The organism is Nostoc sp. 106C (assembly GCF_002154725.1).
Lineage (GTDB): Bacteria > Cyanobacteriota > Cyanobacteriia > Cyanobacteriales > Nostocaceae > Aulosira.
This window is the reverse complement of record NZ_MTAW01000099.1, coordinates 1-57671: the sequence shown is the minus strand read 5'-3', so window position 1 is coordinate 57671 and position 57671 is coordinate 1. Positions and strand designations below refer to the sequence as shown.

Annotated in this window: 52 protein-coding genes (1 of these 52 running past the window's edge); 20 read left to right on the top strand and 32 right to left on the bottom strand. The window is 40.3% G+C overall.

The features are described 5' to 3' along the window. The 5 genes from BV375_RS13115 to BV375_RS13095 all read right to left on the bottom strand — a co-directional run. A protein-coding gene (locus tag BV375_RS13115) for an alpha/beta hydrolase (protein WP_086761102.1) crosses the window boundary here: on the bottom strand, window positions 1–428 show its 5' portion. Its footprint begins 421 nt before the window's first position; the window shows 428 of its 849 coding nt (coding positions 1–428); the start codon lies at window positions 426–428; its stop codon lies beyond the left edge, outside the window. Next, window positions 428–688, bottom strand: coding sequence for a hypothetical protein (locus BV375_RS13110; protein WP_086761099.1), 261 nt, complete (start codon window positions 686–688; stop codon window positions 428–430). Before BV375_RS13110 ends, BV375_RS13115 begins: the two co-directional genes overlap by 1 nt. 75 nt (window positions 689–763) lie before the next feature. After that, window positions 764–1327: a CAP domain-containing protein gene (locus BV375_RS13105; protein WP_086761097.1), complete on the bottom strand. Its 564-nt coding sequence runs from the start codon at window positions 1325–1327 to the stop codon at window positions 764–766. A gap of 41 nt (window positions 1328–1368) precedes the next feature. Further along, window positions 1369–2076 carry a CAP domain-containing protein gene (locus BV375_RS13100; RefSeq protein WP_086761095.1) on the bottom strand — a complete coding sequence of 236 codons (708 nt, stop codon included), beginning with the start codon at window positions 2074–2076 and terminating at the stop codon, window positions 1369–1371. Window positions 2077–2398: 322 nt separating this feature from the next. Further along, on the bottom strand, window positions 2399–3154 hold the full coding sequence (locus tag BV375_RS13095) for a thioredoxin domain-containing protein (protein WP_086761093.1): 756 nt from the start codon (window positions 3152–3154) through the stop codon (window positions 2399–2401). 843 nt (window positions 3155–3997) lie between these two features. Here BV375_RS13095 and BV375_RS13090 point away from each other — a divergent pair. After that, window positions 3998–4849, top strand: a complete 852-nt coding sequence (locus BV375_RS13090; protein ID WP_086761132.1) for a universal stress protein — start codon at window positions 3998–4000, stop codon at window positions 4847–4849. An 80-nt stretch (window positions 4850–4929) separates the two neighbouring features. Here BV375_RS13090 and psbM read toward each other — a convergent pair whose 3' ends face one another. The 5 genes from psbM to BV375_RS13065 form a co-directional block, all read right to left on the bottom strand. Then, window positions 4930–5046: a photosystem II reaction center protein PsbM gene (psbM, locus tag BV375_RS13085; protein WP_086686522.1), complete on the bottom strand. Its 117-nt coding sequence runs from the start codon at window positions 5044–5046 to the stop codon at window positions 4930–4932. Window positions 5047–5165: 119 nt separating this feature from the next. Beyond that, on the bottom strand, window positions 5166–5462 hold the full coding sequence (locus tag BV375_RS13080; protein ID WP_086761091.1) for a 2Fe-2S iron-sulfur cluster-binding protein: 297 nt from the start codon (window positions 5460–5462) through the stop codon (window positions 5166–5168). A gap of 183 nt (window positions 5463–5645) precedes the next feature. Continuing rightward, window positions 5646–5783: a photosystem II reaction center protein K gene (locus tag BV375_RS13075; RefSeq protein ID WP_010995059.1), complete on the bottom strand. Its 138-nt coding sequence runs from the start codon at window positions 5781–5783 to the stop codon at window positions 5646–5648. Between the two features lie 118 nt (window positions 5784–5901). Further along, the gene (tgt, locus tag BV375_RS13070) at window positions 5902–7005 is read right to left on the bottom strand and encodes a tRNA guanosine(34) transglycosylase Tgt (RefSeq protein WP_086761089.1); all 1104 of its coding nucleotides are present in this window, start codon (window positions 7003–7005) and stop codon (window positions 5902–5904) included. Window positions 7006–7135: 130 nt separating this feature from the next. Continuing rightward, window positions 7136–7588 carry a hypothetical protein gene (locus BV375_RS13065; protein ID WP_086761087.1) on the bottom strand — a complete coding sequence of 151 codons (453 nt, stop codon included), beginning with the start codon at window positions 7586–7588 and terminating at the stop codon, window positions 7136–7138. Between the two features lie 366 nt (window positions 7589–7954). On the opposite strand from BV375_RS13065, the gene cobS reads away from it, so the two are divergent. Continuing rightward, complete coding sequence (gene cobS, locus BV375_RS13060) at window positions 7955–8728, top strand: adenosylcobinamide-GDP ribazoletransferase (RefSeq protein ID WP_086761085.1); 774 nt, start codon at window positions 7955–7957, stop codon at window positions 8726–8728. Between the two features lie 80 nt (window positions 8729–8808). Here the strand turns inward: cobS and BV375_RS13055 are convergent, their stop codons facing one another. Together BV375_RS13055 and BV375_RS13050 are read right to left on the bottom strand one after the other, a co-directional pair. Then, complete coding sequence (locus BV375_RS13055) at window positions 8809–9270, bottom strand: PPC domain-containing protein (RefSeq protein ID WP_086761130.1); 462 nt, start codon at window positions 9268–9270, stop codon at window positions 8809–8811. A gap of 81 nt (window positions 9271–9351) precedes the next feature. Next, a complete protein-coding gene (locus BV375_RS13050; protein ID WP_086761083.1) occupies window positions 9352–10029 on the bottom strand; it encodes a ComF family protein in 678 nt (225 codons plus the stop codon). A gap of 175 nt (window positions 10030–10204) precedes the next feature. Between BV375_RS13050 and BV375_RS13045 the strand changes: the two genes are divergently transcribed. Further along, window positions 10205–10789 (top strand): Uma2 family endonuclease, encoded by a 585-nt coding sequence (locus BV375_RS13045; protein WP_086761081.1) that lies wholly within the window; start codon window positions 10205–10207, stop codon window positions 10787–10789. A gap of 176 nt (window positions 10790–10965) precedes the next feature. On the opposite strand, the gene BV375_RS13040 is transcribed toward BV375_RS13045, so the two are convergent. From BV375_RS13040 to BV375_RS13000, 9 genes are all read right to left on the bottom strand, one after another. Next, window positions 10966–11454: a GNAT family N-acetyltransferase gene (locus tag BV375_RS13040; protein ID WP_086761079.1), complete on the bottom strand. Its 489-nt coding sequence runs from the start codon at window positions 11452–11454 to the stop codon at window positions 10966–10968. Between the two features lie 48 nt (window positions 11455–11502). Beyond that, complete coding sequence (locus tag BV375_RS13035) at window positions 11503–13353, bottom strand: leucine-rich repeat domain-containing protein (RefSeq protein ID WP_086761077.1); 1851 nt, start codon at window positions 13351–13353, stop codon at window positions 11503–11505. Between the two features lie 24 nt (window positions 13354–13377). Continuing rightward, on the bottom strand, window positions 13378–13776 hold the full coding sequence (locus tag BV375_RS13030; protein ID WP_086761075.1) for a VOC family protein: 399 nt from the start codon (window positions 13774–13776) through the stop codon (window positions 13378–13380). Between the two features lie 20 nt (window positions 13777–13796). Then, window positions 13797–14393, bottom strand: a complete 597-nt coding sequence (gene miaE, locus BV375_RS13025; RefSeq protein ID WP_086761073.1) for a tRNA isopentenyl-2-thiomethyl-A-37 hydroxylase MiaE — start codon at window positions 14391–14393, stop codon at window positions 13797–13799. Window positions 14394–14488: 95 nt separating this feature from the next. Next, complete coding sequence (locus tag BV375_RS13020) at window positions 14489–15205, bottom strand: SDR family oxidoreductase (protein WP_086761071.1); 717 nt, start codon at window positions 15203–15205, stop codon at window positions 14489–14491. Between the two features lie 85 nt (window positions 15206–15290). After that, window positions 15291–15686 (bottom strand): VOC family protein, encoded by a 396-nt coding sequence (locus BV375_RS13015; protein WP_086761069.1) that lies wholly within the window; start codon window positions 15684–15686, stop codon window positions 15291–15293. Window positions 15687–15962: 276 nt separating this feature from the next. Next, on the bottom strand, window positions 15963–17378 hold the full coding sequence (locus BV375_RS13010) for a cytochrome P450 (protein WP_086761067.1): 1416 nt from the start codon (window positions 17376–17378) through the stop codon (window positions 15963–15965). 38 nt (window positions 17379–17416) lie between these two features. Continuing rightward, window positions 17417–18190 (bottom strand): SDR family oxidoreductase, encoded by a 774-nt coding sequence (locus BV375_RS13005; RefSeq protein WP_086761065.1) that lies wholly within the window; start codon window positions 18188–18190, stop codon window positions 17417–17419. 124 nt (window positions 18191–18314) lie between these two features. After that, window positions 18315–19187, bottom strand: coding sequence for a hypothetical protein (locus BV375_RS13000; RefSeq protein WP_086761063.1), 873 nt, complete (start codon window positions 19185–19187; stop codon window positions 18315–18317). 83 nt (window positions 19188–19270) lie between these two features. On the opposite strand from BV375_RS13000, the gene murG reads away from it, so the two are divergent. Next, window positions 19271–20347: an undecaprenyldiphospho-muramoylpentapeptide beta-N-acetylglucosaminyltransferase gene (murG, locus tag BV375_RS12995; protein WP_086761061.1), complete on the top strand. Its 1077-nt coding sequence runs from the start codon at window positions 19271–19273 to the stop codon at window positions 20345–20347. Between the two features lie 78 nt (window positions 20348–20425). Here murG and BV375_RS12990 read toward each other — a convergent pair whose 3' ends face one another. The 3 genes from BV375_RS12990 to BV375_RS35955 form a co-directional block, all read right to left on the bottom strand. Then, window positions 20426–21163, bottom strand: a complete 738-nt coding sequence (locus BV375_RS12990) for a hypothetical protein (protein ID WP_086761059.1) — start codon at window positions 21161–21163, stop codon at window positions 20426–20428. Between the two features lie 712 nt (window positions 21164–21875). Continuing rightward, a complete protein-coding gene (locus BV375_RS12985) occupies window positions 21876–22352 on the bottom strand; it encodes a BON domain-containing protein (RefSeq protein ID WP_086761057.1) in 477 nt (158 codons plus the stop codon). 76 nt (window positions 22353–22428) lie between these two features. Further along, window positions 22429–22620, bottom strand: a complete 192-nt coding sequence (locus BV375_RS35955) for a hypothetical protein (RefSeq protein WP_143842073.1) — start codon at window positions 22618–22620, stop codon at window positions 22429–22431. 364 nt (window positions 22621–22984) lie between these two features. Between BV375_RS35955 and BV375_RS12980 the strand changes: the two genes are divergently transcribed. Then, window positions 22985–24397: a HAMP domain-containing sensor histidine kinase gene (locus BV375_RS12980; protein ID WP_086761055.1), complete on the top strand. Its 1413-nt coding sequence runs from the start codon at window positions 22985–22987 to the stop codon at window positions 24395–24397. 351 nt (window positions 24398–24748) lie between these two features. Here BV375_RS12980 and BV375_RS12975 read toward each other — a convergent pair whose 3' ends face one another. Further along, window positions 24749–26161 carry a DICT sensory domain-containing protein gene (locus tag BV375_RS12975; RefSeq protein ID WP_086761053.1) on the bottom strand — a complete coding sequence of 471 codons (1413 nt, stop codon included), beginning with the start codon at window positions 26159–26161 and terminating at the stop codon, window positions 24749–24751. On the opposite strand from BV375_RS12975, the gene BV375_RS12970 reads away from it, so the two are divergent. Continuing rightward, on the top strand, window positions 26160–26360 hold the full coding sequence (locus tag BV375_RS12970) for a hypothetical protein (RefSeq protein ID WP_086761051.1): 201 nt from the start codon (window positions 26160–26162) through the stop codon (window positions 26358–26360). The genes BV375_RS12975 and BV375_RS12970 overlap by 2 nt on opposite strands. Window positions 26361–26479: 119 nt before the next feature. On the opposite strand, the gene BV375_RS12965 is transcribed toward BV375_RS12970, so the two are convergent. Together BV375_RS12965 and BV375_RS12960 are read right to left on the bottom strand one after the other, a co-directional pair. Continuing rightward, the gene (locus BV375_RS12965) at window positions 26480–27982 is read right to left on the bottom strand and encodes a UDP-N-acetylmuramoyl-L-alanyl-D-glutamate--2,6-diaminopimelate ligase (RefSeq protein ID WP_086761049.1); all 1503 of its coding nucleotides are present in this window, start codon (window positions 27980–27982) and stop codon (window positions 26480–26482) included. A gap of 42 nt (window positions 27983–28024) precedes the next feature. Further along, entirely contained in the window at window positions 28025–28390 is a 366-nt protein-coding gene (locus BV375_RS12960) for a glutaredoxin family protein (RefSeq protein ID WP_086761047.1), read from the bottom strand. A gap of 160 nt (window positions 28391–28550) precedes the next feature. On the opposite strand from BV375_RS12960, the gene BV375_RS12955 reads away from it, so the two are divergent. The 3 genes from BV375_RS12955 (at window position 28551) to cysH (ending at window position 33245) form a co-directional block, all read left to right on the top strand. After that, entirely contained in the window at window positions 28551–29108 is a 558-nt protein-coding gene (locus BV375_RS12955; protein WP_086761045.1) for a Uma2 family endonuclease, read from the top strand. 570 nt (window positions 29109–29678) lie between these two features. Continuing rightward, window positions 29679–31958 carry a GAF domain-containing protein gene (locus BV375_RS12950; RefSeq protein WP_086761043.1) on the top strand — a complete coding sequence of 760 codons (2280 nt, stop codon included), beginning with the start codon at window positions 29679–29681 and terminating at the stop codon, window positions 31956–31958. Window positions 31959–32519: 561 nt separating this feature from the next. Further along, window positions 32520–33245, top strand: coding sequence for a phosphoadenosine phosphosulfate reductase (gene cysH, locus BV375_RS12945; RefSeq protein WP_086761041.1), 726 nt, complete (start codon window positions 32520–32522; stop codon window positions 33243–33245). A gap of 142 nt (window positions 33246–33387) precedes the next feature. Here the strand turns inward: cysH and BV375_RS12940 are convergent, their stop codons facing one another. The 3 genes from BV375_RS12940 to BV375_RS12930 are packed head-to-tail and all read right to left on the bottom strand — an operon-like array spanning window position 33388 to window position 40469. After that, window positions 33388–34488, bottom strand: a complete 1101-nt coding sequence (locus BV375_RS12940; RefSeq protein ID WP_086761039.1) for a hypothetical protein — start codon at window positions 34486–34488, stop codon at window positions 33388–33390. A 19-nt stretch (window positions 34489–34507) separates the two neighbouring features. After that, window positions 34508–36394, bottom strand: coding sequence for a trypsin-like peptidase domain-containing protein (locus tag BV375_RS37595; protein ID WP_208099112.1), 1887 nt, complete (start codon window positions 36392–36394; stop codon window positions 34508–34510). A gap of 58 nt (window positions 36395–36452) precedes the next feature. Continuing rightward, window positions 36453–40469 carry an AAA domain-containing protein gene (locus BV375_RS12930; protein WP_086761037.1) on the bottom strand — a complete coding sequence of 1339 codons (4017 nt, stop codon included), beginning with the start codon at window positions 40467–40469 and terminating at the stop codon, window positions 36453–36455. Between the two features lie 249 nt (window positions 40470–40718). On the opposite strand from BV375_RS12930, the gene sbcD reads away from it, so the two are divergent. From sbcD to pstB, 7 genes are all read left to right on the top strand, one after another. Continuing rightward, window positions 40719–41972, top strand: coding sequence for an exonuclease subunit SbcD (gene sbcD / locus BV375_RS12925; protein ID WP_086761035.1), 1254 nt, complete (start codon window positions 40719–40721; stop codon window positions 41970–41972). Between the two features lie 425 nt (window positions 41973–42397). Further along, window positions 42398–44236: an APC family permease gene (locus BV375_RS12920; RefSeq protein WP_086761033.1), complete on the top strand. Its 1839-nt coding sequence runs from the start codon at window positions 42398–42400 to the stop codon at window positions 44234–44236. 241 nt (window positions 44237–44477) lie between these two features. Beyond that, window positions 44478–45635, top strand: coding sequence for a sulfate ABC transporter substrate-binding protein (locus BV375_RS12915; protein ID WP_086761030.1), 1158 nt, complete (start codon window positions 44478–44480; stop codon window positions 45633–45635). A gap of 59 nt (window positions 45636–45694) precedes the next feature. Next, entirely contained in the window at window positions 45695–46696 is a 1002-nt protein-coding gene (locus BV375_RS12910; RefSeq protein ID WP_086761027.1) for a PstS family phosphate ABC transporter substrate-binding protein, read from the top strand. Between the two features lie 147 nt (window positions 46697–46843). Further along, window positions 46844–47785, top strand: coding sequence for a phosphate ABC transporter permease subunit PstC (gene pstC, locus BV375_RS12905; protein WP_086761024.1), 942 nt, complete (start codon window positions 46844–46846; stop codon window positions 47783–47785). 5 nt (window positions 47786–47790) lie between these two features. Then, complete coding sequence (gene pstA / locus BV375_RS12900; RefSeq protein WP_086761022.1) at window positions 47791–48687, top strand: phosphate ABC transporter permease PstA; 897 nt, start codon at window positions 47791–47793, stop codon at window positions 48685–48687. A 66-nt stretch (window positions 48688–48753) separates the two neighbouring features. Further along, on the top strand, window positions 48754–49587 hold the full coding sequence (pstB, locus tag BV375_RS12895) for a phosphate ABC transporter ATP-binding protein PstB (protein WP_086761020.1): 834 nt from the start codon (window positions 48754–48756) through the stop codon (window positions 49585–49587). Window positions 49588–49708: 121 nt separating this feature from the next. Here pstB and BV375_RS12890 read toward each other — a convergent pair whose 3' ends face one another. Continuing rightward, the gene (locus tag BV375_RS12890) at window positions 49709–53245 is read right to left on the bottom strand and encodes a GAF domain-containing protein (protein ID WP_086761018.1); all 3537 of its coding nucleotides are present in this window, start codon (window positions 53243–53245) and stop codon (window positions 49709–49711) included. Between the two features lie 468 nt (window positions 53246–53713). On the opposite strand from BV375_RS12890, the gene BV375_RS12885 reads away from it, so the two are divergent. The 3 genes from BV375_RS12885 to recJ all read left to right on the top strand — a co-directional run bounded on the left by BV375_RS12885 (window position 53714) and on the right by recJ (window position 56750). Continuing rightward, window positions 53714–53923, top strand: a complete 210-nt coding sequence (locus BV375_RS12885; RefSeq protein WP_086761126.1) for a hypothetical protein — start codon at window positions 53714–53716, stop codon at window positions 53921–53923. Between the two features lie 225 nt (window positions 53924–54148). Beyond that, the gene (locus BV375_RS12880) at window positions 54149–54574 is read left to right on the top strand and encodes a hypothetical protein (RefSeq protein WP_086761016.1); all 426 of its coding nucleotides are present in this window, start codon (window positions 54149–54151) and stop codon (window positions 54572–54574) included. An 88-nt stretch (window positions 54575–54662) separates the two neighbouring features. Then, entirely contained in the window at window positions 54663–56750 is a 2088-nt protein-coding gene (recJ, locus tag BV375_RS12875) for a single-stranded-DNA-specific exonuclease RecJ (RefSeq protein ID WP_086761014.1), read from the top strand. 100 nt (window positions 56751–56850) lie between these two features. On the opposite strand, the gene BV375_RS12870 is transcribed toward recJ, so the two are convergent. After that, window positions 56851–56973: a photosystem II reaction center protein Ycf12 gene (locus BV375_RS12870; RefSeq protein WP_086688671.1), complete on the bottom strand. Its 123-nt coding sequence runs from the start codon at window positions 56971–56973 to the stop codon at window positions 56851–56853. Window positions 56974–57247: 274 nt separating this feature from the next. Here BV375_RS12870 and BV375_RS12865 point away from each other — a divergent pair, with 274 nt between their 5' ends. Further along, window positions 57248–57598, top strand: coding sequence for a YkgJ family cysteine cluster protein (locus BV375_RS12865; RefSeq protein ID WP_086761012.1), 351 nt, complete (start codon window positions 57248–57250; stop codon window positions 57596–57598). The last annotated feature ends 73 nt before the right edge of the window (window positions 57599–57671 follow it).

The window sequence follows — 57671 nt, the reverse complement described above, 5'->3', positions numbered from 1 at the left end:
CCCGCAACACCAGTGTAAAGATTATCCTGCCAAGCGATTGGCGGATGGTTGCCACGCGGTCTGGCGGCTGTAGCCACCAAAATCAGCCCTGTAATGCGTTGTGGCAGGCGCAATGCCAGTTCCATCGCCAGAATACCACCAAGTGACCACCCTAATACCAAACATTTCTCAATCTGAAAGCGGTCTATTAGAGCTTCTAGGTCATTTAAATGGTCTTGCATAGCAAAATTTCCTGAGAAGCGACTTTTGCCATATCCACGTAAATCAGGGGCAAAAGTTTGGTAGCGCTTTGAGAGGTGATTTGTAAATACAGAAAGACTCCGACCGGAACCAGGATGGCCGTGTAAAGCCAATATAGGTAAACCTTGACCTTGAACATAGACATTCAACTTCGCAGCATTAGCCGCAGGATAACTATGCCCGCCCATCACTCTCCGTTCTCCTGTCTAACAAACCAATGTTCTAAAATGCCTTGGCTTTCGGTTCGTAAACCCCTAATTTTTTTAATATCCGTCATAATTTTTTTAAAGTTTCGTTGAGTTGCATCATGATTGGGCTGATGAATTTCAACTACCTGCACCAGTAAATTTACCGTTGAATGCAGTTGTGCGATCGCAGTTTTATCAGCCTTTATAGCTGCTGTGTTCGCTTCAGCCCTTTGTGCTGTCCGCTTTAATCTTTCTCTCATATAAATTTTTTATATCTTGCTTCTAATTGTGACATAACCTGAGAAGCAAGGATTTCAGCATTATTAGGCGAACCATTAAACTGATGTTTCTTGGTAGCCTCCAGCGTAGGTAATCACGCACATCTGCCTATATGTAGTGTGAATACCGAAAGCAACTCCGGTAACTTTAAAAGCAGGGTTAAAGATATTTTGGCGATGACCGCGATCGCGCACTCCATCATCAATAATTAATTGCATAATTATATCTTCGGCTAAATGAAAACCATAGGCAATATTTTCGGCTGCGGTAATTTGCCAATCACCATAGCGGCTAATGCGAGTAAAGGGATCGCTACCATCGCTACCGTAGTGGCCAGTCGCGCCTGTGATTCCTTGGTCTTTAACGTGATCTTTAGCAGCCAAAGACATACCATTAGAAACGCTCAAAGCTGCCACAGGACGAACAGAATACAGAAATAAAATTGCTTCATTAACTGCTTTTATTCCTTCTTGAGTTTGCAAATAAACCCGCTCGGAAATTCTAACTTGTCTACCTTGAAAGCGCTGTTTCCAATTATCTAAAACTTGGATATATGCACTTGGATTTATCCGCACCTTGTTCATTTCTGCTATTACTTGTTTTTCTAAAAGTGATAGCATTTTCTATTAATTAACATAAATAAAAAACTATCACAGTAAACTTATGATTTCTCTCTATAACCACCAGCGTAATCAATTACGCAGATTGTTTTATATGATTTGTGAGTTCCATAAGCAACACCCGCGACTTTGAAAGCAGCGTTAAAAATATTTTTGCGATGACCGCGATCGCTCACACCATCATCAATAATTAACTGCATGACGATATCTCTAGCAGTGTTTGGGCCATAGCTGATGTTTTCGCCTGCGGTGGTTTGCCATTTACCATAGCGATTAATGCGAGTAGCAGGGTTGCTACCATCACTACCATAATGACCTGTTGCACCTTTGGGGCCTTGGTCTTTGACATGATCTCTAGCACCTAAAGACATCCCCTTAGATGTATTCAATGCTCCCACAGGACGAGCCGACTTGAGAAATGCGATCGCCTCATCCACAGCTGTGACTCCTTCTTGAGTCAGCAAATAAGTATTATTAGCAATTTTGACTCGGTTACCTTGAAAGCGCTTTCTATAGTTTTCTAATATGGGAAGGTAAGCCTTGGGATTTGTCCGTACCTTGTTAGTTTCATCAATTACTTGTTGTTCTAATGGCGAAAGGTAACTTGCCTTGGCTAACAAAGTAGGAGTAGCTTTCTGAACTATAGACTGGGGCGATTTTGCTACAGACTGGTTAGGGGGTAGCAGTTGTTGATAACAGCTAGCTATCAGGGTAAGGGGCAAAAATAGCCAAATTCCAGCGCGACCCATGAATTACCTCACAATGTTATTTATACGGCTTAATTTATTTAATTTTAGATACACTACAGGATAGTAATATTCCCTAATTTTAAACAGAGATATTCTGAAAGAAAAGCGCAGAGTTACGCCAAGGAGTACAGACAAATCTCCTATACTCGGCGTTAAACCTCTGCGTTATACAATTCTCACTCAACATCATGTTGTAACCTTTATTACAATAAACGTAAAGAGTGAATTGACTACCTAGGGGGGAATATTGTTCCCTATAAATGCCTGTGGTTCACAAATTGAACATTGCTATAGGTTTTTTGGATTCGCAGTATGTCATGATCTACTTAGCATCAGCTAATATACTCTCGATGTTTGATAACTGCACTACACCAGAGAAATTTTTACTATTCATGACGAAAAAAGGTGTACCAGCAATGCCCAATTTTTCAGCTAGTCGAACATCTTTTCCTATAGATTTTTCAGCAAGATTGTTGACACCAAAGGCATCAATTTTAAACTTTTCTAGATCTAGATTCAAAGATTTAGCGGTATCCAGATATAACGCTTGGCCAAGTTGTTTTTGATTAGCAAACAAAGCATCATGATATTCCCAAAATTTGCCTTGTTGATTTGCGGCCCAAGCTGCTTTAGCCGCCGACAATGCTTCAGCATGAATTGCAGTTAGAGGGAAATATTTGTAAACTAATTTCACTTCATTCTGGTGCTTTGCTAACAACTGTTTCAGGGTTTTATGCGCCTCAGCACAGTAGGGACATTGAAAATCGGAAAATTCTACTAACACAATCTTTGATGTTGCCAATCCAGTAGTAGGAGACTCACTAATTACCAACTGAGGATTTGTTTTTAAATCCTGTAAAAATGCTTGTCGTGCTTGCTGTAACTGTTGTTGCTGTTGTTGCTGGTATGTTTGGACAGATTCGATAATTACCTCCGGGTGTTCGCGGAGGATTTGTAATACTTGCTGTTCTAGTTTGGGATTGGAACTAGCCGCTTGTGCGGGAACTGCCCAGGCTAAAAGATAGCACAGTAAGCTGATGCACACCCATATACGCATATACTGAAAAAATTGACGCATACAAAAACTTCATCTCTCAATATCCTCCTAGTATTCCCTGAGACGAGTCTAGGCGATCGCATTTCTGGGCAAAATCAAATTTAATCAATAATTTATTTAAGAAGCCGGGGTTCCCCCAGCCACATCCGTAAATTTATCAATAATCACGGTATTGTGCGGTTTTTAGTTTTAACGCTTAAGAAATTTCTGTTTTAACCTAAAAGTTAGCAATCAACAGTCAACTGTGAAAATACAGTTTTTACAACATAAACCACATCTATTTTGAGAACCATAGTTTTAAAAGTAGTGGGAGTATCTTGCTCCCTGCTCTTCGTAGCGGGCTTTCCGGCCCGCACTACTCCAAGTGCCAAAATGGACGAGGTTTATTATTGATTTGCATAGCAATTTCTCATAAGAGTGAACTAAAAAATTTTATAAAGAAATAACTTAATATTTTAAAAAGTTATTGCAAAAAAGTGAACTTAGGAGAAAAATGCTATAATTCAGCTACTTTTTTTTAGATATTCTTTGCAATACTTAACTACCTTTTAATGAACAAAGGTTAACATAGATTAAAAATAATAAATACCATCATATTTTAGTAAATATATCAGGCTAAATTGAGAGTAAGCTTAATCATTGGAGCCTAGTTAAGAACTTATGTAACTAAGCGCAAATAAACATCACAATCAAAAATGAAAGTCTATATTCTGATTCCAGAACAACAATGATATGGACAATTAGCTGTGATTTTATATGTGCGAAAAACTTACTAGGTTGTTCAGCAAGGTTATAAAAAGCCTAGCTGAGGCAAATCACTAAGAGCAGAAACCAAAGCAATCTTAACAACAAGACAGACGTATGATGATAGAGAAAATTTTGCTGGCTGTGTCTGGATTGGGACATGCAGAAGAGATGCTAAAAGCATTGAAAGAAGTGCCATCAATTCAAAGTGCAAAAGTTACAGTTTTGCATGTGGTACCACCTCAATCTACCGCTAATGCTATGACCCAAAAGTGGGAAGAAGGTGGCAAGATTCTGGCTAATGCTATTCAGTCTTTGAACTTAGATCCGAGTCAAGTTTCTTCAATCTTGCGACAAGGCGATCCCAAAGATGTAGTTTGCCAGGTAGCTGATGAAATTGATGCTGACTTAATTATCATGGGTTCACGGGGACTCAAGCGGCTGCAATCGATTTTATCTAACTCAGTTAGCCAGTATGTGTTCCAACTGTCATCTCGTCCCATGTTGTTGGTAAAAGATGACATTTATGTTAAAAGAATTAACCGCATTATGGTGGCAATGGATAACTCTGATGCCGCAAAACATTGCTTGAGTTTAGCTTTATTTTTGCTGCGAGGTATCCAGGGGGGTCAGCTAATTTTAACTAATGTTAATACAGATTTGCGTGGTAAATCATCTGATGTGAACGAAATTACCCCAGAGAAAAATTCAGTTTTAGCAGCAGCAGTTGCAGAAGCCGAAAGGCAAGGAGTTAAAACTCGTTGTTTTACCAGTAGCGGCAAACCAGGTGAAGAAATCTGTCGCTTGGCAGAGGAGTTGAACGTAGATTTATTATTGCTTGGATCTCCAGATCGCCGTCCATCAGTAGCTAAGAGTTTTGTCGATATAGATCGGCTAATCGGCGCTTCTTTGTCCGACTATGTTCGAGTCAATGCTACTTGTCCTGTGTTGTTGGCACGAACCGTTAGTTAAGGTCACAATATATTTAGCGGTTGATAAACAAAAACCCCTACACTTATGGTGCAGGGGTTCTTTATCTTATAAAAAACGTATTAACTATCTTTTTTACCTTCGCGGCTGGCAGTTTGGATGTACAGAACTATTAAAAATACAGCGGGAACTAGTACAAACAGAATGCTCGCTACGAACCCCAGGTCATTAACTTGCATGGCAAGAAAGCCTCTCCTAGATTTCCAGTCAACAACATTAGAATAGCATCATCGATGACAGAGTTTGCCCAAATTTTCTGCTGCTGCAAATGCTTAGTAAGCTGAAATTAGCCCAAAGGCTAAGGTTTAGTTACGACGCTTACTGGCCCATTTACTAAAGATTGGCAAGCAAGGCGGTAATTTTCAGGTTTTTTCTTCAATTTCCGGTTTTCTACATCTGTGCGAGGGGAAAGATTCTCTATACCTTCAACAATCTCGACTATACAAGTACCACACTGGCCATAACCACCGCAATTTGTCATTTTGCCAAACAATGTATATATATCAATCCCATTTTGCATTGCTTTGAGCCGCAGATTAGCACCATCGGCTGCTACTACTTCTTTATCTTCTTTAATGAATTTGATATTACCCATAAGTACTACCTTATTAACTTTAAGCTTGGTTTTTGACTTTTTGTGAACCAGGCTTGATATGCTAACTTAAGTCTATATTAAAATATTACATATTATTAAGAAATATCAATTTTAGCAAAGAAAATAATTCAAAAAAATAGGACAGGTATTTGAACCTGTCCCAGAAATTGAAACTTAATTAACTTACCTAAATCCCACTGCTGCTTGCCAAACGAAAGCAAGTAACAAGAAGAAAACGGGAATTATTGGGAGAACATCCACTAAAGGATCAAAAATTTGGTAAGCTTCAGGCAATTTTGCTAACAACAGTGCTGCTTCCATATTCGTTTAAATCCACCTATCCAACACAGCTTTCATAATTGAGAAGTATCTTAACATGGTTTAGTCATTGGTCATTGGTCAATAGTCATTTGTTATTGCGCCTTGTGCTCATTATTTGTTAATTGAACCAATGAGCAAATTCTGTGGCAAAACGATCGCTTAATATTGCTTCGCGGATGTGTTGGGTAAAGCGAATTAGTTCAGTTATGTTATGAATACTCAATAGGGTGTAAGCTAAAATCTCTTGTGCTCGCACTAGATGAGAGATGTAAGCACGGCTGAAGTTTTGACAAGCATAGCAAGTACAAGTTTCATCTAATGGTGCAAAATCTTCACGGAATTTAGCATTTTTTAAATTCCAGCGATCGCCTTGTACCATTGCCGTACCATGTCTGGCCCAACGGGTAGGAATTACGCAATCAAATAAATCCACACCAGAAGCGATCGCAATTGCCATTTCTTTATAAGTACCAACACCCATCAAATAACGAGGCTTTTCGGGTGGTAGCAGTGGTGCGGTTGTTCGCACAATCTGAGCCATTAGTTCAGGTGGTTCTCCTACACTCACGCCACCAATGGCATATCCAGGCAAATCTAACTCAGCTAAAGCCAAAGCAGCTTGCGATCGCAAATCTAAATACACACCACCTTGGACAATGCCAAACAGTGCCTGATCGCTGCGTTTATGAGCGACAATACAGCGTTCTAACCAACGGTAAGTGCGTCCTGTGGCAGCTTCTACCTCTTGGCGAGTAGCTGGATAGGGTGGGCACTCATCAAACGCCATAATCACATCCGCCCCTAGAGTATTTTGAATCTCAATCGAGCGTTCCGGTGTTAATTTAATAATTTGTCCATCATGGGGCGAGCGAAAAGTTACTCCTGCTTCTGTAATCTTTCGCATCTCACTCAAACTAAAGACCTGAAACCCACCAGAATCAGTGAGCATGGGACCATTCCAACCCATAAATTTGTGCAGCCCCCCACCTCCAGCCACAATTGCTTCCCCTGGTTGTAGGTGGAGATGATAAGTATTAGATAATACCATCTGCGCTCCAGTTTCCTGAAGTTGGGCTGGGGTCACAGTTTTGACATTTGCCAGCGTTCCCACTGGCATAAATCTTGGGGTCTCCACAGGGCCGTGAGGGGTGAAAAATACCCCCGCTCTAGCTTTTGTCTGACTACAGCAAGCAAGACATTCAAAAGAGAAATTGGCGCTCAAGGTAAAAGTAATTTTATTTCGTTAAATAATGGACAAGTATAAAAAATGGTAACTCGGTATTAGCTACCACCTTAGTGCTAACTACTAACCGATTACCAACTTTTCGACTATATAGTATTTCTGTTGCTAGTTAAAACGACTCAGAAGTGTCATCATCAATTTCTGCATCCCATCTAGCTGAGAGTACTTGCTCCATCATGGCTTCGATGGCACTAACATTCAAGTTCCGCTCCCTTCGTTCTTGTAAAGGAGTTGAGAGGGGAATCAGCCGCAAACACATACTTTCTTGCATTAAATCAAAGTAGGTTTCTTGTTGCGGGGACTGTTTCAATTCTAAGTAATCAAAACTATGAACATTCAAATAGAGCGCTTGGTTGGCAACTAGAGTAGATCTTTGTGGATTGGCAAACACTTCCATCACATCCCCATCACCCTCACTCTGTAACTGGCCTTCTTGGGTGTAGATGTAGTGGACTCGACCTAAGTCAGCCAATAATCGTCGCATATCGAGCTTATTCACAATAATGCCCGTGTTAATAATGCACGGAGCTGGTATCCTGGTGTCGGGTAGATGATGACTCATAAGGAAATGGGGAATGAGCGAAGGTCAGGTGCAACAGCGCAAAACATTTAAGCCAACGGTCTGTATACCCCCTACATTTAAAAAATATCAACTTTCGAGGGCAATCGTTTAACAACCTGGATTAGGTTCTTAATTTAAGAATACAAAACAATACTCTCTGTGTTGAACTTTTGCATTTTTGAGATTTATTAAAGGTTTGTATAAAATTATGCTAAATGGTTTTAAGCACACTGAGACTAGCATAACAAAATTTTTTCGATGAATCTGAATAGCAAATAAAACTTATTTAAAGCTTTAAAATCATCTAACACAGCTTGTAACGGAATGAACTTATTCCATAAATAGCTGTTGAGGGAAGCAAATAATATGACAAACCAGCCTCCATCTGGAAAAAAGCTGCTGTTAGATTTAGCTGCTGCTGTAATATTTTATACTACTATTCCATTGCCAAATCTGACAGAATTAGAGTTTTGGCGGGTAGCGCGTTTTGCTCCACTAGTAGGACTATTGATTGGCGGAATTTTAGGGTTATTTGATACAGGAATGACTTATTTGGGTATACCAGTATTAACTCGTAGCGCCTTAGTAGTCAGTCTGAGCATTAGTATTACTGGAGGACTGCATTTAGACGGAACGATGGATACTGCTGACGGTTTAGCGGTAGGCGACCCAGAGAGACGGTTAGAGGTAATGACAGACAGTGCTACAGGTGCATTTGGAGCAATGGCAGCGATCGTCTTATTATTGCTCAAAACAACAGCCTTAACAAATATAGAAGCAAACCGTTGGTTGATATTGATGGCGGCTTGTGGCTGGGGACGCTGGGGACAACAGCTAGCGATCGCTTGTTATCCTTACTTAAAACCTACTGGTAAAGGCGCATTTCACAAGCAAGCCATTCAATCTTACAAAGATTTGTTGCCGGGACTGCTGTTGCTCATAGGTTTGAGTGGGTTAGTTGTTTTGCTAGATAGCAAGCGGATGTTTTTGGCATTAGCAATGGTAATCGCTGGAAGTGCGATCGCCATCCTTACTGGTGCGTGGTTTAACTATAAATTAGGCGGACACACAGGCGACACTTACGGCGCAGTCGTTGAGTGGACTGAAGCCTTATTTCTTTGTGTGCTGACTGTTTTTTAAGAGAAAGGGGCACAAGAAAGAAATAACTAATGACCCTTGTCTATTATCTTTCGACAAATCACAAATGACCAATGACTACTTCATTTTATCGGTTGCAGCTTTGTCACTTTAAGTTTAAACTTTCCAACACCAGTTTCTCCAAAAGAACGGACACGAATAATATAAGTACCTGTTTCTACAATACGAGTAAATAATAGGGAATTACTGGTGCCATCGGGTCCGTCATCATTTTCTGCCAATGTTGCTCCATCAGGTGACAACAGGGTGATAATGCTGTCAAAGTTGTCAGATGCCAAATCGACTGCTAAATTATCGCCTTTATTCAACTTCACCGTATAATCACGGGCAAATCCGCCCTGACCTGTAGGAATATCTTTCTCTGAGAGCGTATCGTTAAATTCAGCACTACTAGTAGTTAAAGGAATTGGACTATATAACTTATTTTGAGCAAAAGCTGCGCTTGTACTGACACCAATTGCCACTAATGTGGCTGGAACGATGATTACCCGTTTTAAACCGGCTGCAAAAGCTTTACTGATCATTTCAAGCAAAATTCCCACACAAACAGGGTGATCTGGTCAATTATAGAGTTCTCTGAGATAGCTTGCCCATGAATTGTTTGGTTATTTATTTTTGATAGCAGTAGCAAGTGCTACTAACCCGGAGACCGCAATTCCCCAGTTACTAAGTGTTTGTACCGCTGCTGCGGCAGTAGCACCTGTAGTATAAATATCATCAATTAATAATACTGGGAAATCCGGTTGGCGATCGCGAAATTCTGGACTCACAGCAAAAGCTGCTGCCAAGTTTTTTTCTCGCTCTGATGCTGATAAACCAAACTGCGCTTTAGTTTCTCTAACTCTTTCTAGACCATTTAGTTTGAATTTTAACCCAGTTGTTTGACAAAAACTTTGTGCTAAGAGTGCAGCTTGGTTATAGCCGCGTTGTTTTTGCTTACTAGCGTGAAGTGGTATGGGAACAACAACGAACCTTTGATCGCGTCTTGGCGAATTTAATAACCAAGCCTCTCCTAACCATTGACCCAAAGGACGAGCAATTTGAGGTTGATTTTCGTATTTCAGCGCCGCGATCGCTCTTTTTAGGGAACCACCATAAACTCCCCAGCTAAACACTGGTAGAGGCTCTTTCCACAAGATATTTGGATCTTTGAGATGACATTTTTTTAACTGTTTTTCACAGTATTCACAAAGTTCACGAGCTGTACTTCGTTGACACAGCGGACAATGGGATTGAAGAAAAAGGTTAAGTAAACCTTTAAGTGCGGTTCTAGCATAAATCACAGCTAGTCTTTCCTTTTGAAAGCAGGTATGGCTGACATTAATTTGGCACAAATCAGCTTTGTCATTCTCAGTGTTCCCTTCATGTCTCTCATCTCCCTTCCCATACCCCTTTTTCTAGCTAGGATATTAATTACTCTTGTGAATGCACCCGACCTTCACATTTGCTGAACAAGTCATGCAAAAGATAGAAACGACGTTACCACTTCGCCTGTGGACTGTTGAGGAATACCACCGAATAGCTGAGGTTGGGATTTTTGGTGCAGATGAACGTGTGGAACTCCTAGATGGAAAGATTATTTGGATGAGTGCCAAAGGAACAGCTCATACCTCATCTGTGGGCAGAACAAATAAATTACTACAAAATCGTTTAGGAAATCGGGCTTGGGTAGCTATTCAAGACCCAGTAAAGTTAAATGAACGGTCTGAACCAGAACCAGATATTGCAGTCGTTAAAGTAGACCCGCTAGATTATGCAGACCATCATCCTATTCCACCTGAGATTTATCTGATTATTGAGGTGGCAGATAGTAGCCTGAAACTGGATTGTGAAACTAAAGGCAAAGCCTACTCAAAAGCGGGAATTAGTGATTATTGGGTGCTAGACGTGGTTAGTCGTCAAGTACACATCTTTCGGGAACCAAGTGAAGATGGCTATCAAAGTGAAAAGATTTTGGCAGAAGATGAAACTATTTCACCCTTAGAGTTTCCTGATTTGAGAATTCAGGTTTTAGAGATGTTACCGCTAGTGAGTAGGTCTTAGGAGTCGTGTAAAAATAAGTTGAACAATTTAATATAAGTAGTGCGAGCATCTTGTCCGCGCGAGCAAGATGTTTGTCCTTCGGACACGCTACGCGAACGCACTACTTATTTTTACTTGATGCCTTAGTTAAAAGCGATCGCCTTTGAGTAAAATGGCAAACAGCACCAAGCTTGTATTTATGGTTGCTTGAGTAATTTTACATACACCCGATCGCACCTTGGGGTTTCTACACCTGTTGCTGGTTTATATCCGTTACTTTCATAAAGTTTGACCGCTTCTACTAAAACACTCGCAGTTTCAATCCAGATTTGCTGAAAACCACGGGCGATGATCGCTGCTTCTAGTTGTTGTAACAAATATTTCCCTAATCCTATACCTCTGATACTGGGTAAAAGGTACATTTTCCTAATTTCTACAGCTTTTTCACCCCGATTTACAGGGTAGTATGCCCCAGTACCTACTAACTGGCCCTGGTGTTCAATTACCCAAAACTCCCCACCAGTGGCTAAGTAGCATTCCTCTACTTGCACCACATCTCGGTCAGCGCCGTTGGGTTCCCAACCCAAACCGTATTCTGATAATACATAACTGATAACTGCGGCAGTGCTTGTGCGATCGCTCTGCTCCCAGTTACGAATCAAAAAATCTCGATAATAATCTCTCATCGGAAAATTTTCAATAATTTTTAATTTTGAACGGGAGCAAAGTGAGAGTCAAGTTTGTACAGAAAATTCTTCTGGATCTATATCCCAATTTACCCAACGAACAGCAACTCTGGCAGAGTTAATCTGTGGCGGTACTCTTAATGTATGAATTTTTGCCGTGCTAGGGCAAGTCATTTTCAAAAGATGAATTGGCTCAACATCGACATCAGCATCAATGCGAAGTAGGGTGTATTCTTGCCAAGAATCGATGACTTGCGCTTGTAATTGCTCGCATATGCGATCGTAGCCTATACCTTGGATTAAAACGCGCCTGAGTTCGGCATTATCTTCTTCTAAAAGCCACTGCGCTTGCCATTCGTGAGGGTGTAGCTTGCCGTATTTCTCTGGTATTTTCACTCCGTGATAGTAGTATCCAATATGCCAGCCATCGCTAAACTCAATTGCAGGTTCGCCTTCTGCGTGTAAGCGATCCTCAGTATCTAAAGAGATTTTACGAGGGCGATCGCACACTATACAAACTCTCTCAAACGGAAATATCCAACCGCAGTTTTCAAATAGTTGATTGAGACACCGCAATGCTTCTTGTTCTTCTTGGTCAAGCTGATAATTAAATTCACGAACTAAAAACTCGGTCGAACCAATCATCGTCAGTAATTCTTCAGGCATAATACTAATTTGCCCTAAAATCCTCAAATCATAGTCTTCTAACTGCTTGTGAAAACGTCTCCACACTTCTCTAGAAAAGCTATTTTGTGTAAGGCGGTTTTGAATCTGATTGTATAGAAAACATCGCAATCCTCTACTCAGTTTTTTACCAGTAATTTGCTCGATTCTCTCTGCTATTCCTTTTTCCAATTCTTGACGTTCAGGCAAACACTTTAAATTTACGGACAGACTAGGTAAAAAAATAATTTTAGGTTCTTCCAGACCCATGTAAGCATAAATATCCTTAACTGCTTTTATGCTTTTTTGTTCATCAATTGGTACAGTATAAATATTAGAACACTTGCTTTGGAGTGATGACCAGATATTCCTGTCGAAAATTGGTGGACGAATCCCCAGTGAATTTAGGTTTGTCAGTCCAAATAATAGGCTCAAGTCGGAAATTTGATTGCAATTGAGATATAAGCGGTTTAGGTTAGTTAACCTAGATATGGGACTTAAATCCGAAATCTGATTGTCATTAAGTACAAGTTCAGTTAGGTTAATAAGTTTAGATATCGGACTTATATCTGAAACTTTATTGCTAGTGATATTCAGTCTAGAAAGATTTGTTAGTTCAGATATAGGACTGATGTCTGAAACTTTATTACCAAGAAGATTCAATGTAGTCAGGTTGGTCAGTCCAGATATGGGAGTCAGGTCGGAAATTTGATTACGCTCGAGAAGCAGTACAGTCAGATTCTTTAGCTCAGATAGAGGACTTAAATCTGAAATTTGATTGCGCTCAAGATTCAGTATAGTCAGATTTTTTAGCTTAGATAGAGGACTTAAATCTGAAATTTGGCTGCACTCAATAATCAGTACAGTTAGCTTGCTGAGATGGCACAGAGGATTTAAGTCTACAAAGTTTTTGTTTTTGTTACTGAAATAGAATTTAGTCAGATTAGTTAGGCTAGACAGCGGACTTAAATTTAAAATGTTCTTATCAAAAAGATGCAGTACAGTCAAGTTAGTTAGGCTGGACAGCGGACTCAGGTCAGAAATACCCTGTTTAGAAAGAATCAATTCGGTAGAGTTTGATAGTATCTGCTCTGCTTCATAGCAATCAGAAGTACCAGCTTTCGCCAATAGCACCTCAACTGTATATCTTGCTTCAGTTGAGAGGCTATCTTTATGCAAACACCAGTCAGCAAAGCGGGTAAAGTTCGGAGTCTGGTTTGGCTGTGGTTCAGACATCGGGTAGTAGCTGGCGGGGAAACTCTAACTTACGATACCCAGGTTGGTGTAAACCTCAATCAAATTACCATCAGGATCGCGAAAATGAGCGGTGCGGATTCCCCAGTCTAGACGGTCTGTAGGTGGAGCCACAACGTTCGCATTATGGTCTTTGAGCCGTTGATATACTTCATCGACATTATCGACGGCAAAAATTAAAGATGTTTTATCCTGGCTGTAAAAGGATGAAAGCTGATTTGGGATGATTTGGGACATGAACTCTTTCTTTAACACAGCCAGCTGGATAGATCCAGTACTAAACTCAGCGTATCCAGTCTCTTCATCCCCCCAATCTACATCCAACCCCAGTAAATCCCGGTAGAACAGAAAAGCATCTTTATAGTTGGAAACAAGCAGTCTTAGGTGTGTTAACTGAAGTTTCATAATCAATGTGCGTTAGTTTACTAACTGTGAATTCTAGGCTCTGGGTGCAAAGTTGCTAGCAATTCACTTTCAACAAATGCTAGTTCATCGAGCCGTTGCATGACAAGTTCACGGTCAAAGTAAGTATCGGCTAAAACCCAGTAAGTACCAAAGTGACGTGCTTCTGATGCCATCAAACCGCGATAAAATTTCGCTAATTCTGGCTCAGGACAGTGGGTAGCTAACAATCCTAGACGTTCGTGACTGCGCGCTTCAATTAATCCCGTAACGAGTAACGAATCTAAAAATCTATCGGGTTCTTGGGGACGAACTTGCGCTTTTAAACCTGCACCGTAGGGAGGTGGCGATAAAGGTGCAAGGGGGATGTTGCGGCGTTCTAGCCATTGATTGACTAGTTCAAAATGCTCTAGTTCTTCACGAGCGATCGCAGTTAATTCTCTGACCATTTTCGCATTGGAAGGGTAGCGAAACATAAAATTTAACGCCACACCCGCAGCTTTGCGTTCGCAGTGGGAGTGGTCGAGCAAGATAATATCTAAGTTAGCGATCGCTTGTTCTACCCAAGCCGAACTGGTAGGTTGTTTGAGGGCGTTGATAGTTGTTAATGCAGTAAGCACAGGATAAAAAACTCCAGAACTCTCAATTTAGCTGACATAGCCTAGCAAATTGATTTTAATCCTGGATGGGGCGATTGGGACTGAGAGGGGGTTTACTACCATTCTATGGGTTGGCGATCGCGGAAGAATCCACCAGTAGCACCCCCATCACCAAGAGTTGCTAACCACACAATTGTATCGACTCCTTGTTCTGGAGTTCTTGGTGCATTTTCTCCACCCATATCGGTTTGCACCCAACCAGGACACACAGAATTAACTAAGATATTTGTGCCTTGTAATTCGCTCGCAAAAATCCGTGTGAGGGCATTCACAGATGTTTTAGAAATGCGATATCCTGGGGAACCTCCCCTCATATCAGTTAGTTGTCCCATTCCTGAAGAAACATTGACAATTCTGCCGTAATTCTGTTTCTTCATGAGAGGAAGTAACGCCTGAGTTACTCGCAAAACTCCATAAACATTTGTTTCTAGCGTTTGTTTTAAAGTATCAACTTTGGCATCAAAAATACTGTTGCTACCTGTTTGAGAATCTATATATACACCTGCATTATTTACTAATACATCGAGTTTGCCAAATTCATTATCAATAAATTTAGCTAATTTCTGGCAAGTTTCATCACTAGTGACATCAAGAGGCTGAGAAATTACATCTAATCCTTCATTTTTTAATTTGATTCCTGCTGATTTACCTTTTGCTTCATCTCGACTGGTGAGAATTACCTGATATCCTTGTTTAGCCAATTGGCGAGAGGCTTCAAATCCCAAACCGCGATTTCCACCTGTGACGACTGCCACTTTTTTAGTTGTATTCATAGTTGTTTCAAGTTATCAATCTTAGGAGATTTAGATCCCCGACTTCTTGAAGAAGTCGGGGATCTGGACAGCGATTTGGTGCTGACTATGCGAGAGCATAATCATGGTTATATTCAACTAACTCAATTTCGTTACCGTCAGGATCATTAACATAAATTCTATGCTTGGTTTCAGTAGCTGTCATTGTGTAATAGTCAATGCTATGAGCATCAAGCAATTGTTTCATAGCTTCGCCATCTTTAATTACGAAGCCGACATGATTAATGCCAATGCTTTCGTAAGGCTGATGTACTCTTTCTTGTTCAGAATCGTCATTTAAAGCGAGATAAAATTGGTTGTTGCCAAAATGCATCCAGCGGTCGCCATTGAATACGCCTTCGGCTCGCACATACCAATCTGGGAATAAAGTTTGGTAAAACTTTTTAGTAGCGTCGATATCTTTACAAGAAAGGTTGATGTGTTCAAAGCGAATCATGTTCATACTTTGCTCCTGTGAATTATGTAAGTTAAATTTTTATTTATTAGTTATTCAAATATTTGAATCAGCCAAAAATTTATCAGGCGAAATCGAATAATTAGGAATTATCCTAAGGCAGTATCCAAGAACATCATGATGACAAACCCCACCATCACACTTATTCATGCAATTTATAAATAAATCATAGTCGAAATGATTATGAGTTGCAATATATCAAGATAAAAAATCGCAGATGTTTTTTGTCTGCGATGAAAAAAGTTAGATCTTGGTAAGTCTAAGTTAGGCTCGGCGTGTAATATTGATTTGGTAATCAGCCCTGAGATGTTTCAGAGGAAACTGCACAAACTTGGGTTCGCCTGTATCCTCCCAGTTGAATGTTTGTAGTAAATGCGACGCGAAAACTTTTGTAATTGCGATCGCCAATTGCGCTCCCAAGCAAGCGTGTACGCCACCACCAAAGGGAATAAATTCATACGTCTTGCCTTCACCACGTTTTGGCAGAAAACGCTCTGGATCAAATACTTCTGGCTCGTGGAAGTACTCTGGCATCATGTGTGCAATCCGTGGTTCTGCGATAATTACACAGCCTTTGCTATACAAAATGCCATCCAGTACTACAGACTTAGTGAGTAGACGACTGGCTGTAGAACTGGGAGGTAGAGTCCGTAGTGTCTCCTTAATTGTTGCATCTAAAAATACCATTTGCTTCAAATTTTCGGGTGAGAACATATTGACTGGACTGTTTTCCCCTACCAGACTGGCTTGCTCCTCTTGCAGCCGTAGCAATACTTGCGGATGGCGAGCAATTTGGTACAGGAGCGAAGATATCAGTCCTGATACCTCATAATCTGATGCCCATAGCTGTAGTAGACACTGATTCTCAATTAACTCTTCACTAAAGACCCCATCGGGATTTTCTTGCTGGCTGGCTAGCATCATCGAGAGGAAATCAGCAGTGGGGTTCATAACTTTCCCCTCATCTCGCCGCCGACGCACCACAGCACGCATAAATTCCAAGAGTTTGGTACGTGCTAAAAGTCCGCGCCCGTATTTTGTTAAGGGAGACTTCCACTGAGACAAACCATAGAAGCCATCAAAATATACCTTGTACAAAGCTTTTAACTCAGCTTTGGAGGAAATTGGTAATTCTTTGAAAGTGTGAGGATTAGAGTCATCTAAACTGATTCCCAACAGCAGAGGGGTAAGTACATCAAAGCAAATCTTCTCCACAGCAGAGTATAAGGCTATGCTACTGGGAGCAGTCCAGCTATCGATCCCGCGAACAATTACGTCATTGATTTGTGGTGTATAGCCATCAAGTACCCGGCCAGTCAGTCCAGGCGCTAAAGCATTTTTACGCTGACGATGCAAATCAGGTCTTTGAAACAGACTGTACTCACCGAACATATCCATTGTGGTTGCTGGTAGTGCAATCTCTGTATATTTCAAATCCCCATTAAATGCCATTTGAATAGCTTTAGCGGAGCCTACAAAGATAGTAGTGCGACCAAACACCCCTGTATTAAAAATAGGGCCATACTCTTGGAGATTTTTGCGGCAGAACTGATCCGGATTCGCAATGTACTCAAATGTGTCATACCACTTTGGCTTTCTGGGTGGAGTGGTAGTTCCGGTAGGTGGCGCTTGTCCATCCTCAAGTACAAGTACTTCTTCAGCGTTGGCAGTATTCTGCATAGCTTTGCGAAGCTCAAATTTTATCAAGTGTTCTCATTTTAACTGCGTCTGTTGACTAGGGTGGCGCTAGCTTGGTCAACGGGCATGAGTACTATTTCATTGATATTGACATGGGGCGATCGCGTGACGCAGAAAAATATTACATCAGCCACATCATCTGGAGTGAGGGGAGTGACGCCCTGGTAAACTTTTTTGGCACGTTCGTTATCACCATGAAAGCGTACCTCACTAAATTCTGTTTCTACCATTCCGGGATCAACAGAACTTACCCTGATAGAAGTACCCAACAAATCTTGTTTTAAGCCTTCAGAAATTGCTTTGACTGCGGCTTTCGTACCACAATAGACATTGCCATTCGGGTAGGTTTGATGTCCGGCGATAGAACCAATATTTACCACATGACCGCGATCGCGTTTTACCATCCCAGGCACAACATAGCGGGTGAGGTAAAGCAAGCCCTTAATATTGGTATCAATCATTTCTTCCCAATCCTCAAAGTGGCCTTCGTGTAGCTTGTCTAAACCACGACTCAGACCAGCATTGTTGATCAGAATGTCAATTTCAGACCAGGAGGAAGGTAGGCTAGAAATAGCAGATTCCACAGCAGCGCGATCGCGCACATCTAGTTGTAATAGATAAATTTCAGTATTAAAGTCTTTATTGAGTGCATCTGCTAGTTGCTGTAAACGTTCTAGTCGTCGCGCCGCTAAAATCAGTTTTGCACCCGCACCAGCAAGAACTCTGGCACAAGCAGTACCAATACCACTACTTGCGCCAGTGATCAGAACAATTTGATTTTGCAGGGAAATCATTGTTAGTCAAAAGTCAACAGTCCAGTGTCAATTGTCCAATAATTCGGAACTAATGACCCAGATTAGATGACTGGAAGGGAGATGAGGGAGTGTGGGGAGAAATGCCCAATGCCCCATGCCCAAACTACTTTTTCACCACTTGTAGACGCTGTGTTACCATCGTCATCCCATTTCCGCGCAGGATTACCGCAGAAATCCATTGGTTACCAGGAGTAGATGGTGCACGTCCGACTTTAAAAAGCCCACCAGAGGTAAGTAATTCTAAATCCACAGGTGTGGGGTTGAGATATTTGTCGGCTTGAATAGGTTCTTCTATGGCTGTTCCTAAAAGAAAATCATCCCCTAAAGGTTCTTGGACGATCGCATCAAAATTATATTGCTGTCCAACTTTGACTTGTTGTGGTAACTTAACATCAACTTGAGGTGGCTTGCTACCTGAAGTGAGTAAGGTACGTTCCGACAAAATATCTTGACGGAGGATTTTTGCACCTGAAATGCGTTGACGTGACTTAATTGTGGCATTCAGAGCTAAATTATTACTGTTAGCAGAAGGTAAGCCAGTTATATTAGTTACTGTTTCAGCGACAATGGCATTGCCTTCAGATTGCCAAGATTGCAATTGGGTAGTGTATTTTAATTTGGGATATCGCTTCCAGAGGTCAATTAAGGCTTTTTCCAGAGTTTGGCGGTTTAATCCATCGCCATGAACAAAATTAGGGCTGTAGAATTCGATTACCTTTTTAACATCACCAAGGCTTGCGGCTGTATCAATTTGTGTCAACAAATTTGCCAATTCGGGGGGGGCGTTTTGAGCGATTTTCTCGGCTGCTAGACGCTCAGATGATGGTTTGCTGGTGTGTAGTGATTGCTGTGTTGTACTTGCTTGAGTGCATTGCCAAGTAGTTGCTATACCAAATGTCAGTATGGATAAAATTAGCCAGATGCTAGTGGGAAATTTGCGGTGGCGTCTCAGTAATAAATTAATAATGTTAGTCATTGGCAAGAATTTACTGATTTCACTAGAGAAGGTGGGAAATTGTTTTATCTTAGTTAAGCTAAGCGCTAAACGGTAGGGGTTTGATGGTAGAAGAAGCACCGATTAGGTTATTAATAGCTGCCAGTGGTACTGGTGGACACTTGTTTCCAGCGATCGCATTGGCACAAAAACTTCCAGAATATGAAATTGAATGGTTGGGTGTTCCCAATCGATTAGAAACTCAGCTTGTTCCTAAGCAGTATCCATTGCATACTATTGCAGTCGAGGGGTTTCAGCAAGGTTTTGGTATTTCGTCTCTCCGTATCTTGGGTAAGCTGCTCGGTTCGATTTTGCAGGTAAGACGAATTCTCAAACAGGGAAAATTCCAAGGCGTATTTACAACGGGTGGTTACATTGCTGGGCCAGCCGTGATTGCGGCGCGTTCTTTAGGAATACCTGTAGTTTTTCACGAATCCAATGCTTTACCTGGTAAAGTCACGCGCTTTTTTGGCCCTTGGTGTAGTGCTGTCGCCGTAGGATTTGAAGTTGCTGCCCAGTATTTGCCTCGTGCTAAAAATGTCTACGTTGGTACTCCTGTGCGATCGCAATTTTTAGATGAAGGCACTAATGCATCGCTGGATTTACCCATTCCGAATGGGGTTCCCTTAATTATTGTCTTTGGTGGTAGTCAAGGCGCAGTTGGAATTAATAAATTAGTCCGCGCCTCTGCTCCTGCTTGGTTTGATGCTGGAGCATACATTGTGCATTTAACTGGAGATCAAGACCCAGAGGCGGATAGTCTCAAGCACCCCCAGTATATAGCTTTGCCGTTTTATAACAATATGGCGGCATTGTTACGTCGAGCAAATTTAGCGATTAGTCGTTCTGGTGCAGGTAGCTTAACAGAATTGGCTGTGTGTGGCACACCAGCGATTTTGATTCCTTACCCTTTTGCGGCTGAAGATCATCAAACTTACAATGCCAACGTATTTACAAAAGCAGGTGCGGCGTTAGCCTTTCAACAATCACAGTTAACTGCTGAAGTTTTGCAAACTCAGGTTTTGAACTTGTTGAACTCACCCACAGAATTAGCCAAGATGGGAGAAAAAGCTAAAGCGATCGCTATTCCTGATAGTGCTGAGAAGTTAGCACAATTACTGCGTGAAGCGATCGAGAGATAAAAAGGACGTTGCTCAAAGAAGGTATGTTTTCAGTTAGAAGAGGGAATGCAGTAACAAAAGCTAGAGCTTACTTTTAACTCATAAAGGCTTATTGATAACCTTACCTTTAACAAAAGCTAGACCGATTTTACCGCCATCTCTCTCTTCTTTGACCTGATACAAAGCATCATCCATAGACATTGCTCTCGCTACACTTTCTGTATTAGAACGGCTATTATATCTAGCTACAATTTGCTCTAGTTCACCTGGTTGTATTTTGACGACTACCCAAGTTGAATTTCTATCCTCTGGTTCATCAATGTAGAAATTGAATTCAGGCTTAAAACCCTGTAAAAAAGCAATCAGTTCTGTTGCCTCTTGGTGGGTTTTAGCTCGATAAAACTCATAACTTAAACCGTTTTTATCAGTCACATAAATAGCTTTTTCCGCGTCATTCTCGCCATTTATCCAAGATATCCGACTGAATATCGAGCTTGGCAAATCGACCAGCTGCTCTAGAAATTTCCAATGGTAACTTTCTGGAGAAAGCGGCGCTATACAATTAATCAGAGTGTAGTTATTACTTTTAGTATGATAGTAGGTAACCCAAAATATTAGCTCATTAAGCCGACCATACCATCTTTCACATGGACCCGGTTCACTCATATCAAGAGGATTAGAAACAGCAGGAACCGGAATAATGTTTTGTAGTTCAGCTAGAGTAATATCGACAATAAATTCTCGCTCAAAAAAGTAAGTTTGGATTGAACGATAATTAGTAGCATAGTAATTATTAAAGTATGACCACCATTCGTCGGCTTGAATCCAATTGATCATTGACTTGCTTTTAACGCAACACACCCAAAATTGAGGCACTTTGATTCTAGCGATCGCAGTTGATTTTGAACATCCCTGTCTCATTCATCGTTGTTCTGATTTAATAAATACCTATTGATACTTTGTCACGTTAAGTATAATTCAATACAGTTCAGTTAAAAAAATTCATTGGCAACAAAGTTCACAAATAATTACTAAACAAAAAACCGAACAATTATTTTGGAGGGGGCTTGGGGGACGCAACCGTCCCCCAATCGGGGGTTTGGGGGAGAATCCCCCAAATCTTGGTTTTTGTTCGACAGATGAGAACACTTATCACCTTAACTGAACCGTATTGAAGTATAAGTAGGCAGCAGGGGGAAAGGATTAGAGACAAATCCTTGAGCTTATACCAATTCCAGGAAAAAATGAGACAGATGCGTAGGTTGGGGAGCCACTCACGTGGGCGGGTTTCCCGACTTGAGTGAAGTGGCGTTTGAACTGTGTGAAACCCAACAATTACAAAACTTTGAAGTGTTGGGTTTCGTTCCTTAACCCAACCTACATCCACATCATATTTTTTGTGAAATGGTATTAGGCATTTCGTGAAATGGGATGGCAATTCATTTTCAACTCAAATTTCCAAATGATGATGCGCTAAAAAAAACAGGACTTATATTTGTGTAAGTCCTGTTGAGAATTATAAAACTCTTAATTGGATAGTTTTATTTTTCTATTGTGCTTTCGCGGATGCAGCTTTTGCTTCTACCTTAACGCTCTTGACACCTTTTTGTTCCTTAACTAAGGGTGCAATTTTTTTCAGATCAGCCTCAGTGGGAACTGTTCCTTTAACTGTGACAGCACCATCTTTGTCTTCAACAATTAACTTGCTGCCAGGAATCTTTTCTGATAATTTGCTGAGAATTAAGCTTTTAGAAGTACTTTCAGCAACACCTTTAGCAGCAGTTTTAGTGTTTGCAGCGGCTTCTTTGACTGCGGTTTTGGTTTTGTCGCCTGTTTCTTTGACTGCGGTTTTGCCAGTTTCAGTAGTAGTTTTAGCTCCAGTTGCAGTTTTTTGAGATGCTTCTTTTGCTGGTTGGCTAGACTCATTGGTGGTGGAAGTGTCTGAACTGGTTTTTGTTGCATCTTGACAACCAAAAGTACCAACCACCAGAATACCAGTAACTAATAATGGAATTAGCTTTTTCATATCAATCTCCGAGTTGAGTAGTTGAAGCGATTAATTGAGCTGTGTGTGATGTTGAGGAGCGAATGTTAAAAACTAATTAAAGTTGAAATTGCACAAGTGCTAAATTCAGCACTAAGACAATTGCAAACTGAAGCTTTGACACTTCTGGAGGCAGGAATATTTTAGCTCCCGACAGAAGTACCAATTTAAATTCAGTTGCGGCTATTGATGAGTAAGACTTCACATACACTTGATGGCTTTCTATCGGCTGAACATAGATAGATGCCAAACGGCTTTCCTCAAGGTAGGTTATGTTAGTCCCTCAATAGAAATTTGATATTACCAGATTTGAGGAAGTTTGGCACATCATCCTCCAAAATTTTAATTATCTATGATTTCTGACTTGTTATTTGTTAAAAAGCAATGGCTGTAGGTAATAGGCAAGAGTCAAGAATCATTAGTTATTTCTTCGCTCCCCTCTGACTTTTCTGCTCCCTTCCAGTCTCTATTTTCAATATCCAGGGGAAATTGCGCCTTTGTTGTTCGGTTATACGACTGTCGCCAGTACACAAATGACTATAACCTCGTAAGTAAATGGTGAAGTACTTCACTTAGTTGCTGTAAATCGCTCTCCAACCAAGGGGTGAAAAGCTGTGTACGAATGGATATTGCCAAGTCTGAGAGAAATTTTAGCTGAAAGTCAGTCAACCCTGACTGAATGTTCACCAGCAAAAGCAGAGTGGCAGTGGCGCATCAGCCTAGCAGCAACAGAACAATTGCTAATCAATACTTTGGCAAATGCTGCATCTGATGCTACCGCAGGATTAGTTTTAGCTGCACCAGCACCCCTGTTTAGTCAACCTACACTGACTCAAAGCTTACAAACGGTAACATTCACAGCAAAGCCATTTAATCCTTTGGCATTGATGCCATTTGAAATGCCACTACCTCTAGAAATGGTAGAAGACATTGCTCCTCATGAATCAGTACTACCTTTATTACCTGCCGATCCTCTGGGGACAGAACAATTTTGCTTAGTTTTTACAGATAAATTTAGATTAGTGCTGGTTTTAGCAAAACACAAGAGCGGTCAAAAAACTTTTTTATTTTCCTTTGACCCAGAGGTAGTCCAGCAAGCTTGGCGTGCTTTAGGCGCACGGGTAATGCTGACTAACCCAGATTTTTTTGCTGATTTGGACGCATCAGTTCAAAAATTTGCGCCAGTGCCTCCAGATTATCGCACTGTCATGCAGTTTAGTCAGTTGTTGCTGCAAGAATTAGCACCGGAACAAGAGAAGGAGAATGTCCCCACTTCACCTGCTGTTTCTATACCCACATCTTCTTCTCGTTCGGATGTGGAATTACTCCAGGCCTTTGCCCATGAAGTCCGGACTCCATTGACTACTATTCGCACCATGACTCGCTTACTGCTGAAGCGGCGAGACTTACCTGCTAATGTAATTAATCGCTTAGAAGTTATCGATCACGAGTGTACCGAGCAGATTGACAGGATGGAGTTGCTGTTTAAAGCAGCAGAACTAGAAACATCTAACCCGGTGAAGTCTGCACACACTCAATTAACACCGATGTCTCTCGATCAAGTCTTGGAGCAGAGTATTCCTCGTTGGCAACAAGCGGCAAATCGGCGTAACTTAACTTTGGATGTGGTTTTACCCCAACAACTGCCAACGGTAGTGAGTAACCCTACGATGTTAGATCGAGTACTTACTGGTTTAATTGAAAATTTTACCCGTAGCTTACCTGCTGGTAGCCATATTCAAGTTCAGGTGATCCCGGCTGGAGATCAACTAAAGTTACAGTTATCGCCCCAAGCTCAATGCAAAGATACTAGCAAGCCTAGCCCACCAACAACGCCGCCCATTCGCAAAGCTTTAGGTCAATTGCTAATGTTCCAACCAGAAACGGGTACGATTAGTCTCAATATTGCGGCGACCAAACATCTGTTTCAAGCAATTGGTGGCAAACTAATTGTGCGCCAGCGTCCACAATATGGGGAAGTGTTGACTATTTTCTTACCATTAGAAGTTAGTGCTAAGCAGTGGTGATCCAAATTCTACAGGTGCGATTACGCTGAGTGCAGTGCCCTTTGGCGATCGCATGTTGTATTTTTGATATGTGAGCGATGGAACTGGTAAAATAAATCGACTATTTTAAAACTCTAGTAAAATCAAGCTTTTAACTTTGTCATGGTGGTTGGCAGCAGCTATGCATGACATGCATGGCGACCTAATATAAAGTCAACACAGTAATTTTAAGACTGAGAGCCTTCATATCTGCAAAGAAGGTTAGTCTGTTGACTAGGGGTTTATTGGAGATGCTCTGTGTTCTGCTTAGGACGTGTGGAATTGGAGCCAGCAAACAGATGAGAAAATTTGCCAAGTTGCGAAACGTTACATCTAAACTGAAGAGCGATCGCGTACACGGGCTAAATTGACTGTAAAAGTCGAACCTTCATAGGGCTTACTTCTCACAGCCATAAAACCACCGCAACGCCAAAGTAACTGCTGCACAACCGTTAATCCTAAGCCTGGCCCGCTAGATTCATCCGTTGCGCCAGAACGCACACGATAAAAGCTGTCAAAGATTTTGGGAATCTCTGTTTCGGCTATACCAATACCTGTGTCGCGGACTTCTAATTGCACATAATCACCATGCACGCGCGATCGCACCCACACTTGCCCGCCACTAGGGGTAAATTTAATACAGTTATGCAGCAGATTAATCACAATTAGTCTCAAACCGCCACTCACACACCACACAGATGGTAGTTCTGTGGGCACTGTGTAGGCTAACATAATTCCTTTTTCCTGAGCTACAGGCTGGTAGGTACTAACTATCCCTGGCACAACATCCGCCAAGCATACCGACTCTAAGGGCGAATCTTGTAAATTGCGATCCAGATGTACCAGATCTAGCAAACCAGTAATTAAAGAATTCTGGCGATCGCATTGGGTATTTAACATTTGTAAATAACGTTGCCGTTGGGGAGGTTTCAGCGTTGGAGAATTTAACAACGACAGCGCTGTTTTCATATGGGTGAGGGGTGTACGCAACTCCTGACACGCATTGCTCAAGTATTCATCCTTGGTTTGTGCTTTTTTGTAGAGTTTTTGATTTTGCTGCTGCAACTTGGCGATGCGCTTTGTCATCAGTTGATGATTTATTTCATCCTGTCGCTGGATTTGTTTGACTAAAAGCTGATTCATCAGTGCTGATTCGGGTGCAGTCGGGCAAAGAAAATCAAGCGGGAGCATTGGAGCTGATTCTGGTGTTCTTGCTTGTTTGATGCCATCTAGCACTGGTTGAATTACTCTGCCTTCCATAGTAGTCATTGCTAGTAAAGGCATAGTTTTTCTGGCACTGCCCTTTTTTAACATTTGAGTTTTACGTCTTTTTGGCGGTCGATGAGCCAAAATTAGACTGCAAAACTGGGGTGACAAAACTATTACAAAATATTCCCTTTGCAAGAGCTTATTTGGTAATAACTTAATGATTAAGTCATCAAGTGATGGGCTAAAATATGTATCCCCTCTAGCTTCTCCTTTACGCCTCTCATCAATCTGACAGTTATAGATAACAACAGAAACATCCACTGCGGACTGATAGCGCATTAATTCTGATTGCCAAATTTTTCCTGGCGGTAGCTTTACCCATAAAGTCGCTGCTATTTTCTGGTCAATCAGCAAGTCAATTTGTGACCTGAGTAGTGATAGCAGAGTAGCAGGACTGAGGGGTAATGGTTGAGGAGGCGCTTCCATTGCCAAAGCCAACTGATAAATTGATAGATCCTGAGCCAGAGAATCATTCATGAGTCAAGCACAAGAAGGAGGGATAGAGAAGGATATAGGAAAAGATAATTATGTCTTTGCTTTTCACCCTGATGTTTACCTTAATTACCACAAAGCTACGAAAATTAATATTAATTATGAATTCTGGATGAGGAATTATAAAACTAATGGAGTGTATCATTTACCATTTAATGTCGCAAGCATATTTGAGTTGAAATAAGTTGAGAATTGAGAATTTATTATTGGGGTTTATTTATATCCTAAAATTCTCCTGTATCTTATTGCTTCAGTAATAGGGACGCCAGCAATAGCGTCCCTAACAAGAAATAAAATTCTTGATTAATTTTGAATCTTCAGCCTTTCTTGTAAAGCTGCGCGTGCATGTTCTCGGTCATCAAAGTGAATTTTTTCTGTACCGAGAATTTGGTAATCTTCGTGGCCTTTTCCAGCCAGTAAAACTCCATCTCCAGGTTGTGCTTGTAAAATAGCAGTACGAATAGCGGCAGAGCGATCGCCAATTACTGTGGGATTTGTCGTTTCCGGAATTCCTGCCAAAATATCTTGCAAAATCCTTTGTGGGTCTTCAGTGCGGGGATTATCTGAGGTGACTACAGCCAGATCTGCTAATTCGGCGGCAATTTTCCCCATTTTCGGTCGCTTGGTGCGATCGCGATCGCCACCACAACCAAACACACAAATCATCTTACCAGGAATAAACGGACGTGCCGCTTTGAGCAGATTCTCTAAACTATCTGGTGTGTGGGCATAATCCACAATCACGCTGATATCCTGGTTTGGAATCACCTGCACCCGTTCCATCCGTCCGGGAACACCAGGAAACTCAGGTATAGCAGTTGCTACTAATTGCAAATCTAGACCCAAGTGTAAAACTGCACCGACTGCTGCCAAAAGATTTTCTAAATTATACTGACCAACTAAAGGTGAACGAAAAGCTACGTTACCCTTAGGTGTATGCAATGTCCCACTAACACCATTCGGCTCGTAATTAAGATCGCTCATCCAAAAATCAGCATTGGCATCGTTAACACTGTAACTCCAAACTTTTTCTGGACTCAACGAGGCAATTAATCTTTGTCCATAAGGGTCATCAGCATTAATGATTGCCCGCCCTTTGAGATAATCTGGACTAAACAACAATGCTTTCGCCGCAAAATAATCCTCCATATCGCGGTGATAGTCCAGGTGGTCTTGGGTGAGATTGCTAAACACTCCCACCTCAAACTCACAACCCAACACTCGACCTTGGGCTAAAGCATGAGAACTAACTTCCATCACTCCATACTCACAACCAGCATCCACAGCTTGCGCTAGTTGTTGTTGTAGTTCCACCGCAAACGGTGTAGTGTGAACAGCCGTTTCTGCAAAACCAGGCCAGCGAGTGTAGAGAGTCCCCATCAAAGCTGTTGGGAGATTTGCTTTCTCCAACAGAAATTCAATCAAGTGAGTAGTTGTAGTTTTGCCATTAGTGCCGGTGACACCAACTAATTTGAGTTTTTGCCCTGGGTAACCGTAAAAAGCACCTGCAATTTGGGCACAGGCTTTAGTCATGTCACTAGCACTAATTACAAAAGCCTCGGTTGTGGGAGGATTTTTCTGGACAGCTTGGACAGAGACAACCGCTGCTACCGCACCAGATGCGATCGCACTTTGCCAAAATTCTCCCCCATCTACTCTTGTTCCTGGCATCCCAATAAACAAATCTCCCAAACTGCAAGCATGGGAATTTGTCTTCAATCCCTGCACTTCTGCATCCTCAAAAGCAGGATGGTTAGGTAATTGCTCTACAGTGTCGATCGCTGCTAGTAATTCCCGCAGTTTCATTTTGTGAACCTCGTCACACGCTTCTCTTGCGCTTATTCTGCATTATTTTTTCTCATTGGATAAATACTTACGCAGCATTTGCTCCAACTGCTGCACACTAGCACGAGGAGAAGGACGTGGCAAAGGTTTTTCAATTAAATCTTCCTCTGCGTTCTTGGCGTCTTGGCGGTTCCCGTCACGATGGCAAAGTGGCGTTAGCGCAAGCGGTAGCGACGCAGGAGCGTCACCCGAAGGGCGGTTCGATAGATATAAAACTGGCACCTCATACTGATACGCCAAAAACCAATCCTCACGAGTTGTAATATCCCGAATTTCCAACTCAAACGCCACATTTTGGATTTTTTCTAGCTTTTCCTGTAAACCTTCACATAAATGGCATCCAGGTTTGCTGTATAAAATTAATCGCATTTGCTTCCATCCCTGCCGCAACTCCCATTTCTACAAGCGATCATAGGCTGAAACTGGATAGGGATATCTTCTGTGTAAGCTTGATCGGCGTTGAAAATTTAAAATTGGTGATAGCTTAGTTAAACTAGTTCAAAATAGAGTCACAAGAGACGCGATCGCTATGACTCAAGTTAAATCTCAAATTACACTACAAGAATTCTTGGCACTATCAAAAGAGGATATCACTTACGAATTAATTGATGGCGAAGCAAAACCCAAAATATTACCAAAAAGATTTCATTCTTATGTAAGAGGTGCGATCTACATACTTTTATCACAGAAAATGCAAAATCGTGGTGAGGTTGGTATCGATTGGGCAGTTACTTTAAACCGTAAGGGTCGCGACTGGGTGCCCGTACCAGACTTACTTTATGTATCCTATTCTCGGCTTCCAAGTAAGGTAATCGAAGATGAACCTTGTCCCATACCGCCAGACTTAGCTATTGAAATTATCTCTCCTGACCAAAGCTTTGGCGAAATGAGCGCCAAAGCCACAGATTATCTCGATGCAGGCGTGATGAGAGTTTGGGTTGTGGATGCAAGAGCTAAAACAGTTACTATTTTTTATCCTGATGCACGACCTCAAACAAAAAGTGGTGAAGATAGTTTAGAAGATTGCCTTTTTGAATGGCTGCAAATTACACCGCAACAAATTTTTCAACAAGCAGGAATTTTATAAAGCAATACAGTTCAGTTAAGAAAATTCATTGACTACAAAGTTCACAAATAATTACTAAACAAAAAACCGAACAATTATTTTGGAGGGGGCTTGGGGGACGCAACCGTTCCCCAATCGGGGGTTTGGGGGATTCTCCCCCAAATCTTGGTTTTTGTTCGACAGATGAGAACTCTTATCACCTTAACTGAACCGTATTGTTTTATAAAGATTTTGAAACAGCGGCTTTACTGCCCTAACTTACGAGCGATCGCCTAATTATTAGGTTTTGATAACATAAGCGATACATTAGTTTACGCTCTAGTACCCTAAGTTAACTTTATCACTACGCGATCGCCTCAAAATAAATAGTTACAGTAGACTAAATTGCAACACTTCGAGAGTTAGCAGATCCAACCAAAATTACGACATATTTTTTACTAATAAACTTTAATCATACTGCATATAAATTTTTATAATGTGCGAAAATATCCAAGCATCTAATCTCAAGTAACATAATTAGCAGGCATTACCAGTCACACACGTTTATTAGCATCTACCTTTTTATACATTTAAGAAGGGCATTATTACTGGATGGAATTTACTGAGTACTCACGTGATTTAGAAACAAGAATTGCCGAAGAAAGTTTGCTACATAGAATAACAACCCGAATTAGGCAATCACTCGAACTGAAAGAGATATTAACGACTAGTGTTGCAGAAATTCGTGCATTTTTGGGTACAGATCGCGTAATGGTGTATCAATTTGACAGCGATGGCAGTGGAGAAGTCGTGGCTGAATCTATACACCAACAGCGTCTACCATCACTGATCGGGCTGCACTTCCCTGCAACTGATATTCCCCAAGAAGCGCGAGATATGTTTCTGTGGGCGCGCCAACGTTCAATAGTAAATGTGGCTAGTGGGCGGATTGGACTATCGCCATTAGACAGCCCCGAAACTGGCAAATCTCTTAGTAATGAAAATCTCTATTACCGAGCAGTAGACCCTTGCCATATTCAATACTTAACAGCAATGGGTGTGCAGTCTTCGCTAGTAGTGCCAATTTTACATCACGACCCGAAAGAGCAATCAGCAAAACCTCGACTGTGGGGATTGTTAGTATCGCACCACAGTACAGCACGCACAGTTGGGAAACAAGAACTGCAATTAGTGCAGCAGGTAGCAGATCAAATATCAGTTGCGATCGCTCAAGGTTATCTACTCAGCCAAGCCCGTGCGGAGCAACAACGAGAAGCGATCATCAACCGTATTACCACCCTGTTACATGCCCTGCCAACAATCCAATTTCAAACAGCACTAGAAGCAACTGTAGGAGCCTTTGATGGCATAGGTGGCAGACTTTACATTGAGCAGAGTGCAGAATTATTCACTTGGGGCGAACAACCGACACTGACAGAAGGACAAGCAAACAGTGTCATGGAACAGCATTCCCTGTGGCAAGACTGGATGGCTGAATGTCAAACAGGTAACCTTTGGGCAATTACCGACCTATACAAAGAACCTCATTGGCAAGAACTGGCTCCTGTTTTCCAGCCAACCCAGATTCGCGGTATGTTGCTAATTCCCCTCAATTACCGTCAAACTTATATTGGTGTTTTAAGTATTTTTCGCTCTGAATTTGACAGCGAAATCTTGTGGGCAGGACAACGCGATAGTAATGAGCAACAAAAGCTACCCCAGCTTTCATTTGCAGCTTGGCTAGAACAAAAAAAGGGACAAGCACCTGAATGGAAACCTGAAGAAATCTCAATGGGGCAAGCTCTAGCAGATCAATTTGCGATGGCAATTCAGCAACAGCAAATGTACCAACAAGTACAAGCACTGAATACTAATCTTGAACATTTAGTAAAAGAGCGTACAGCCCAATTACAGCAAGCTTTAGAGCTTACCAGAATAGTTAAGCAAGTTTCCGATCAAATCCGTAGCAATCTAGACTACAAGCTTACCTTGCAAACTCTCGTACAGGAAGTGCGAAAACTGCTCAAAACAGACCGGGTAGTGATTTATAAAATTCTTGGTCAGTTAGGAGGTGAAGTAGTTGTAGAAGATGTGGACAGCAACTTGCGTCCTATTGTAGGGATGAAAACCCCATTGGAATGCTTTCCCGAAGCATCTGCCCGTCTTTACTTGCGAGGAAGAGTGCGGGCGATCAACAATACAGCTTCAGAAGATTTGACTCCCTGCCATCGAGAGTTTTTACAGAGTCTTCAGATCAAAGCAAATTTAATTGTCCCAATCAAGATGGGTACGCAATTATGGGGATTAATCATCGCCCATGAATGTTTTGCTCCTAGAAATTGGCAGGATGTGGAAATGGATTTGTTGCAGCATCTAGCAGATGAGGCCGTGCTTGCCATTCAGCACGCACAACTATACGAAAACAGCCGTGCTGCCGAATTTGCTGCCACAGCGCAAGCTGAACAGCTAGCCCAAGCTCTCGAACAAATCAAAAATACTCAGGCACAACTTATCAAAAGTGAGAAAATGTCCAGCTTAGGACTATGGGCGCTGGGCGTAGCACACGAAATTAAAAACCCTGTTAACTTTATCTCCACTAATTTATCTGACATCAGCGATAGTACCCAACAACTGCTGGAACTTTTGCGCCTGTATCAGTTGTACTATCCTCACCCAAACGGTGAAATTAGCTATTACGCAGAAGCGATCAATTTGGATTTTCTGATCAACAAGCTACCTAAAATCCTGTTATCAATGAAACTACAAGCTGAACGCATCAACTCGATGATGTTATCGTTACGAAATTTTTCTTACCAGGATACAGCAGCGATGAAACTTGCTGACCAGCATGAAACTTCTGAAATTAGAAATCTATTCAGTAGCCAAGAATAGCCGATAACAATCCTCTGGATAACAAAGTGTAAAAGCCCCTCTCATATATTGCAGCGGGGCTTTGTAAACTTTATTTGCTAAAATTTGCTGTTATTTTCTTAAAACGCGCTCATGATGGTGATGATGCCAGCGCTGGTCAACATGATGAGAGCGCCCATAAATATAGATACACCCAAAGAACCTGGAGTTTTTGAATTGTTCATTTTATTTAGAATCCCCGAAAGTTAAGGATTCATTAAGAATATCAATATCAGTATTGTATATCCATATAAATACGGTAAAAATTAAAATTCCGTAATCTTTCTTAGTAAAGGCTGTGGTATTTACTTATAGATGAGGTTGCTGAACTAATTAAATTCTATAACTTGTCAGGATTTATTAACTCTGGCTATGCAGCTTTAATAGCGTCAACCATATATACACGTAGTTATGTATCAATAGCTACAATAAATAAATTTATAAATCCCTCATACCCTAGCGATTTATGTGCCTTTATATGTGCACATATGAGGTAAAATGAATTTTGTTGAAGTTCAAGAACCATTTAGCTAAAAAATTATCATGACAGTTTCCACGGTCTCTAGAAACCAAACAAGCGATTTTGATTTAGAGCAGTTAAATCAAGAATTTGAAACTGCTACTCCCAAAGAGATACTGGCCTGGTCTATAGAAAATATCCCCACGGGACTGGTACAAACCAGCGCCTTTAACGTGGATGACATGATAATTACCCATATTCTTTATAGTGAACTGAAGCATCCCGTCCCTGTTATTTTTCTTGATACTCTCTACCACTTCCCTCAAACCCTAGAACTAGTTGCCAAAAGTAAAGAAGTCTATAACTTGGATCTAAAAACCTACAAGACTCCAGACGTAGATAGCCGCGAAGCCTTTACCGCTAAATATGGCGAAGCGCTCTGGGATAGAGATATTACTAAATTCCACCACGTTACCAAAATTGAACCTTTGCAACGGGGTTTAGACGAACTCAACACCATCGCTTGGATTACTGGTCGTCGCCGTGACCAAGCAGTTACCCGTGCTAATATGCCTATCTTTGAATTGGATGGCAAAGAGCGCTTGAAAGTAAATCCCTTAGCTAACTGGACACGTCAAAAAAGCTGGGTTTATGTGGCTGAACATGGAGTAATTTACAACCCCTTGCATGACCAAGGCTATCCCAGCATAGGTGATGAACCAATCACTACCAAAGTCGGTGCAGGTGAAGACGAACGCGCTGGACGCTGGCGGGGAACTGGCAAAACTGAATGTGGAATTCATATTTAATAGTGATTAGAGAGTAGGAAGTGAGAATTTGAGGAAAATCATCTTTTCCTCCAACTCTTATCTTCCTTCTCTTTTATCCTGTGCTGACTCTGCACCCATCCAGATAGACACTCACTCCCACACAAGAAATATATAAGCTAGTTTATTGACTATTTTGCTGAAAAAGTTGCTCTAAAGCTGCCAATTCAGCTTCTGTTTCTGCATCAGATGGTGGTAACGGACGCTGCATAATTGAATAAAGCGATCGCTTTTGCACTTTCGCAGCTTGCAATCCCAACTCCCGTAAAAAATCCTCAATTTTTAGCACCATTTGTTTGCGGTCAGCTTTTGTAACATCAGGACTTTGGTAAATTGCAGCCTTAATAGCAGGCAAAAATATTGTTTTAACTACTTCATATTTTCCATCAATGACAGCCTCTTGGGCTTTATCAACCAGTTCTTTGATGCTGCTTAATGACTCCCAATATTGAGCAGTGCGCTTTTCTATACGAAAGAGCATATAGCTATAGCCTTCTAGAAGTTTGCCGTCACGCTCAAAAGTTTTTGTTGTTCCAGGTGAACCAAGACAGAGGCTATCATTGACAATACAAAGATTATCGCTGTTTATCTTGTTATCCTGCGCCAAAATTGCAGCAAAATAACCCGCTTTTAGGAAATTGCTACCACCTCCATAAGCTTCAGAAAATGTTTGTTGGTAGCCTAGTTCTAAGCGACGCTCACCAATATCGAGTAAATCTTCAATACCCCGATATACTGGTTCTGCTAGCTTTATAACACTTGAAAGTTCCGGCACTGGTAGCAATTCAGAAAATCTGCCTATCGCCTTAATAAATTTACCGATGGAGTCATTATTAGCTATGCTAAATAACCCTGCTTGTAACTCGACTAATCCATCATTGAAGGGAAATAAGGATGTGAGTGGATAGTTACACTGAATTACTTTATCCAGATTATCTGCTATTGATTTTTCTAATTGTCCAGGTGCAGCCAGATAGGGAATTATTACAGATTTCCCACCGTGATTGAAGCGGACAGCAGCATGAACCACCGGATATCTTTGCTTGAACCATTCTACATCTTTAGCCAAGCGCATCTCCACTAGCCAGATACGACAATAGGCTTCACCTGCAACAATAGGTTTTTCATCGTAGTCTTTATCAACTCGATGTTTAGGTAGAAAAAGGGTTTTATATTTTGGAGCCTCACGGCTGAAAGTTTCAGATAAACTCTGTAAAAAGCTCATTAAATTATTCCTCGTCACATCAAAGTAAATGCTGTGAAATTTGATTCCAAAAAGCACGGATGGGAATACCTCCTGTTGAATCTGGAGTCACAGAACGCCTTATACCGGGATTTCCTTGATGAATTGCAATCAATTCCCATTGGCGATTAAAAATTGGTGCGCCAGAAGAACCGTCATCAGTTTTCAAATTATGGTCAATGTAATCTTCTCCTACTTGTGTAATTTGTCCAAATTCAGAAATGATTACCGATTTTCCTTGTGGGTGATGGATAATACAAACATCTTGACCGCTATCTAATATAGATGTTTTATCAATAAAAATAGCTTTTTGTTGTGTTTGAGCGTTGATTTTCAATAATGCATAATCAAGGCGACTATTATTACTAATAAAATCTAATTGCAAAATATTTTTTTCTGATTCGTAATTTCCATCCTTATAGTTAAAGCGCACCCATGCTTTTTGCACTTGGCTCTTAGTAAAAATGTGATTACAGGTTAATAAAAAGTTTTTTGTAATTAACACCCCTGTACCTATGGGGTTTCCTATAGGTGATTCAATTCTGCCAACTGTGTTACAAGCAGCTAATGCTTTAAAGTTTTCCTGACCTCTTTCGACTAATCGAGTAAATAATTTTGAATCTTCGTCTTTAAAATTATATATTATAGCTAAATCGCTTAGGTACTTAAGCAATTTCACCATTGGGTGAGATTCCAAACTATTACTAGAAATTTGATACTGTTTAAATTTTGCTACTAATTCATTAGCAAAATGAATAGATTGTGTATCCCATTTCAAATTACTTAGAAAAGCGGAATCAATACCAGCGCTTTCTAAAACATTTTGGCGATCGCTAGCTAAAGGAACCTTGAGAGCAAAGTGATTTAGTGCCATAGTTAATGGTGTGATATCTTGCTGCTCTAAAAATATTTCTGGATTCATGGCGCTCTCATATGTCCAAGTTACAGTAGGTTTGATAATTGCAAAGGAAGAATCGTCAACAGCTTGAGTCGTTGTAATAGAGAATTTATTCAAAAGTTGCTCAGATGTTTTGTCTTGAAGAGTTTCATCGAAATTTGGGGTAGATGTTAGTATGTTATTGCTCAAAGCTGTGGTTGTAACTGAGACAGTAATAGGTACGCTAGAATTTACCTGGTTAAATCGACGCATCAAATATTGGATCAAGTCTTGAATGGAATAATCTGATTTTAATTGATATTCTTTTAGTGTTTTTTCTAAGGGTTTTATTATATTTATATAAAGCTTGTTAACATATTCTTGCCGTGCAGTTTTTGTACCTTCTAACTGCTCCGAATAGAAACTGTACCATTGCCAAAGAGAGCGAAATTGGTTAGGATTTGAAATTGATATCCCTCTGTCCACAAGAAGTGTTATTTTGAATCCAATTTCGTAATATAGGTTCATATATTGTTCTTCATTTTCTTTAATTGAAGAAATAGTATTACTTTCAATAGCTACCGCAATCAGTATTTCTTGTAGTTTTTGTATTTGTGATTTTAATTCTTCAATTTGTGTCAGATCTAGCTCATTGTCTAAGGCTTCTGATGAGGTTACTTTGAGGTAATGTTTGCATAAAGCAATGTCAATTTGAGTGCAAATATTTTGATAAAGATTATGAATATAACTTCCCCGGAAAGCAGATTTACGTAACTTAGACTTCCAATACTTATACCAGTCCCAGAGTGAATAAAAATTATTTGGATTTTCTATAGGTAATCCTTCATATTGAAGGTCTTCTATTTGTGATGCTATTTCTTGATAGAGTTCTTTGTACTCTTCCTCTTTATCCTGAATTCGATACTCTTGTGAATTAGTAGCAACTCCAATCATTATCGATTGCAGCTTTTGAATATTTGTTAATAATTCTTCAAATTCAGTTGATTGCATACAAAAAATTACAGATTGCTGCAAATGTCATCTTGAAAGACTACATTACCACCTTTGGCTATTTCTGATTCAGCAAATCTTTTATATGTTCTACTAACAGTTCTATCTGACCGTTTCTATTTTCATACCACTCACGAGACCAAATTCTGTAAATGTTCCAACCCAAGTCTTTCAAAATTTTGTGGCGAAGGCGATCGCGCTCCCGTGCTGTAGGATATTTATGATAAATAGTTCCATCACAAACAATACCCAACAAGAACTCTTCTGTTTCTTGTTGTCGCTCATCTATTACTGCTAAGTCTATAGGATAGGCTGAACGACCTACCCGTTTTTTTATCCTGTATCCTTGCTGCGTTAGAGCTTGATATACATCCTCTTCAAAAAGAAAATCAGATTCGGCAAAATTATTATCAAACTGTATATCTAATTTCTCACCACCCTTTTCAGCAAACTCAAAATATTTTTGTATCAATTTCACTTCCTCATTATCCGAATCAAAATCTGCTGCTTTAATAGAAGCTACTAAGACAAACTTGCTTTTTGCACGAGTAACTGCTACGTTTAAGCGTCGCCTTCCTCCTGGGTTAGTAAGAGGCCCAAATTTATGAACTAGGTTTTGGCTGTTTTCATAAAACCCAAATCCAAAGCTAAAAATAATTACTTCTTGCTGGTCTCCTTGAACTCTCTCTATTGGTTTAATAAAGAAATTACGCGAGTCTTCTTGGCATAATTCTTGAATGTCTGGATAGTTTGAACTGAGTTGCTGTAGTTTGTCTCGAATCATTTCTGCTTGAGATTCATTTAACGTAATAATTCCCAAAGAAAGTTCAGAAAGATCCTGATGTTCTCGACAATGTTCTAAACAATGCTTTATTGTCAGTTCTGCTACTTTTTGTGCTTCGCGGATATTATACTTTGCACTATCACCAGGGGTATAGATTCCATCTGGAACGTACTCAAAATGAACGCCTAGATTAGGATTTTTTGCTGGATTCGGGAAAGTCAAAAGCTCTGAATCATAAAAGTTTTGGTTTGAGAAAGCAATTAAACTCTCGTGTTTACTGCGATAGTGCCATTTCAGCGTAAATTTCTCTAGGAATGTTGAAGATTCATCGAGTAAACTTTCATATATTTCTTGCTCCTCGCCTTCATCACCTGAAGCATTGCTTTTAAAGAAATAAGTTGGCGGTAGCTGCTTATTGTCACCAACGACTATTACCTGCTTTGCTCGCATAATGGAAGGTACTGCATCTTCGGTACAAATTTGGGAAGCTTCATCGAAAATTACCACATCAAACTCTACAGCCTCTGGTTCTATGTATTGACTAACAGCAAGTGGACTCATTAGCCAAAAAGGTTTTAAGGTAGTCACAAGTTTAGAGGCATCTTTTATGAATTGACGGATTTTTTTATGCCCTTTTTTTAATGTGTTTTGTTTTTCGAGTGATAGTATTTGCTTCTTTGCTTCTGATTGTCTAGACCACTCTTTCCAGCGTTCAGCGTGAAGTTGTCTTAAACACTGTATTGCTACTTGATACTGTTCAATATCAAGCTGAGAAAATTCCTCTAATTTCTGCTCATGCCTTTTTTGATTAAAATTCCGCAATTCAGTACTATCTAAGATATATTGCAGCCAGTCTTTATAAATGCCTTTTTGCAAAACTAAAAACCAAAAATTTGCTTGAATATTAGACTCTCTTAGTTTTAATAAAAAATCTTTAGCACCAATAGCTTCTAGCTCCTCTACTAGCTGTTGGCAGTCTAAACATTGTTGGAACGAAACTAGCTCTTTTTGGGCTTGATTAAGAAAATGTTCTACTTCAGATAAAGATGTTCTTTCCAATTCACCAGGTTTTGTCATTTCTTCCTGCTGAAAATGTTGTCTGAGGAATTTAAAACCTTCTGTTATCGAGTTTCGTGAATTTTCTAAATTTGTTAATAAAGTCCTAACTTCTCGCAAATTTTCGGATGAAGAGATAACTACTGTAACTTGCTTTGAAGGCAAAGAGTAATTTTGTATGACTTTCAACCAATTCAATGCTTGTTCAATAGCATCTAAGTCTGGCATTCCTTCTTCAAAGAATGAACTAAACGCTCGATGATATTGATGTGTAGTATCTTTCAATTTATTCAAAATTTCATTATGCTTAATTGCATTATCAATATCTTTAATTAATTCTGTGTCACGTACTCTATTTTTTACTTTTTGCAGACAAACAAGGCTTTTACGAGTACGCCAATAACCACATCTTAGCCAGCTAAAAATTCCTTTATAGCTCTGAAAGCGTTGCTTGAATTTTCTCAGTTCTGGCAAATTCCAACTTAAAAACTCATTAATATATTTATTACTCAAATCTGAGCCTATACGTTGAACTTGATCAATATCCTCTTTAAGTTCTTCAAAATTTTGTTGCAAAGTATGTAATATTGTTTCTTGCAGCCAATTTTTTGGAAAACGTGGAGGTACTTCAATAAGATGATTTATCGCTGGCTGAAGCTTGTCTAAAGCTATTAATGTGTTAGCAGCTTCTATATTTAATAACTCCTGCAAACTAGCACTAGTTCTTGTGGCAAGTTGAATTCCTTTTCGCAAGTTGTCAATATTTTGACGTAAGTTTCTGCTAACATCAGAATTCCATCTTTTTATCGGACTACTTGACCATATGGTTTTCTGCATTAGTCGAAAAAATGGCTCAAATTGTCCCAGGTCATTCAGTAAATTTTTAGCTTGCAATAATAATCTTTGTTCTGACCATTCTTCAAGATTATATGTATTAAATTCAAGCGTCGGAACTAACTCTCGTTCCAGTTTAAGTAATTTGCCATAAAGTTCAAAAGCAGATTTATTTATTGGTTGGTATTTATTATGTAAACTTGCAGTATAGCTATTGAGGCTTTGCCGACATTCACATAATTGTTGAAAGAATATATCTCGATTCCCCTGTTGTGACTCAGTTTCATTTCTTTGTGACAAACGAATTTTAGTTTGATTTAATTCTTTTACCAACTTCTTAGTATTAGTTGTACCTTTATGGTGCAGATCTAAACATAAGTCTTCAAGACTAGGCTGAGAATCTCGTAGTGTCTTGTATACAGCATCTAAAGCAGTCTGCTTCTCTGCAACCAGCAGAACTGTTTTGTTTTGGCCTATTAGTTCGGCAATTATGTTGGCAATTGTTTGGCTTTTTCCTGTCCCAGGAGGCCCCTGCACTACAAAACTAAGCCCTGCCTTTGCTGCTTCAATTACTAGTTGCTGGCTAGAATCAGCATCACATATCTGATATATTAATTCAGCATTGATTGTATCCAGTTCTTTAGCTGTGATAGTTTTAATATGACTTAGATTTTCTGGTGCCTCTGGTAGAGCAAGCCCTTGCAGAATTGGGTGATTGGCGATGAGTCCCTGATTTTGTTCCAGATCTTTAATTATCGCTGTTTTGACAGACTCAAATAAGGTAATATAAGCAGTTTCTTCTAATTGCCAATCTTGCTTTTCGGCTATAGCATTACGTACTGCATTGATAAATCCTTCATAACCTAATTTTTGAAGTGTTTCGGTTTCAGGTAAGGTGATATTAAAATCGTCACGTAACTTGTTTAATAAAAGAAAGTTAATGGAAATATCCTCATCAGTAGAACATATTGTATATTCTGGTTTTTTTTTACCTTTTTTTTGTAATTCCACTGGAATCAGCAACAGAGGAGATATTAACTTATCCTTCTCTTTTTTTTCTTGAAGATTTGCAGTATCAAACCAAGTCAAAGTACCAAGGACTAAATACAGGCTGATGAAGCCTTTCCCTTCTAATGTTTTTTTGCTGTCGCTACATAGTTTATCGAGAAGCTTTATGAGGTCATCTTCTATTTGCTTAGTTTTCAAATCATTGAAGGGAATTGAGCCAGATTCATCTCTCACAAGCTTTTGAAATAAGCTTAAAGGCGGTGTATAAACTTCAATTTTAGGCTTGTTGCTCTTTCGGAAATCGACTAGTGGGTTGCTGTTACTTGAACCAGCAAGTTTATGCCTCCAATCCTTGATTTTTTGCTGAATTGCAGGATTTATGCTGTTAGTCATTGGCTTCCGATTGCTAGCAATTAATTAAAACTGTTTCATTTATAATTTATACTTATTTAGATTAAAATTTGGTAAAATAAGATGAATTTTGGACAAAATTTAGATATTTTTGTCATAATCGCTCTCAAAAAATATAAACTGCTGGATTTTCCTGGGAAATTCATAATATCGAGATATTTAGCCTGTTATCAGCAGTAATTAGTCATTAGTATTAGACAAAAGACAAATGGATAATAACAAAGGACTAATATGATTAAAATTCTCCATCTCTCAGATATCCATATGGGGAGCGGCTTCTCCCACGGACGCATTAATCCAGCAACAGGATTAAACACACGATTGGAGGATTTTGTCAGTACATTATCAATATGTATTGACCGAGCGATCGCAGATAATGTAGATCTGGTGATATTTGGTGGTGATGCTTTTCCAGATGCGACTCCACCGCCTTATGTGCAAGAAGCTTTCGCTAGTCAATTTCGCCGTCTTGTAGATGGCAATATTCCTACAGTATTGTTGGTAGGGAATCACGACCAACATTCCCAAGGATTGGGGGGAGCGAGTTTATGTATTTACCGCACCTTAGGCGTGCGGGGATTTCTTGTGGGGGATACGGTAACGACCCACCGCATTCAAACTCGCAATGGTAAAGTTCAAGTTATTACCCTTCCTTGGCTGACTCGTTCGACGTTGATGACTCGCCAAGAGACTGAAAGTTTGTCGCTAGCAGAAGTCAACCAACTGTTAACTGAACGTCTACAAGTTGTCTTAGAAGGCGAAATTCGCCGTCTTGATCCTGATGTCCCAACTGTGCTTTTGGCTCATTTGATGGCTGATAATGCTGCCTTGGGAGCCGAACGCTTTTTAGCAGTAGGTAAAGGTTTTACTCTACCCCTATCTTTGCTGACACGTCCTTGCTTTGATTATGTAGCTCTGGGACATGTCCACCGCCACCAGAATCTGAATAAATCTAACAACCCACCAGTGATTTATCCAGGAAGCATTGAGCGGGTGGATTTTAGCGAAGAAAAGGAAGATAAAGGTTATGTGATGATTGAACTGGAGCGAGGTAAGGCTAATTGGGAGTTTTGTCCTTTACCCGTGCGAACTTTCCGGACAATTGAGGTAGATTTATCAAAAGCAGAAGATCCGCAAGCAGCAATCATGAAAGCGATCGCTAAATATGATATTCAAGATGCTGTAGTCAGGTTAATCTATAAACTCCGCTCCGAACAGTTAGATTTAATTGATAATTCCTCGTTGCATAGTGCGTTAAGTTTCGCTCATACCTACACCATTCAACCAGAATTACTGAGCCAGTTGGCTAGACCCCGCATTCCCGAATTGACTGCTAGTAGTAGCATTGACCCATTAGAAGCATTAAAAACTTACTTAAGTAATCGCGAAGACCTGAAAGACATCGCTGGAACAATGCTAGAAGCTGCGCAGAAGCTACTCGCAGACGATGTAGAAGTCTGGCTGGAAGGAGCAACTCATGAGTAGCATTCTCAGCATTATTTGTTAGTTATAAGACTTACACAAGGGCAAAGTAAAATAATCAATAGTTTTGAAGAAGAGTGTAGGGCTGTAGATGTTTAAAACCCTTATGCAATAGATGTTTCACAATCCAACATCTAAAATCTAAAATCCAAAATGGTATAAGTCCTTAAGTTCTCAGTTAGCTATAGAGCAAAATTTAAAGTCAAGGGGTTAGGAATCTGCCAAAATTGCTATATTCCTAGCTCATTATTTTAGTAGTCCTCTTGCAAAAGGTACTTTTGTCAAAAGTAGGGATAGGGTAAAGGTTAAAAATAAAGGAGAAATTCTCCCTTTAACCCTTCCCGTTTCTTGTTGAACTGACTTCTACAAGAAATTCCAGGATATATTCAATTGAGCGGGAGTACAAACCTTTGTCAGGTGGACTTAGTATGTCCCTCTACCCACAGATAAAACAATTTTTACTCGGTAAATCATTACCAACCAGCGCTCATAGTGAAGAGCGATTGAGTAACGCTGCTGCCTTAGCAGTTCTCTCCTCAGATGCACTCTCCTCAGTTGCTTATGCTACAGAAGAAATCCTGCTGATTCTAGTAGCAGCGGGAAGTGGTGCTTTAGGTTTGTCGCTACCTATTGCTATAGCGATTATCATTTTGCTAGGAATAGTTGTGCTTTCCTATCGACAAACTATTCGCGCTTATCCTAAAGGCGGTGGTTCCTACATTGTTGCCAGAGAAAACCTTGGTATTTATCCAGGTCTGGTAGCAGGGGGTTCGCTGATGATTGACTATATTTTGACAGTCACAGTCAGTATATCTGCGGGTACAGCAGCCCTTACCTCAGCAGTTCCTGCGCTACGGCCTTTCACAGTCAGCCTTTGCTTAATTTTCATTTTCTTGTTAATGCTGGCAAATCTTAGAGGTGTCAAGGAATCAGGCAGAATATTTATGATTCCGACCTATGCGTTTATTGCCAGTATTTTTGTGCTGATTGCTATTGGTTTGTTCAAACACGCTACTGGGGAAGTAGTAGCAGAATATCCCCCCATTCCTGTCAAGGAAGGACTGAGTTTGTTTTTCATTTTGCGAGCCTTTTCGGCTGGCTGTACAGCGCTTACAGGAGTGGAAGCAATATCTGATGGTGTCTTAGCATTTAAAGAACCAGAGTGGAAAAATGCCCGCCTCACATTGCTTTATTTGGGCGTTATTCTCGGACTGATGTTTATCGGCATAACTTATTTGTCAAACATGTATCATGTTGTGCCAGAAGAGGGACAAACAGTAGTTTCTCTATTAGGTAGAGAGATTTTGGGGAATGGAGCATTTTACTATTTTGTCCAAATTGTCACTCTGTTGGTTTTGCTGTTAGCAGCAAACACCAGCTATGCAGATTTCCCCAGACTTTGTTACTTTTTGGCGCGAGATGGTTTTTTACCCCGACAATTATCGCTGTTAGGCGATCGCTTAGTCTACTCCAACGGTATTATTCTCCTGAGCGTTTGTGCAGGGATTTTAGTCATTATCTTTAAAGGACAAGTGAACGCCGTTATCCCCCTATATGCCGTAGGTGTATTCACTTCCTTTACCCTTTCGCAAGCTGGGATGGTGCGTCACTGGTTCCAATCACGAGAATCAAATTGGCGTGCTAGCGCTCTCATGAATGGATTGGGAGCGATTGCTACAGCTGTTGTACTAGGAGTAATTATTTCAACTAAGTTTCTCTTAGGGGCTTGGTTAGTAGTAGTAGCCATACCTTTAGTAGTAGCTCTATTTTTAACCATTCGCCGTCACTATGAATACGTAGCTGAACGTCTGAGTATTCAGGGTATAGCACCTCGGAGTTATATTCCCCGACCTAAACCAGCAATGGTTACCCATCCAGCGGTAGTAGTAGTAGGACAACTTAACCGAGGAACAGTAGAAGCTTTGGACTATGCACGCACCATCGCCGATGAAATTGTTGCGGTACATGTAGATATTAATGGTTCTACAGATAGAGAGAAACTGCAAGAAAAATGGCGACAATTAGAGTCAGATATTCCTCTAGAAATTATCGATTCACCCTACCGTTCTGTAATAGAACCACTTGTGAATTTTGTCGCTCAGTTTGAAGAGCATCATCCAGATGTTTTTACAACTATCATTATTCCTGCTTTTGTAACTCGCAACTGGTGGGAGGGTCTTTTGCATAACCAAACAACCTTATTCTTAAAGACAGCTTTAAGGGCTAAAAAAAGTCGAGTTGTCTCCACTGTTAGGTATTACCTATAACAGAATTTTTCCCAATATTATGCAGAAATAGAACCGGGTTTTACTGGTATCAAGCAGTAAAAACCCGGTTTTTTTCAATATTTTGGTATCTTTAAGATTTCGTAGTAATTGCTTAACGAGCGGTTACTTACTTAAGTAAACAAAAATGAAGTCAGATGAGAACTTTTGTTCTATATATCGTATAATTTTTTTTAATTACGGTATTTGGCTCAAAATACCGTAGATTAAGGGGTGATTGCACATGAGTAAATCGCAACATCCGACACAATTAAGTACGGATCTAATTGAGCGAATGCGAGTTTATGTCGTGGAAATTTGGCAAGCTATGCAATTTTATTACCAACAAAAAATTAGAAGTTGGTTAAATGGACGCTCTCTACAAAGCTTTGTGTGTCTGCTTCTAGTAGCTACTCTTTTAAGTATAGTAGTCGCTGCGTGTTCTGGAAGCAGTACAGCTAGTAAATCTGATATAAAGCTGAGGCTGGTTTCCTTCTCAGTTACTAAAGCCGCCCATGACCAAATAATTCCCAAATTTGTACAAAAGTGGAAACAAGAACATAACCAAAATGTCACTTTTGAGCAAAGCTATGGAGGTTCCGGCGCGCAAGCAAATGCTGTGATTGCTGGTTCTCAAGAGGCAGATATAGTACACCTCGCACTGCCTCTGGATGTCAACAAAATTCAGCAAGCAGGTTTGATTAAATCAGGTTGGGAAATTAAATCTCCCAGAAGTGGTATTGTTAGTAGATCGGTCGCTGCGATTGTTACCCGCGAAGGCAACCCGAAAAAGATTAATAATTGGCAAGACTTAGCAAACGATGGCGTGAAGTTGATTGCAGCTAACCCCAAAACTTCTGGTATTGCTATTTGGGAATTTTTAGCTTTTTGGGGTTCGGTAACTCTCACAGGAGGTGACGATTCTACAGCCTTAAATTATCTCACAAAAGTTTATCAAAATGTCCCTGTGCTCACAAAAGATGCTCGTGAAGCTAGCGATTTATTTTTCCAAAAAAATCAGGGAGATGTTTTAATTAACTACGAAAATGAGATAATTTTGGCAGAAAAAAATGGCTCAAAATTGCCTTACATTGTACCACAAGTAAACATTTCTATCGATAATCCTGTAGCTGTTGTTGATAAAAACGTTGATAAGCATGGTACAAGAGAAGTTGCAGAAGCATTTGTCGATTTTCTTTACTCAACAGAAGCTCAGCGAGAATTCGCTAAATTAGGATATCGTCCAGTTAATCCAACTGTTACCCAAGAAGTAGCATCACAATATCCCCCAGTCCAAACTTTATTTACGTCTCAAGATTTAGGTGGCTGGGATAATATCCAGAAAAAGTTTTTTGGAAATGGAGCAATTTTTGACAAAGTTCAAGCTGCTAAAAAAGCATAAACTACCACTTTTTTCCACCCCGATCTAATTGCAATCACTTTATTTCAATTGATTAAGTTATGAGCTTTCGTAGCCAATTCAAGGGTAGCTTTTATCTAGCCTCTTTAATGCTTATTGCTAGCAATACCACTGGCTGTAATAGCGGACAACAACTGAAAAGTCAGGTGAGTATTGACGGTGCAGCAGTAGGTTTTCCGATTTCTCTAGCAGTTGCAGAAGAATACGAGAAGTTTAAACCTGAAGCGCAAGTTAGCGTTGCGTCTAGTGGTACTGGTGGAGGTATCAGTAAGTTTTGTGCTGGCGATATCGATATTGTTGGCGCTTCTCGTACCATTCGAGATGAAGAAATCAAAAAATGTAAAACTAAGAAGATTGAATTTGTCGAGTTACCTATAGCTTTAGACGGAATTGCGGTCATCGCCAACCGTCAAAATAACTTTGCTAAATGCCTGACTATTGATGAACTCAAAAAGATTTGGAGTGCTAAATCAGACGGCAAAATACTAAATTGGAATCAAGTTAATCCCAACTTTCCTAAACAAAAAATGAAGCTGTATGCTCCGGCTTCTGATACGGGAACGTTTGATTATATGACTCAAGCTGTGACTGGCAAAGCCAAGAATGGCCGTACAGACTACACTCCTAGTCATAATCAAAACTTATTGGTACAAGGAGTAGCGGGTGATGCATCAGCCTTGGGTTATGTAGGGATATCTTATTACATTCAAAACCAAGACAAACTCAATTTAGTTGCTGTAGAAAGTCCTAAAGGAAAGTGTGAAAAACCAGTTCCTGTGGATAACGTGATCAAAAATATTTACACACCTTTATCTCGTCCATTGTTCATCTATGTCAGTAAAAAATCCTTAGATAGCAAGCCAGCAGTCAAAGAATTTGTAGATTTTTATCTAGAAAATTCATGGAAGTGGGTAGATAGCGTTGGTTATGTAGCACTACCTGATGAAGCTTATGTCAAGGTAAAACGGAAATTTGCTACTGGTGAAACTGGCACAAAGTTCAAAAAAGCTAAACCAGGTGAGCCGATTACAAACTTTATTTAGAAGGCAGAAGGCAGAAGGAAGGTATCAGAAAAGTGTTAACTATCAAGAGTTACAAGTCCTTGAATTTATAAACTGCGATAAGCGCTACATCAAAACTCTCTTATTCTCACTTTCTGCCTCTTTTTACTAGTCAAAACTGAACTGTTTATGCAAAATTCAAATTTTTCAAACGATTCTTTTCAACTATCCAGGCAGTCACTAGAGAAAAATGCATCTGAAGATATCCAAGAAAATATTGTTGCGGTAATTTTATTTTCTTGCGCTTTGGTGTCTGTTTTTACTACTTTTGGTATCGTCGTCATTATCTTTAAGGAGACATTTGCCTTTTTCAAAGAAGTCTCCTTTGCTCAATTTTTTCTAGATACTAAATGGACACCTTTATTTGCAGAGAAACATTTTGGCATATGGCCCTTAATTAATGGCACTTTCTTGACTACAGCTATTGCGATGGCAGTTGCTATTCCTTTAGGTTTATCTTCGGCTATTTATTTAAGTGAGTATGCTCAACCTAAAGTAGCAGCAATTTTACGCCCTGCGGTGGAACTTTTGGCAGGGATACCAACGGTAGTCTATGGTTATTTTGCACTGTTATTTGTCACACCTTTATTACGAAATTTTTTCCCGCTAGAAATTTTCAATGCCTTGAGTGCGGGGTTAATGATGGGAGTAATGATTACTCCAACTGTTGGTTCTATCAGCTTAGATGCGATTCGCGCAGTTCCACGTTCATTACGTGAGGGAGCTTCCGCTTTAGGTATTACTAAACTGGAAACCATTTTTAGAGTAGTCCTCCCAGCAGCACTATCTGGAATTATCGCCTCGATTATTTTAGGCACTTCTCGCGCTGTGGGTGAAACAATGACTGTGATTATCGCCGCCGGACAACAGCCAAAACTAACTATTAATTTTGCAGAATCAGTTGAAACGATGACAGCTTACATGGCGCAAATTTCTGGTGGAGATAGTCCGCGTGGTAGCCTTAATTTCCAAACCTTATATGCTGTAGGCGCTGTTTTGTTTCTGCTCACCTTAGTTTTAAATATTGTTAGTTACTGGATTTCTAATCGCTTTAAAGAAAAGTACGAGTAATAAACATGGCTACAGCTTATCAACAAGATGATTCTTTGAATCCGGCAACAGAATTTACTGATAATGTTGAGAGTAGAGAGAAGTTAGGAAAAGTATTTGAAGTACTTTTTTTGTTGGGGTTACTGATTGGTGTATTTGTTCTAGCGTTGCTACTCTTTGATATTTTAAGAGACGGATTAGGGAGATTTTTGACACCCGGTTTTCTCATAGAAACTCCTTCTCGTTTCCCTGAAGATGGTGGTATTCGTCCAGCTATTATCAGTAGCATTCTTTTAGGACTCGTTGTTATTTGCGTTACTGTACCAATTGGTGTCGGTGCAGCTTTATATCTAGAAGAATATGCACCTAGAGCTTGGTGGACAGCAATTATTGAGATAAATATCAGCAATTTGGCGGGAGTACCTTCTATTGTCTACGGGTTGCTGGGTTTAGGAGTTTTTAATTATTTACTTGGCTTCGGTCCGGCATTAATTTCTGGAGCATTGACTTTATCTTTGCTATCTTTACCAGTAATTATTGTGACATCTAGAGAAGCAATTCGTGCAGTTCCTGATTCTATTAGAAATGCTTCTTACGGCTTAGGCGTTACCAAATGGCGAACTATTAGTAATCATGTCGTACCCTATGCTGTTCCCGGTATTCTAACTGGAGTAATTATTTCTGTATCCCGTGCTATTGGTGATGCAGCATCTCTAATTGTTGTTGGCGCTGTCGGTTTTCTCACCTTTAATCCTGGTTTGTTCCAGAGATTCATGGCTTTGCCTATTCAAATTTACAGTTACATAACTCGTCCAGAACCGGGTTTTGCTAATGCAGCAGCAGCAACAATTATTGCGTTGCTAATCTTGATTTTAGTTCTCAACGGTGTAGCAATTTATATTCGGCAACGCTTCTATCGTTAGATAGCAAAGCAAATTCAATAGTTAATAGGTTTTCCCGGCATTAATTAATATTAGGGGCTAGGTAACATGACTTTCAATAATCGTAGAAGTCAACTGAGTAATAATAGCAACCTTAAGGAAGATGATAAAGCTGTGTTTGATGTTGAGGGTGTTAAGGTCTACTATGGTGGATTTTTAGCACTTTTAGATGTCTATCTGAAAATTCCTGAAAAAGGAATCACTGCTTTTATTGGTCCTTCAGGATGTGGAAAAAGTACTCTACTGCGTTGCTTCAACCGCATGAATGATTTAATTACGGGAGCAAAAGTAGAGGGTAGGCTAAATTACCGCGATCGCAATATTTACGACCCCAAAGTTAATTCAGTAAAATTACGACGGCAAGTGGGAATGGTTTTTCAAAGACCGAACCCATTTCCGAAGTCAATATACGAAAATATTGCCTTTGGGCCGCGTTCTAACGGTTTTAAAGGGAACCTCGATGACTTAGTAGAAGATTCCCTTAGACGCGCTGCTATTTGGGATGAAGTCAAAGACAAACTCAAAGAGAAGGGTACGGCATTATCTGGCGGACAACAGCAACGGCTTTGCATTGCTAGAGCGATCGCTATGAAGCCAGATGTATTATTAATGGATGAACCATGCTCGGCGCTTGACCCGATTTCTACCCGTCAAGTCGAAGAACTCTGCTTAGAACTCAAGCAGCAATACACTATTATTATGGTGACTCATAATATGCAGCAAGCTTCGCGGGTTGCAGATTGGACAGCTTTTTTCAATACCGAAATTGACGAACATGGCAAACGTCGCGGTAAATTGGTTGAATTTAGTCCAACAAGGGAAATGTTCTCTTCTCCTCAGACTCAAGAAGCTGAGGAATATATTAGTGGACGCTTCGGTTAAGTATACTTACTCATGAGAGTCGTCCAGAGTCAACAGTCAAGTTTTACTCTGGACTACCAAACCCAAACACGAAAAATACACAATATTGTTCGCGCACTCAAACTTTTAGTTAACTCTTTTGTCAAGGTTTCGTCGGAATTTCAATCACAAACTCTGTTCCCTCGCCTAATTTGGAGGAACATCGAATTTGACCATGATGTTTTTCCACTATTATTTGATAGCTGATAGATAACCCTAACCCTGTACCTTTACCTAGCTCTTTGGTGGTAAAGAAGGGTTCAAAAATGTGCGATCGCACTTCTTCTGGAATTCCAAGACCATTATCAGCTATTTTAATGACAATTTGATTATTAACTATCTGCGTATTAATCCAGATACTTAAGGGAATTTCTGGACGTGTTTTTGATGATTTTAAATACTTTTCTTGTAAAGTTTTATACTTGTCTTCTAAGGCATCAACGCTGTTACTCAGGATATTCATCACTACTTGATTTAGTTGTGCAGGATAGCATTCAACTAAAGGTAAGGCACCATATTCTTTAATAATTTCAATAGCTGGGCGGTCTCGATTATTTTTAAATCTATGTCCTAAGATCAGTAAAGTACTATCTAATCCTTCATGAATGTCTACTGCCTTTAATTCAGCCTCATCTGTACGAGAGAAGTTTCGCAATGATAGTACAATCTGATGAATCCGCTCTGTTCCCACATTCATCGATTCAATAGTTTTGGGTAAATCTTTGATAATAAAGTCCAACTCAGTTTTATTAATTTGTTTTTGAATATCAGGAAATAAAGCGTCATTTTGACGGTAAAGTTTTACTACCTTCAGTAATTCTTGAGTATATTCATTTAAATGTATAAGATTACCAAAAATAAAACTGACAGGATTGTTGATTTCATGAGCGACTCCAGCAATTAGTTGTCCTAAGCCAGCCATTTTTTCGCCCTGAATTAACCGCGACTGAGTTTGTTTTAATTCTTGTAAAGCTTGCGTAAGTTCTAAGGTTTGACGTTTAGTTCGTTCGAGTAATTCTCCTTGCTGAATAGCAATTCCTAGTTGCACACCAACTTGAGCCAATAAATTGATTTCTTCATCTTTCCAATAGCGCGGTTGCGAATTTTGATAAGCAACTAATAAACCCCATAATTGTTCACCTTGTCGGATGGGAACAAATGTTTCATTGCGCGGTAGCTCGTTATCGTCATCTGTATCCTCAAAATTTTCTATCAGCATTGGTTGAGCTTGCGCCAGAGGTTGCCAACCATCTTTGAAGGAATCTGCCACAAATTTACCACTCCAATCTGGGTTAAAGCGGTAGATAGCTACGCGCTCAACTTCAAGCAACTCTCGCACAGCTTGAGTAGTAGTTTTAAAAATAGTTTTAATATCAAGTGATTGGCGAATTTTATCAATAGTTGCAGCTAGCAGTTCTTGGCGTTCCATTGCTTTTTCTCGCTCAGTAGCTTCTGCTAACTGGACAGCTTGCATTTGAAATTGTTTTAAATAAGAATCCTGTTTTAATGCAACTCCTAACTGCTCGGCTATTTGACCAAGAAATTCAATTTCAGAGGGTTGCCACTGACGAGGAACATCACATTGATGAATACAAAGCAACCCCCAAAGTTCGCCATTTTTTAACAGCGGCGCGACCATATTTGCACGCACTTGAAATCTTTCTAGTATTTGGAGATAACAGGCTTGAAACTTTCCTTGATAAATATCAGCAATAGCATTTACTCGACCTTGCGCGTAAAGGTGTGCAAAGCTTTCACTAAAGCAGTGGTCATAAACTTTTTCTGCTATTGCAGACTTCCAATCGGGAGCGACATCTTCATAGACAAATTCTCCTTCCCAGTCTGTTTGCGGGTCAAAACGGAAGACTCCCACTCGGTTTGCTTTGAGTAGTTGTCTTACTTCGGTGACAGAGGTTTGAAAGATTGTGTCTAAATCCAAAGACTCACGAATTCGCGCAATGACACTAGTTAAAGTCTTTTGTTGCTCTGCTTGGTATCGCGCTTCTACTAAAAGTTCGTTGTGTTGGAGAACAACTCCTAAGTTTTCTGCAATTTGACAGACAAATTCAATTTCAGTTGCTTGCCAAGTTCGAGGAGCGCTGCATTGATGAACACACAAAAAACCCCATAATGTACCTCGTTTCAGCAGAGATACCACCAAATTTGCCCGCACTTGAAACTTGCCCAAAATCTCGGCATGAGATTCATTTAATTCAGCATCGGAGATATCTGCAATTGCCAATACCCTTCCTTGTTGGTCATCAGTTGCAAACTGTTCCTTAAAATATTGGTCGGAGACTTTCGCTGCTATTAACGAGTCCCAACCAGGTGCAACATCCTCAGAAATAACTTCTCCCCAGTCTTTTTGGGCGTCAAACTGAAAGACTGCTACTCGGTCGGCTTGTAGCATTTGTCGCACTTCTGTGACTGTAGTTTGAAAGATTTTATCTAAATCCAGGGACTCGCGAATGCGAGTAATTACGCCAGTTAATGTTTTTTGTTGCTCTGCTTGGTACTTAGCTTTTGCTAGCAACTGATGATGTCGCAATGCTACACCAATTTGTGTGCCAATTTTGATTAGTGATTCAATTTCATAGGATTGCCACTGTCTGGGTGAAGAATTTTGATAGGCTGCAATGATTCCCCACAGTTTGTCTCCTTGAAGAATGGGAGCCGTGGCAAAAGCTTTTGCCTGAAATTGCTCCAACAGATTCACGTGACAATCTGTTAATCCAGCTTGATAAATGTCATTGGCTGTAAATGTTTGATTATTAACGTAGCGTCCTCCTTGATTTTGCTGTAAATAAGTATCAGCGATCGCAGCCTGAACGTTAACTAAGGGAGTCCAACCTTCAGCAAGTGACTCAGCGACAAAGTTACCAGTCCAATCGCCATTGAAGCGAAAGATTGCAACTCGGTCGGCTTGCAGCAGGTTGCGTATTTCTTGAGTCGTCGTTGCAAAGATACTTTCAATATCCAGGGGTGAACGAATTTTATCAACAATCTGAGCAATTACGCGATCGCGCTGGGCTGCTTGTGCTAACTTTGCAGCTTGTAATTGGGCTTCATGGAAAAGCTTCGCTTGTTGAATCGCTACTGTTAGATGGTTAGCAATTTGGCGAATAAATTCAATTTCCGATTCTTTCCAGTTGCGAGCCTCACTGCACTGATGAATGCAAAGCAATCCCCACAGTTCCTTCTCCCGCAATAAAGGCACAACGAGGTTGGCGCATACCTGCATTTTACGCAAAATTTCTACATGAGAATCACTTAGCCCTGCCTCATAAATATTATCAACGGCCTGCACTAGACCTTGTTGATACTCAGCAGAAAACTGTTCTGCAAAGCAGTGGTCGTGGATTTTAAGTGCCATTACTGAGTCCCAACCAAGTGCAACATCCTCACAAACAAATTCTCCTTCCCAGTCTTTATCCTGTTTAAACTGGAAGACTGCTACTCGGTCAGCATTCAGCAATTGGAGCACAGCTGTCACGGTAGTTTGAAAAATCGTTTCTAAGTCAAGAGACTCCCGAATTCGCACAATTACATTTGCCAGAGCTTTTTGTTGCTCTAGTTGTTCTTGCAGTTGAGCGCTTGACAATAAAAGTTGATTTTCCGTAGAAGTCGAATTGAGTTCCATTGCTCTTATTTATGGGAATTTTCTGAAAAAGAGGCTTTCTACCAAACTTCTCTAGGGTGATAGATGAAACACTGCAAAATTTTTCCAGTGTCCAACTATTTTTGAGAAGATGGTTATTTCTATATTTCCCGTTTATTTATTTATCTTCGCAATGGAAGATAAATAACGAAACTATACAAAGATTTTGCAGCTTATAAAATGAGTCAAGCAAAGAAACTGTAATTCCTTAAAGTCGGCATGGTACGGATTTTACGGTATGGTAATACTCGCTATCATACAGATAACAGCATATACCTACTGCCGAACAGGCTCTTGCGTGCGTCAGAGTATGCCAGATGCTCTCAAATGGATATCAGCCTATCCATGTATTTCAGTACAACAAGAATACCAAGACAGTTTTTATACTGACTGGTATGTCTGAAAACCTGGAAATCCTGATTTTTCCCGATGGTCAATAGAGGTTTAACGATGACAAAACCTGATTTTAGCAGAATGACTCGTCAAGATCTGAGAGCCTATATTTTGGTTCATCGAGATGATGATGAAGCCATCGAGGCTGTGATCAAACGGGGAGATCCCAACAGCCCAAAATATCGCTTTCCTCAAACTGACGAGGATTTGAGGGAAATGGAAGCGAGTCTGAAAAGAAAACTGGAGAGCAGGAGAGAAGCGATCTAATCAATCGCGTTGTAGCTAGCGAAGAAATTTAATGTATTTGAAATATACGTAGGGAAGCCAGTGCCTATACTACACTTAGTAAGTCATTTTTTCAAAAATTAAACTGGATTCCTATAGAATTACCAATCCAAGGTTCAAAATTCAAATCTAATTCCGGAAAATATGCTGAGGCTTGATAGTACTTTGCTGGAGTAGGATTTTAATCAAGTACTTATACTGGGTGTTATGTCTAAACTACTGCCAGTTGTCTTAGCCGCCGTTACCATTCTTATAACATCAACTAATCACCCTAGTGTCACACTGGCAGGAACTTGCGCCTCTAAGTGTGGTCCACGTCCAATTCAATTTACTCCTGGTCAATCTATCCGCTTGGAAGTAATAAATAGAACATTAGGTTTGGTAAAATTAGAGAAAATCCAAGGAACTGACCCCATTCCCCTACGACCAGGACAGGAATTACAATTTGTGCAGGGTGACGAGACACAGCCAAATATTTCTCTTGTGTTCTGGGATGAAATGGGATTGCCGCTACAAGCAATTATTTCCAAACCCAACTTTGGGACTTTACACGTAGAACTTCGTCCTGGTAAACGTAACCCAGGCGATCGCTCTCTCCATATGCTAACTGACGGTCATGTAAATGTGTATTAAAAGCTAGCAAAAGCGATCGCTTTGACGCTATTAGTTATGAGTTAGGCAACAAGTTTGAATTTAAAATTTCTAACTCATAACTTTTATTGTGCTAGATGTAGTTCGCCCTGAAACCGCAAAACCTCGTAGGCGCTTACCTAATCAGCGTTGGCAAATTTACCCGCAGAATGCAGAATTTGCCCAAAAGCTAGCTGTGGCGAGTAATATCTCACCTATTGTTAGTCAACTGCTAATAAACAGGGGAATTGAAACCCTAGAAGCAGCACAAACATTTTTAGAGCCAGAATCTTTAATCTTACCTGCGCCATTAGAAGAATTTCCCGATTTGGCAATCAGTGTGGAGTTACTGCAAAATGCGATCGCCTCTGAAGAAAAAATTGCTATTTGCGGTGACTACGATGCTGATGGAATGACTAGCACCGCTTTACTGTTGCGCAGTCTCCGAGCTTTAGGCGCTAAAGTTGATTATGCTATCCCTAGCCGGATGCACGATGGTTATGGCATTAATAAACGGATTGTGGAAGAATTCCACAGCGAAGGCGTTAGTTTAATTTTGACTGTCGATAATGGGATCTCCGCAGTAGAACCAATTGCCAGAGCTAGAGAACTAGGTTTAAAGGTAATTGTCACCGACCACCACGACATTCCGCAAAAATTACCAGCAGCTAATGCTATTCTCAACCCCAAACTAATCGCTGAATCTTCACCTTATCGGGGTGTTGCGGGTGTAGGCGTTGCTTATATTTTGGCTGTGTCTCTAGCACAACAGCTAGGAGAAACTAGAGGCTTAATCCAGCCAATGCTAGCACTATTTACATTAGGAACGATCGCAGATTTAGCCCCCTTAACTGGGGTGAACCGCCGTTGGGTAAAACGCGGTTTACAGCATTTACCTAAGTCTCATTTACCTGGGATACAGGCGTTGATTCAGATAGCTGGGGTACAGGCGAGGGATGGGGAGCTGGGGAACAATCCAAAATCCAAAATCCAAAATCCAAAATCCCTAAAGCCGGAGGATATTGGGTTTCGACTGGGGCCAAGAATTAATGCGATTGGTCGGATTGGCGATCCTCAGATTGTGATTGATCTGTTAACTACAGATGATATGGGGATAGCGCTGGAGAGAGCAATGCAGTGCGAAGGCGTGAACCAGCAGCGCCAGGAAATGTGTGAGCAAATTGAACAAGAAGCGATCGCTTATGTTGAAACTGAATTTGTCGCTTCACTCCAGCAAGACCGGGTATTAGTTGTTATCCAACCAAACTGGCATCATGGTGTAATAGGTATTGTTGCTTCCCGTTTGGTAGAACGCTACGGTGTTCCGGTGTTTATTGGCACCTATGAGGATGAGACACATATTCGCGGTTCAGCAAGAGGAATTCCAGAGTTTAATGTGTTTGAAGGTTTGCAAGCTTGTCACGATTTATTAGGTAAATATGGTGGACACAAAGCCGCCGGGGGATATTCTTTACCAGCGCAGAATTTATCAGCATTGCGATCGCGTTTGATTGAGTTTGCCAATCAATGTCTAGAACCCCAGCACCTCAAGCCACTACTCAAAATTGATACCCAGGTAAATTTTAGTGAAATTAATCACCAGCTTTATCAACAGCTAAATACTTTGCATCCCTGCGGTATCGATAACCCCGATCCGGTCTTCTGGACGCCTAATGTCCAAGTAGTTGAGCAACAAATAGTTGGCAAGGGTCACATCAAACTCACACTTGCCCAAACTATCGATCATCAACAGTACAAAATTAAGGCGATCGCTTGGCGGTGGCGCGACTACTATCCCCTACCATCGCGAGTCGATGTTGCTTATAAACTGCGAGAAAATAATTTTAATGGTAATACCAACATTGAGATGGAATTGATAGGCGTAAGGCTGACAACACAATCTCATCTATTTTTTACCTCGCCACCTCGTCCTTTAAGAGCCACCTTTGAGTACAAGCAGCGCCAATATAGTTGTGGTATCTTTCAACAGGGTTCGTTACCAGAATTAAGAATTAAAAATCCTGAAGGCAAAGTCTTAGTTATGCAACCAGGACAAACAATTGGGTTACTAGGCAATAGTCGTGAAGATGCCCAAGAGGTTGATGTTTGTCAACCACAATACGACAGCATTATCCAAGCTGCACTTCAAGCATTATCAGTGCTGAGTTCTGAGTCCTGAGTTTTCAGTTACTAAGTTGGAGTTGGGAATCTTAATAATGTTCTACAACTCAGCACTTTTCACTTAATAGTCAGTACTCAATACTCAGCACTCAGCACTGTTACAGGTTGCCGTTGCGAAATGCCAGTACAAAAATTACAGCAGGACCAGCAAGGATAATCAGCCCAACGAAGAGTAGTTGAAAAATAACTTCCCAATTGATATTGGCTATAGCTTCAAACATTGTTTCCTCCCAATTGTCTTAAAAAATTCAATAACTTACAATTGCAAAACCCGCAATCGATCATATCCGGCGATGGACTGCTAGATTTAATTTACTTAACAAAATTATAAGAAAAAACATAAAAATGTAAGATGAGAGAACTGGTGATAAGGAAGCAGGGAGTATGGAGCAGGGGTGACAAATGACAAAGCGCAAAGTCTGAGCGGAGGCGTCCTCCGATCAGAACTTTGTAAGAGAGGACAAATGACCAATAAAAAATGACACCTGAAAAATTATGGCAAACTGGCAGTGTATAAAGCAATGTGGAGCCTGCTGTAATCTTGACCCAGCAGAGCGTCCAGACATAGAAGAGTATCTCTCACCCGCAGAACTAGAACTTTATCTCAGCATGGTAGGTGAGGGCGGATGGTGTGTTAATTTCGACCATAAGACGCGAGAATGTCGCATCTACCCAAATCGCCCTCGTTTCTGCCGCGTAGAAACAGAGATATTTCAGGATATGTATGGAATTGAGCCAGAAGAGTTAAACGATTTTGCCATTGACTGCTGTCGCCAACAAATAGAAGGAGTCTATGGCGATCGCAGCTTGGAAATTATCCGCTTCAACAAAGCTGTTGGGCTGTAAATTAACACTCAAGGAACTTGTCACTGAAATCATAAGATGAGCAACTGTGAAAGCATAAGTTGAGCAACAGATT

Bases quoted from the DNA above. Each gene is read 5' to 3' on its own strand.
- BV375_RS12915 (WP_086761030.1), top strand. From the start codon at position 44,478: ATGAGTAAATCGCAACATCCGACACAATTAAGTACGGATCTAATTGAG.
- BV375_RS13045 (WP_086761081.1), top strand. From the start codon at position 10,205: ATGCAAAAGATAGAAACGACGTTACCACTTCGCCTGTGGACTGTTGAG.
- pstC (WP_086761024.1), top strand. From the start codon at position 46,844: ATGCAAAATTCAAATTTTTCAAACGATTCTTTTCAACTATCCAGGCAG.
- BV375_RS13000 (WP_086761063.1), bottom strand. From the start codon at position 19,187: ATGACTAACATTATTAATTTATTACTGAGACGCCACCGCAAATTTCCC.
- sbcD (WP_086761035.1), top strand. From the start codon at position 40,719: ATGATTAAAATTCTCCATCTCTCAGATATCCATATGGGGAGCGGCTTC.
- BV375_RS12880 (WP_086761016.1), top strand. From the start codon at position 54,149: ATGTCTAAACTACTGCCAGTTGTCTTAGCCGCCGTTACCATTCTTATA.
- BV375_RS12950 (WP_086761043.1), top strand. From the start codon at position 29,679: ATGGAATTTACTGAGTACTCACGTGATTTAGAAACAAGAATTGCCGAA.
- BV375_RS12960 (WP_086761047.1), bottom strand. From the start codon at position 28,390: ATGCGATTAATTTTATACAGCAAACCTGGATGCCATTTATGTGAAGGT.
- cysH (WP_086761041.1), top strand. From the start codon at position 32,520: ATGACAGTTTCCACGGTCTCTAGAAACCAAACAAGCGATTTTGATTTA.
- pstA (WP_086761022.1), top strand. From the start codon at position 47,791: ATGGCTACAGCTTATCAACAAGATGATTCTTTGAATCCGGCAACAGAA.
- BV375_RS13075 (WP_010995059.1), bottom strand. From the start codon at position 5,783: ATGGAAGCAGCACTGTTGTTAGCAAAATTGCCTGAAGCTTACCAAATT.
- murG (WP_086761061.1), top strand. From the start codon at position 19,271: ATGGTAGAAGAAGCACCGATTAGGTTATTAATAGCTGCCAGTGGTACT.
- BV375_RS13015 (WP_086761069.1), bottom strand. From the start codon at position 15,686: ATGAACATGATTCGCTTTGAACACATCAACCTTTCTTGTAAAGATATC.
- BV375_RS13055 (WP_086761130.1), bottom strand. From the start codon at position 9,270: ATGATCAGTAAAGCTTTTGCAGCCGGTTTAAAACGGGTAATCATCGTT.
- BV375_RS12910 (WP_086761027.1), top strand. From the start codon at position 45,695: ATGAGCTTTCGTAGCCAATTCAAGGGTAGCTTTTATCTAGCCTCTTTA.
- BV375_RS13110 (WP_086761099.1), bottom strand. From the start codon at position 688: ATGAGAGAAAGATTAAAGCGGACAGCACAAAGGGCTGAAGCGAACACA.
- BV375_RS12930 (WP_086761037.1), bottom strand. From the start codon at position 40,469: ATGACTAACAGCATAAATCCTGCAATTCAGCAAAAAATCAAGGATTGG.
- cobS (WP_086761085.1), top strand. From the start codon at position 7,955: ATGACAAACCAGCCTCCATCTGGAAAAAAGCTGCTGTTAGATTTAGCT.
- BV375_RS12955 (WP_086761045.1), top strand. From the start codon at position 28,551: ATGACTCAAGTTAAATCTCAAATTACACTACAAGAATTCTTGGCACTA.
- BV375_RS13005 (WP_086761065.1), bottom strand. From the start codon at position 18,190: ATGATTTCCCTGCAAAATCAAATTGTTCTGATCACTGGCGCAAGTAGT.
- BV375_RS12870 (WP_086688671.1), bottom strand. From the start codon at position 56,973: ATGTTTGAAGCTATAGCCAATATCAATTGGGAAGTTATTTTTCAACTA.
- BV375_RS13020 (WP_086761071.1), bottom strand. From the start codon at position 15,205: ATGAATACAACTAAAAAAGTGGCAGTCGTCACAGGTGGAAATCGCGGT.
- BV375_RS13065 (WP_086761087.1), bottom strand. From the start codon at position 7,588: ATGAGTCATCATCTACCCGACACCAGGATACCAGCTCCGTGCATTATT.
- BV375_RS12890 (WP_086761018.1), bottom strand. From the start codon at position 53,245: ATGGAACTCAATTCGACTTCTACGGAAAATCAACTTTTATTGTCAAGC.
- BV375_RS12920 (WP_086761033.1), top strand. From the start codon at position 42,398: ATGTCCCTCTACCCACAGATAAAACAATTTTTACTCGGTAAATCATTA.
- BV375_RS12940 (WP_086761039.1), bottom strand. From the start codon at position 34,488: ATGAGCTTTTTACAGAGTTTATCTGAAACTTTCAGCCGTGAGGCTCCA.
- BV375_RS13095 (WP_086761093.1), bottom strand. From the start codon at position 3,154: ATGCGTCAATTTTTTCAGTATATGCGTATATGGGTGTGCATCAGCTTA.
- BV375_RS12865 (WP_086761012.1), top strand. From the start codon at position 57,248: ATGGCAAACTGGCAGTGTATAAAGCAATGTGGAGCCTGCTGTAATCTT.
- BV375_RS13105 (WP_086761097.1), bottom strand. From the start codon at position 1,327: ATGCTATCACTTTTAGAAAAACAAGTAATAGCAGAAATGAACAAGGTG.
- BV375_RS37595 (WP_208099112.1), bottom strand. From the start codon at position 36,394: ATGCAATCAACTGAATTTGAAGAATTATTAACAAATATTCAAAAGCTG.
- pstB (WP_086761020.1), top strand. From the start codon at position 48,754: ATGACTTTCAATAATCGTAGAAGTCAACTGAGTAATAATAGCAACCTT.
- BV375_RS12975 (WP_086761053.1), bottom strand. From the start codon at position 26,161: ATGAATGATTCTCTGGCTCAGGATCTATCAATTTATCAGTTGGCTTTG.
- BV375_RS13090 (WP_086761132.1), top strand. From the start codon at position 3,998: ATGATAGAGAAAATTTTGCTGGCTGTGTCTGGATTGGGACATGCAGAA.
- BV375_RS12970 (WP_086761051.1), top strand. From the start codon at position 26,160: ATGAGTCAAGCACAAGAAGGAGGGATAGAGAAGGATATAGGAAAAGAT.
- BV375_RS12965 (WP_086761049.1), bottom strand. From the start codon at position 27,982: ATGAAACTGCGGGAATTACTAGCAGCGATCGACACTGTAGAGCAATTA.
- BV375_RS13010 (WP_086761067.1), bottom strand. From the start codon at position 17,378: ATGCAGAATACTGCCAACGCTGAAGAAGTACTTGTACTTGAGGATGGA.
- psbM (WP_086686522.1), bottom strand. From the start codon at position 5,046: ATGCAAGTTAATGACCTGGGGTTCGTAGCGAGCATTCTGTTTGTACTA.
- BV375_RS13040 (WP_086761079.1), bottom strand. From the start codon at position 11,454: ATGAGAGATTATTATCGAGATTTTTTGATTCGTAACTGGGAGCAGAGC.
- BV375_RS12990 (WP_086761059.1), bottom strand. From the start codon at position 21,163: ATGATCAATTGGATTCAAGCCGACGAATGGTGGTCATACTTTAATAAT.
- BV375_RS13035 (WP_086761077.1), bottom strand. From the start codon at position 13,353: ATGTCTGAACCACAGCCAAACCAGACTCCGAACTTTACCCGCTTTGCT.
- BV375_RS12985 (WP_086761057.1), bottom strand. From the start codon at position 22,352: ATGAAAAAGCTAATTCCATTATTAGTTACTGGTATTCTGGTGGTTGGT.
- BV375_RS13100 (WP_086761095.1), bottom strand. From the start codon at position 2,076: ATGGGTCGCGCTGGAATTTGGCTATTTTTGCCCCTTACCCTGATAGCT.
- BV375_RS12885 (WP_086761126.1), top strand. From the start codon at position 53,714: ATGACAAAACCTGATTTTAGCAGAATGACTCGTCAAGATCTGAGAGCC.
- BV375_RS13080 (WP_086761091.1), bottom strand. From the start codon at position 5,462: ATGGGTAATATCAAATTCATTAAAGAAGATAAAGAAGTAGTAGCAGCC.
- BV375_RS13030 (WP_086761075.1), bottom strand. From the start codon at position 13,776: ATGAAACTTCAGTTAACACACCTAAGACTGCTTGTTTCCAACTATAAA.